The sequence below is a fragment of the Pseudomonas sp. BF-R-26 genome (assembly GCF_019947395.1).
GTDB classification, from domain to species: domain Bacteria; phylum Pseudomonadota; class Gammaproteobacteria; order Pseudomonadales; family Pseudomonadaceae; genus Aquipseudomonas; species Aquipseudomonas farris.
Genome location: NZ_JAGYGK010000027.1, coordinates 1 through 56,614, shown reverse-complemented (window position 1 = coordinate 56,614; position 56,614 = coordinate 1). Strand labels below are relative to the sequence as shown.

Sequence of the window (56,614 nt, the reverse complement as noted above, 5' to 3'; positions counted from 1 at the left end):
TCGTCGCCCGCCTGGACCGCGAAGAATACGTCGCCCGCGTCCTGCAGCGCGAAGCCAGACCGGAACCCGCCGAAGCTGCCAAAGCCCTGAGCGTCGCGATCCGCACCTACCTGCTGCAAAACGCTACCCGCAACGGCGACTGCCTGAGCATCGATGACAGCAGCAGCCGACAGCGCGTTGCCCCACGCCCGGCCGCGACCGAGTCGCGCAACATCGCCGCGTGGACCAGCGACCTGGTCCTCGCCGGCAGCAACGTCACCTATCACTCCGATCAACCGGGGCCGGACAAGCTCTCCTGGCTGCAAGCCGTCGAACAGGCCAATGCCGGTCAACGCTACGACGCCATCCTGCTGCACGCTTATCCGCGCGCCAGCCTCAGCCGCTGGGACAACCCCGTCGCTTCCTGCGACGCATTGCCCGCCGCGCAAGACTGGCTGCAAAAACAACGTCGAGGCTGGCGTCCACGGCTGGAAAGCGAAGTTGGCTACAACGAAGTCAACACCTTCGCCGTCTGCCGCCTGGCCTTTGGCCGTCCTTTTGTCGATCGCGAACGCCAGCGCATTTACGTGCGTGGCGTGCTGTCGCTGCAAGACCGCCTCGACCTGACTCACGAATACCTGCACCTGGCCTTCGAAGCACATCCCAACGGCCAGGATGAAACCTACATCGAAGGGCTCGCCCGCCACCTCTTGCTGGAATAGGCCATGAAACTCCGTTACCCACAGGTCCTCCTGTTCCTTTGTTCCTTTTGCGTATGGCCGACCACGTTCGCCACCGATAGCGCAGTCAAACTCGACACCCCCGTCGGCGGCTGGCGCACGGGCGCACCCGAAGGCGAAGGCGAAAACTTTCGTCAGACGGTTAATTACCCGGCGTCCTCGGTCAACACACCGGTGGGGCAGGCCAATACCGCTCGCATTACCGGTCAGATCAAGTCCGCGCCCAAGGGCAATGAACCCGGCAAGCTGATCGTCAACGGCGTCAGCATGCCGCTGAAAATCGACCCCGCCGGCCGCTACGATCGCCCGTTTTCATTCCCCAACGGCAGCAACAGCGTCGAAGTCCGCAGCCCTGATGGCCAACAACGCCACCGCACTCAGTTCCTCAACACCAGCGGCGGCGCCACCCCGGCCAAGTTGCGAGTACTGCTGGCCTGGGACAGCGACGGCACCGACCTCGACCTGCACGTCGTCACGCCTGACGGTGGCCATATCTGGTACGGCGACCGCGTCGCGGCCAACGGCGGCGCACTCGACGTCGACGTCACCACCGGCTACGGCCCGGAAATCTTCGCCATGCCGGCGCCGATCAAGGGCCAATACCTGGTGTACGTGAACTACTACGGTGGCGGGTATCGCAGTGATGAGGAGGGGCAGGAAGAGGCTGTTCAGCCCCTGACCACGGCGCACATCACGGTGATTACGGAGGAGGGGACGCCGAACGAGAAGCTGGAAACGTTCCTGGTGCCGATGCGGGCGGTGGGGGAGTTGACGTTGGTCAAGGGGTTTAGTTATCCGTGAATGCAATAGTCTCAGCAGTGCTGAGACTATTGGTTTGGCATTTGTCGCAGCGGTGCTGCGACAAATCAAAACTGGCCAGCAGACTTTATTCAATCTGTAGCAGCTGCCGAGCCCGCGAGGCTGCGTTCGAGGACGAAGTCCTCGCAAATCGGTGTACACGGTCCTCCTGAAAGAACCGGTTGACTGATTTTACGACTGCTTCGCAGCCGGACGCAGGGTGCTACAGAGAGTGTGTCGGCTGTTAACTGATTGACAGAAGTGGTCGAGTCGGGAGCTTGAACGCCTGTTTGAGGGTGTTCCTGCGGGCCTCATCGCGGGCAAGCCCGCTCCCACAGGTATCTGCTTTGACCAAAAGATTTGTAAACGACACCGATCACTGTGGGAGCGGGCTTGCCCGCGATGGGGCCGGCCCATCCAACACAAAACCCATTAACGCTTCTGCTGACTCTCCGCCACAGCGGCCTTCGATTTGCTGAACCGGTAGAACAGATTGGGCTCACTCACAACGTAAAGCTCGCCATCGGCGTCCATGGTCATGCCTTCGGCTTGCGGTATGGTTTTCTCGAGATCATCCGTCAGGCCGAGCAGTGAGCGGATGCTGACGAAGTTACCTTTCTCGTCGAGTTCGGTCAGGTTGGAGGACTGTTCGCTCAGTACCAGTAAGTGACCGGTCCTCGGATCGTAGTAACCCTCGGAAAGATCCATGCCGAAGACGCTGCGGTCGATCCAGTTCGTCAAGTCCTTGATGCGCACCTGTAACGAGCCGTCGATGGAAGCCAGCATGCCCGTAACCGAATAGAGCTGGCGCGGATCGCGCTCCTTGATCGCGAAAATACGATCATTCGCGGCATCATAGGCCACGCCTTCAAAGCCCTTGTTGTGTTCGCTCAGGTTGATCTCGATGGCGAGAAAGCGTGCATTTTCCACAGGGATGGGCTCAGGGGTACTCGGCAGGGTGACGACGTACAGTCGTTGCAACGTTTCATCGGCGATCACCACTCGCCCATTACCCAAGTAGGCAATGCCTTCGGTGTCCTGGAACCCGATCAGCGGATAACGTTCGAGCAGATCGCCGTTACGGCTCATTGCCACAATCTCCATGGGAGCACCATTGGTGATCCCCAGCAGACGATCGTGGTCCGGGTCATAGGTGATACCGGATAAATCGTCGACGCTTGCAACAGGCTTGGCCTGGATCACGGCTTTATAGTCTGGCAGCCAGATATTCTTGTCCGGCGCCTGATTGCCATGCCAGCGGTTTTGCCAGTGCGCATACAGTTGCTGGTGCACCATGAAGTGTGCGGAAACTGCGTAGGCGCCAAGCAGTACAACAATGAAAAATATTCCCGTTTTCCATCTTTTGCTCATGACTTTTCCTTGTCCCAGCTGAAGCGATAGACCTTGGGTGGCTGTCCGGGATGGCAACGGCCGTTGTCGGCATCGGCGCCGACAATCGACCACTGCGCACGAGACGTTTCGCCCAGCTCATGGGCGGCTTCAGGATTGAAACACTGGCTCAACACTCCGTCCGGCACCAGGGCGTATGCCTCACGATGATCACGCAACCACTGCGCTGCTTGTTCGACCGAGGAGTCTTTCATCCCGAAATGCACGATTGGCTGCCGGGCGAATAACCAGTGGCCCTCGCGCCAATCGACCAATACCAGATCGGCGCCGTGGGTCATGGTCGCCGCCTGCGCCATGAGCGCTTCATGGGGGTTGCGACCGTCCTTGATCGGTTCGATGAAACCGCGGGCAAACCACAGGACAAACCAGGTCACTACCAGCGCCTGGAATATTCGCCGACCACGCGGACGTTTGCCGAACCAGCGCTTGAGCAGCCAGGGAATCAGCGGAGCTGCCACCAACACCAGCCCTGGCAGCGCCGGATAGATGTACAACTTGCGCTTGCCGCTGCTCAGGCAGAAGAACAACACCACCAGCACGACCCAGCCCAGCAGCACCAGCACTCGACCGTCGTGTTTGCGCAGTTGCCGGTGCCAGGCTGGCACCAGCCACGGCAGAGCGAGCACCAATGGCAGCCAATATTGCGGGATCACGTTGACGAAGAAATACCAGAACGGTTCGCGGTGGTCCCAAGCGGCGGCATAGCGTGCCGCTGTCTGGCGCAGCAGGATTTCTCGCGCATAGGCGATTTCATCCGCAGTGCCATTGAGCACAATGGAAATCGCCAGGGGCAGCAGCCAGATTGCGATGGCGCCGAGGGCGACCAAAAAACCCAGGAACCACTTGCGCTTCTCACCGGGCATGGCCACTACACCGGACCAGCCTTTGCGCACTGCATAAGCGTACGGAATCAGCATCAGGACCGGAACGAAGCCGACCCCTTTGGTGATCACGCCAATGCCCATGGCGGCGCAGCCCACATAAAACCAGCGCCATGCCGGCCCGAGCAACAGATGTCGCGCCAGCCCGTACAAGCCCAGCGACGTGAACAGAATCAACAGGCTGTCGATCTGCCCGGTTCGCAGGATGCTGTACGTCTGATAGGTCGCCAGGTATAAGAGCGCCGCCGTCCGGCCGATGCGCTGATTCCATAGCCTGCGGCCCAGATCGTAGACCATGGCCGTGACTGTCGCGGCCGACAAAAGCCCCGGAATATAAAGGGCGAGGGCGGGCAGGCCGGTGAGCCACGCGAAGAACGCCACCGTCCAGATAAAGATCGGCGGTTTATCGCCGTATATTTCCGCGGCGCGGTGGGGGATGAACCACGCGCCGTTGTGCAGCATTTCCAGGGCCACACCGAGGAAGCGTTCCTCATCCACATTCTGCGGCTGACGCAGCCCGAATCCGGCGCCGATCAACAGCAAGGCAAGCAGCACCAAGCCCAGGCATTCGATCCCGGGCGACAGGGTTTTGCGCATGGCTCAGTCCTTTAAATGTCTGCTGCGGGCAATCAATTGCAAGTTGCGCAAATAGACGATGGAGCCAAAGGCCTGGCCGACGATGAAGACCGGGTCTTGCCGGTAAATGGCGTAAGCGAACAGCAGGGTGCTGCCGACGATGCTCAGGTACCAGAAGCTCACCGGGATCACGCTGCGTTTTTTGTATTCGCTGTACAGCCACTGCAAGACGAAGCGACCGGTAAAGGCGACCTGGCCACCGAAGCCGATCACCAGCCAAAGGGTTTCGCGAGAGAGGTTCATCCTTCGATCTCCTGTGCGTTGGTGTTCAACCGCGTGCGCTTGATCAGCCACCAAACGCCGAACAGGTCGAGAATGCCCACCAGTGCGCGGTCGATGTTGCCGTATTTGGACACCCCGGCCGTGCGCGGACGGTGGTTGACCGGATGAACGATCATGCGGCCGTTGTGACGCTGGATCAGCGCAGGAATGAACCGATGCATATGGTCGAAGTACGGCAAGCGCAGAAACGCCGCGCGCTCGATCAGTTTCAGCCCGCAGCCGGTGTCCGGGGTGGCGTCCTTGAGCAAGCGGCTGCGCAGGCCATTGGCAAAACGCGAGGCCCAGCGCTTGCTCGCGGTATCGCGGCGGTTGACCCGGTGCCCGGCCACCAACTGAACGTCGACCAGACCCTGTTCACCGCGCACCAGGGCCAACATCCCGGGGATGTCCGCGGGGTCGTTTTGACCGTCGCCATCGAGTGTCGCCAGCCATTGGCCCCGGGCATTGAACGCCGCATGGTAGAGCGAGGTGCTTTGCCCCAGCGAACGCTCATGGCGCAGGATGCGCAACGCGCTCAGGCCGTTGTTTTTGATCTGCCGCAGTTCATGCAAGGTGGAATCGGTACTGCCGTCGTCCACGACAATGATTTCGTAAGCCTCATCGGCCAGTGCGGTGCGAATTTCCTCAAGTAAAGGTTTGAGGTTGTTCGCTTCGTTTTTTGCTGGAATCAATACAGATACAAAAATGTCTTGGCTCATAGAGTCCCCCTTGCTCCTTGGTCTTTTATTATCAAGGGCTCACGTTTCATATCTGATAGAAGTGGCGATACCACTTCACAAATTCCGCCACGCCTGTTTCAACCGCCACCTGAGGGCGGAAGTCGACCCATTCGGCCAATGCCGAAACATCGGCCCAGGTCTTGACCACATCGCCCGGCTGTAGCGGCAGAAAATTACGCTGGGCCTTGATGCCCAATACCGCTTCCAGGCAATCGACGAATTCCAGCAGCGGCACCGGTTGGCCACGGCCTATGTTGAAGATTCGGTTTACGCCATCCTCTGGCCCGTTCGGCACCGGTGGTTTTGAGCGCAGGCGAGCGATGCTTTCGACGATGTCGTCGATGTAGGTGAAGTCGCGCGACATCTGGCCATGGTTATAGATGTCGATCGGCAAGCCTTTAATGATCGCCTCGGTAAACTTGAACAGCGCCATGTCGGGGCGCCCCCAAGGCCCGTAAACGGTAAAAAAGCGCAAGCCGCTGGCCTTCAGGCCATAGAGGTGGCAGTAGCTGTGCGCCAGCAGTTCATAGGCTCGTTTAGTGGCGGCATACAGCGAAACGGGATGGTCGACACTGTCTTCGACGCTAAACGGCATCTTGCGGTTGGTGCCATACACCGAGCTGCTCGAGGCGTAGATCAGATGCGCGGGGCGATGGTGTCGGCAGGCTTCCAGCACATTCAAAAAACCCACCAGATTCGACTGCGCATAGACGTCCGGATTGTCCAGCGAATAGCGAACGCCCGCCTGGGCCGCCAAGTGCACAACCTCGGTGAAAGCATGGTCTTCGAACAATGCCATCAAGGCCGGTTTGTTGACGATGTCCAGGTGCTGAAAACGAAAGCCCGGCAAGGATTCCAGCGCCTTGAGCCGTGCGTGTTTGAGTTCCACGCTGTAGTAGTCGTTGAGATTGTCGATACCGACCACTTCAAGGCCTTCCCGACACAAACGCTTGACGGTGTGATACCCGATGAAACCGGCGGCGCCCGTGACCAGAACCGTCATGAGGCTCGCGCCTGTGCGCGACTAATCCCCGTCCTGCGCAAAGGAGGCCTTTGCATGACATTCACCCCTAAGTGCGTGCTGATCAGAGTATGTGTTTGGGTCGATACCACCGTTTGCTCCATGCCTTGCTCCATTGTCCTGTCAAAGTCTGCGCGGCGCTCATCATGAGCGGCAGCGCCCGCAGCCACGCATAACGTGCCTGCCGGGTTGTAAAAAAAACGTTAAGCAATCATGTCGTTTTTGTGACCGTGCCGCCGGCCCTCACAGCGCGGCGCCGAGTAGTTTGAGGTACTGCGGGCTTTCGGATATCGAGTTGTGGCCCGTGCCCGGTATCACTTGCAGCGTGGCCACGCCCTTGGCGAAATGTGTGTAGAGCTGTTCCGTGCTTGAACGCGGTATGACTTCGTCGTGCTCGGCGGCGATCAACAGCGTCGGTACGGTGATGTGAGCGGCGTATTTCCAGGATTCGAACTTGTCCTGAAGCAGCCACTTCACCGGGAACCAGCGGAACTGGCGGGCGGCCAGGTCTTCAAGGCTGTTGTAGGGCGTGATCAGGATCAGCCGCGAGGTCGGGCGCTGGCTGGCGAGGCGCACGGCAACGCCCGAACCCAGGCTGCGCCCGACCACGGCGATCTGAGGATGGGTGTTGTAGACCATGTCGAACAAGGTCATGGCATCGCGCTGAATCGCTTCTTCGGACGGCGACCCGGAACTGCCACCGAAGCCTCGGTAATGCAGCAAGTAGATCGCATGATCCGCAAAGGCTTGTGAGAACCCGGGCAGGCTGCGGGAAACGTCCTCGGCATTGCCGCCGAAGTAGATCAACGCCTTCGGACCGTCGTGCGGCCTGACCGTCACCAACACCTGCGCATCGGCGACTTGCAGTGTCAGCAGTGTTTCGAGCGCGTCAATAGCGCGTGGTTGCGGGTAGTAGATCAGGGCGCGTTGAAACACGAACAGCGCCGCGCAAAGCACCAGGTATGCAATGGCAATGAAAGCGAAGAGAGACACCAGGGTTCGCGACATTCGGCTAAGTTTAGTGGACGACATTGACTGCTTTGGGCCTTGAGACAGCTACTGCTTGAGTGCCGTCAGAGTGTAGTTCAGCAATTTCAGCTGTACAGGAGAGGTGCCCGATGCCAGTCAATCAAGCGCATTTTCTGTGGGAGCGGGGTTCACTGACTGGCATTGGTCTTTGCCTATGATTGTTTTCAGCCGTAGAAAAATACTCACGCTGGCTGCCGGTGTTTCGGCGGTCTTCACCTTCGATCCGGCCTTTGCCGCATCGGCGCCGTCGACGGAAACAGGAGGCAAGAACATGCTGACCCGAGCCATTCCTTCCAGCAACGAGCCGTTACCCATGGTCGGGTTGGGCACGTATCGCGGCTTTGATGTCGCGCCTTCCGACGCAGCCTACAAGCAACTGCCCGCCGTGCTCATCGCGTTGTTTGAGAAGGGCGGCACGGTGATCGACAGCTCACCCATGTACGGTCGCGCCGAGCAGACGACCGGGGAATTGCTGTCGATCCATCGACCTCGTTCGCCTGCGTTTCTGGCCACCAAGGTCTGGACCCAGGGGCGCGAAGAAGGCATCGCGCAGATGGAGCAGTCGTTCAAGCTATTGCAGACCGACCGTATCGATCTGATGCAGATTCACAATCTGCTGGACTGGAAAACCCACCTGCCCACCCTGCGCCAATGGAAGGCAGAAGGGCGCATCCGCTACATCGGCATCACCCATTACACCGCGTCGGCCTACGACGAAGTGGAGGCCGTGTTGAAAGCCGAGCCGCTGGACTTTTTGCAGATCAACTATGCCCTGGACGATCGCGGCGTCGAGAAACGAATCCTGCCGCTATGTCGCGAGCGCGGGGTGGCGGTGATCTGCAATCGACCTTTCGGCGGCGGTGGCTTGCTTGCTCGATTGAAAGGCAAACCGCTGCCGGGATGGGCCGCGCAAGTGGGGGTCAACAGCTGGGCGCAATTGGCGCTCAAGTTCCTGCTGGCTCATCCGGCGGTGACCTGCGTCATCCCCGGCACGAGCAACCCGCGTTACATGGCGGAAAACGCCGGTGCGGGTTTCGGCCCGATGCTCACGGATGCGCAACGCCAACAGTTGATGGCTCTGATTGGTTAGTCGTGTTGGCAGGTTTTGTCAGGCGGTAACGCAATCTGTAGCAGCTGCCGAAGGCTGCGTTCGGCTGCGAAGCAGTCGTAAAATCAGGCACTGCGATCCGCCAGGCACGCCGCGCACTCAGGGTTTACGACTGCTGCGCAGCCGAACGCAGCCTTCGGCAGCTGCTACAAGGAGTGCGTCGTTGCTGAAATGGCTTAACTGACTGACATTCCAGCGGTTGGCAATGCGTCGGCAGTCTCCAGCGGAATCTCCAGAGTGAAAAGCGCGCCATGACCCGGTCCATCGCTATGGACACGCAGGTGCCCGTTCATCTCTACCGCCGCGAGCGCGCAGCTGTGCAGGCCAAAGCCATGACCTTCCTTGCGGGTGGTGAAGCCGTGATTAAAGATGCGGGTCATGTTCTCGGCAGCGATCCCTTCGCCCTGATCCTCCACGCTGAGGCGCAGCGTTGCGTTATCGATAATCTTGACGCCCAGCGTCATATGGCGCTGACGGTCGCTGACCTTGGACATTGCATATTTGGCATTGCTGATCAGGTTGATCAGGATCAACAGCAGGCGGTGTTTGTCGCCGATGATTGTCGGTGTGTCCTGGTAGTCCTTGGTGACGACGACATGGTGCCGACTCAACGCGCCGGAATTCATGCGCAACGCATCCTCGAACAGATCGACGACGTTCAACGGCTCGACCAGCCTGGCCGCGCCGGCATAGGCCTGTTGAGTGGCAACGATGTCCTTGATGTGATCGATGCTTTTGGTGAGTTGTGACAGTTCGTCAACGATGCTCGATTGCTCGGCCGCGATAGAGTCGACCAATTGATTGAGGTAAAGGGGAAGCAATTTGCCCTTTTCATCAAGCGTGATGAACTGCCCCAGGTCTTCGGCATGCTCGTTCATCATTTTCACCGCTTTACCCAGGCCAAGGGTTTTGCTGGCCGCCAATTTGCGGGTAATCAAGTCTGCCGAGACGTTAACGCTGTTCAGCACATTGCCGACATTGTGCAGCACATTGGTCGCGATCTCCGCCATGCCGGCCATCCGTGCGGCTTCGACCAGTTCGCGCTCGGCCTCCAGCAGTTCGCGGGTGCGTTCTTCTACGCGTTGTTCCAGCCGTTCGTTTGCCGTTTGCAACTCATTGTTCATCTTGTTGATCAGGGCATAACTGCGAATCAGGCGGGCGGCCAGGTACAACAACAGCAGTGCCATGATGCCGGCGCATATTCCGAGATAAAGGTGATATTGGCGGTATGTCGCACCGGCGCGCCGTTGTGTCTCGTTCAATAACTCGTTGATGCTGTCCAGTTGCTGTGCGACCGGAATCACACTGATGCGATCAAGCAGGTCATTGACGATGGGCTGCTCTCGAACGATGGCGTTTATATGCTCGACAAATGCAATAAAAGGCTGGCGCCGTTCAGGTGGCAATTGATCAATGTGTTCGCTGAGTTCGTTCAGTTGATGGGCGATCTCTTCAGCTTTGTCACGGGATACATAGAGGGCGTATTCAAGGGTTGCCAGCGTGAGATCGAATACGTTTGAGGCGGCGGTTAAATCCTGGTCATTGTTATTTTCCAGCAATGCCTGAATGTCATCTTCCTGTTCAGGCAGGGCATCCAGTGAAGTTCGCAATACTGTGTTGTGTTGTTTGAATTGCTCAACCAATCGGGTTTTGTTTTCCACTGCCTCCAGATAACCCTGTCGACGAGATTGCCAAAGGATCGAAAGCGGGCCGGCAGCGTTGAGGTCGTCGAGCTGCTGCCAGCGTTGCTCTGCTTCAGGATGCGCCACCAGAAGCAAATTGTTGTTCATGCCGATTTTTGCTCTCAGAACCTTCATGTTCCAGTTGGCATCGAACTGCTTGAGTTGGCGAACGAAGTCGCGCGACTCGAAGTAGGTCGACGTGTCGTACGAGAAGGATTTGATCAGCAAAAATATCAGTACGCTGAAAAGGGTCAGCGCAATGGCGCCCAAGGCAGTCCATTTGTAATGATTGGAGAGCTTCATTGCGGCATTCCTCCCAGGGCCATCCTGAGAGAGAGATGCTGCCAACGGTTAATGAGTTCCATTTTTGCGCTCCCTGCAAAATGGCGATAATCACCACATTATCCGTAAGCCTAGCGTTGTTGGCGGACACTGCTGAAAAAAACACCGAACGGCGGGTCGGCATTCATTGTTACAGCCCTGAGTGTTGAAACGTCCCTCGGCGGATCCAATGACGCCGAGGGACGTTTTTTTTACAGATAGAGGCTGTGAATGACCTGACGACTGTCATCGGGATCGTGACGGGTCTCAAAACCCAAGGCTTTGGCCAGATCACGCATGGGCGCATTGCTGGCGGCGTCGATGGAATACATCTGACGAAAACCATTCTTGCGCGCGGCCTTGATCAAGTGCTCCATCAGCGCCGTGCCCAGGCCCAGATGCTGGTATTCATCGGCAACCGTCACGGCACATTCACACTCGTTGTCGGCGGTGGCGGCATAGCGGCTGACACCGATTTCAATCAGTTTGCCGTTGTCATGGATCAGGGCGATGTAGGCCAACCGCTTCTTGCCGTCGACATCCATCAATTGGTCGAGCATGGCCGTACCGGGCTCATTGACTTGCGCCAGAAAGCGCATGTGCCGCGACTCCGGGGAAAGGTGCTTGATAAAAGCATATTCACGCTCGCGGTCTTTTTCTGTCAGCGGCCGGATCAGCACATGGCGCCCGTCCCTGAGCGCTTCAATCCAGTACTGTCCGGTGACGGTAGCGTAGAGGGCAGCGGCTCGGTCATTGTGGTCTTTAACAGTGAGCATGGTGCAATTCTCCATCCGGGTTGAAAGGCTCGCGCGTCGCAACGAACCACGCGGTTCATTTCTTTTTACGCCGCTGGTGGCACCTGAATCTGATCTGGATCAGACACTCGTGACAGGCAGGCTCAGACGCTCGCATCTGATGTAAATCAACCGGGGTAGAGGGCAACGAGCGCACTCTGGAAACATGCCGGCGCTTTGGACCGGCACCGAATCGAGGTGTGTGATGGGTCAATATCAACGTGTGTTGCTGATCGCCGACCGAACCCTGTACCAATCCCCGGCCTTGCAGCGCGCCGTCGCCCTCGCCAAGGCCAGCGGGGCGGTGCTGGATGTGCGGGCGTTTATCGAGCCGGCCCCGATCATCCATTTATGGGAGGAAAAAACCGATGAGGCGGAGTACCAGCGCTATCTGCGCCGCTATCGCCGCTGGATGGTGGAAGAAATCCAGCGCCTCAGCGGTGAGGGATTGAACGTGAGCGTGGAAGTGGTTTTTACCACTCATCCATTGCTGGACATTTTGAGGTGCGTCGAAGAGCTCAAGCCCGACCTGCTGATCAAGGACGTCACAATGGAGCCGCTGCTCAAACGCGTGTTCATCACCCCTCTGGATTGTCACCTGCTGCGCGAATGCACGGTGCCGGTGCATTTGGTCAACCAGGCCCGTTACGGTTTGCCGCACCGGATCGTGGCGGCAGTGGACCCGTTCGACCCCTCGACGCAAATCAGTGGCCTCAACGACACCATCATTCAATCGGCGAATGCACTGGCGCTGATATGCGATGCACCGCTGCATCTGCTGTACGCGTATGACTTGTCACCGGCCTTCAATGGCGATGCTGCCCTGGTCAGCGGCGGGTGGAATGTGGATTTCATGGAGGAGCTGCGGCAATCCCTGCACCAGGCATTTGTCGCTCTGGCTGAGCGCTATGGCGTGCCGCCGGAGCGTCGGCATTTCATCATGGGCCTGCCGGCGCCGGTGCTGAGTGAGTTTGTCGAGGAGTATCTGGTCGATGTCGTTGTAATGGGCACGGTGCACCGGGTGGGGTTCGACCGATTGATCGGCAGCAACACGGAACGGGCACTGTATTCGGTGCCGGGCAGTATTCTGGCGGTCAAGCAGCCGGGGTCGCTCGTCAGGGGATGAGCACGATCGCGCCTTTGACCTGACCGGCTCGCAGGCTTGCCAATGCCTGGTTGGCATCGTCCAGGGCGAAACAGGTGACGTCGCTGTGCACGGGCGTATGGCGCAGCTCTGCAAAAAACGCGGTGCCGTCTTCGCGGGTCAGGTTCGCCACCGAACGGATGCTGCGCTCGCCCCACAGCAGTCGATAAGGGAAGCCGGGGATGTCGCTCATGTGGATGCCCGCGCAAATCACACAGCCGCCCTTGACGGTGGCTTCCAGCGCCAACGGCACTAGCGCACCGACGGGGGCGAAGATCAGGCTGGCGTCGAGCGGGTGCGGCGGCGGTTGATCCGAGGGGCCTGCCCATTCGGCGCCCAGGGTTCGGGCATAGGCTTGGCCCTCGCTGTCGCCCGGTCGGGTGAAGGCATACACCTGCTGGCCCCGGCCCCGCGCCACCTGAATCGCCAGATGCGCCGCCGCACCGAAGCCATAAAGACCCAGATGACGCGCCCCTTTGGCCATTTGCAAGGCGCGAAAACCGATCAGCCCGGCACACAGCAGCGGTGCCGCTTCGGTGGCCGAGAGCGCGTCTGGAAGGGGAAAACAGAAGTGGGCGTCGGCAACGGTGTAGTCGGCATAACCGCCGTCCAGGTGACAGCCGGTGAACCGGGCGCGATCGCAGAGGTTTTCCCGGCCCGAGCAGCAGAATGTGCATTCCCCGCACGTCCAGCCGAGCCAGGGAACGCCGACGCGCTTGCCGACCCAATCGGGCGCTACGTCGGCACCTACTGCCGTCACTTCACCGACGATTTCATGGCCCGGCACCCGCGGCAGCACCGCTTGCGGTAGTTCACCGTCCACCAGATGCAGGTCGGTGCGGCACACGCCACAGGCCAGGATTTTGATTAACAGTTGGTGTGCGTCGGGTGTCGGGATAGCACGCTCCTCCCGTTGCAGCGGCTGACCGGGGGCATGCAGAACCATGGCGCGCATGACGATTCTCCAAAAGCCGATGCGCCGTGAGGCGTCAGGGGGGCGACTGCCGGTGACAGCCGGCGACCAGTTGCTTGAGCCCCTCCAGATCCAGGACTTTGACGTTACGCCCGGAAATCTCGACCAACCCCTGATCCCGCAGATGAGCGATGCCCCGACAGATGGTTTCCAGACGCAGGCCCAGATACGAGCCGATCTCTTCACGGCGCATTTTCAGCACAAAGTCTCTGGACGAATACCCGCGAATGCTCAGCCGTTGCGACAGGTTCAGCAGGAAGGCCGCCAGGCGCTCATCGGAGTTCATGTTGCCCATCATCATGAGCATGCTGTGATCACGCACGATCTCCCGGCTCAGGAGCTTGTTCATGTTGTGTTGCAGTGAGGGCAGTTCCTGGGCGAGTTTCTCCAGTTGCGCGTAGTGCAGGGGGCAGACTTCGCTGTCCTCAAGGGCAAAGGCACTGCAGGCGTGCCGGTCGTCGCTGATGGCGTCCAGACCGAGCATCTCGCCGGGTATCTGAAAACCGGTGACCTGCTCGCGGCCGTCGACCGACAGCATGCTGGTCTTGAATGAACCGATGCGTACCGCATACAGCGAGCGCAACGGATCACCGGCCCGGTACAGGGCGGCGCCTTTTTTAACCTTTACCCGCTGAACGATCAGGGTATCCAGCCGCTCGACCTCTGGGCCGGTCAAGCCGATCGGCAGGCATAACTCCAGAACACTGCAGTTGGAGCACGCGGCTTTCAGATAATGATGCTGGTATGGACGTGTTTCGGGCATCGCTTGTAGCCCCCTGATAGTGGGGTAAAGGATAGATCGGATCGCAGTTTCAATCGGACGTTTATGGGGGCAATCGACGAGCGGGAAAGCCTCGTCCCTGGAGCCCCGGTGACGGGCCGGCGCAGGACTTGATGTAAATCAAGTCTTGCGCGTTGCAGACTCCCAGAATTGGCGCATGTTTATCGGTATACCGAGCCCCTTGCGGAGAACTTCATGAGCGATTTTTTGAGTGCCGAGCAACTGGAAGGGCTGGATGCCTACTGGCGGGCGTCCAATTACCTGGCGGTCGGGCAGATCTACCTCAAGGACAACCCGCTGATGAAGGAGCCGCTGACGCTGGCGCATGTAAAACCACGGTTGCTGGGGCACTGGGGCACCACGCCGGGGTTGAACCTGATCTATACGCACCTCAACCACCTGATCACGGCTCACGACCTGAACATGATCTTCATTGCCGGCCCCGGGCATGGCGGCCCGGCGGTCGTGGCCCAGACCTACATGGAAGGGACGTACACCGAGTTCAACCCGTCGGTGGGGTGCAACACCAACGGTCTGACCCGACTGTTCCGGCAGTTTTCCTGGCCCTACGGTATTTCGAGCCATGTTTCGGCGCAGATACCGGGGTCGATCCATGAAGGCGGCGAGTTGGGCTATAGCCTGGCCCACGCTTACGGCGCCGCGTTCGATAATCCGGACCTGATGGTCGCGTGTGTGATTGGCGACGGCGAGGCCGAAACCGGGACGTTGGCGGCCAGTTGGCATTCCAACAAGTTCCTCAACCCGGCGCGTGACGGGGCGGTGCTGCCGATTCTGCATCTGAACGGGTACAAAATCGCCAACCCGACCGTACTTTCCAGCATCAGCGAGGAGGAGTTGTCGGCCTTGATGTATGGCTATGGTTACGATCCGTATTTCGTCGAAGGCGATGACCCGACAGAGGTTCATCAAGCGCTGGCCAGGACGCTGGACACCATGGTGCAGGAGATCCGTGAAATTCAGCGGATCGCGCGCCAACGCCCGCAAACCCGGACACCGGAACGGCCCTTGTGGCCGATGCTGGTATTGCGCACGCCCAAGGGCTGGACGGGGCCGAAATTCGTCGATGGCCGTCGGGTCGAAGGCACTTGGCGTGCGCATCAGGTCCCCTTGGCCGATTTCCAGCAACCCATGCACTTGCGGCAATTGGAGGAATGGCTCAACAGCTACCGCCCTGACGAATTGTTTGACGCCAATGGCACCTTGCTGCCCGAAATAGCCGCCCTGGCACCGACCGGCCACCGGCGAATGAGCGCCAATCCGCATGCCAACGGGGGGCTGCTGTTACGGGCGCTGGAGCTGCCGCGGTTCACCGACTATGCGGTGAAAATCGAGGTGCCCGGGGGCCTGCGGGCTGAAGCCACGCGGGTGCTGGGGACATTTTTGCGGGACGTGATGAAAGACAATCTGACGTCGAGCAATTTTCGCCTGTTCGGTCCGGACGAAACCGCCTCGAACCGGCTGGACGCGGTGTATGAAGTCAGCGCCAAGGCATGGATGGAGCCGCTGGGTCCCGACGATGTCAACCTGGCGGTCGATGGCCGGGTGATGGAGATTCTGAGCGAGCAGGTGTGCGAAGGCTGGCTCGAAGGCTATTTGCTGACGGGCCGGCATGGCTTGTTTTCCTGTTACGAGGCGTTCATCCACATCGTCGATTCAATGTTCAACCAGCATGCCAAGTGGCTGAAAACCGTCGCCGAAGTGCCATGGCGCAGACCCATTGCCTCGCTCAACTATTTGCTCACGTCCCACGTCTGGCGCCAGGACCATAATGGCTTCTCCCACCAAGACCCGGGGTTCATTGATCTGGTGGCGAACAAGACCGCGGACGTGGTCCGGATCTATCTGCCGCCCGACGCCAATTGCCTGTTGTCGGTGGCCGATCATTGCCTCAGAAGCCGCAATTACGTCAACGTGATCGTCGCCGGCAAGCAACCGGAGTGGCAATGGCTGAATATCGATGCGGCGATCCGTCATTGCCAGGTCGGTATCGGACGGTGGGACTGGGCTTGCCAGGATGATAGCGATCCGGACGTGGTGATGGCCTGTGCCGGCGACGTTCCGACCCTGGAAACCCTGGCCGCGGTCACCTTGCTGCGCGAGTATGTGCCGGATTTGCGGGTAAGAGTGATCAATGTCGTCGATTTGATGGTCCTGCAACCGTCATACCACCATCCCCATGGTTTGCCGGACAGTGCATTCGATGAACTGTTCACCGTCGACCGGCCCGTGATTTTCGCCTTCCACGGCTATCCCGCGCTGATTCACCGACTGCTGTACAAACGCACCAATCATGAAAACTTCCACGTTCGCGGCTTCAAGGACGAGGGGGCGACCACCACACCGTTCGACATGGCGGTGCTCAATAACCTGGATCGCTATCAGCTGGCGCTGGATGTCATCGAGCGGGTGCCCCGGCTGCACGATCAGCTCCAGACCGCCCGGGCGCGTTACTGGGCGACGATGGAGAAACACAAGCTTTACCTCATCGAACACGGGCAAGACATGCCCGAAGTGATGCAGTGGCAATGGACACCGGCGCCAGATAACCGGGCTTGATGGGCATTACAATTTTGGTAATGCCGGGGCTGGCTTTAGCGGCATCAGCGGCGGGAATTCCTCGGGCGTGAGGGTTTCCTTTTCCAGCAACAGGCGGGCCCCCTCATCCAGGTCGGCCCGGCGACTCTGCAGCAATGCCTTGGCCCGTTGGTAGGCTTCATCGAGCAGGGCACGAATACCCAGGTCGATTTCCCGGGCGGTCTGTTCCGAATAATCTTTCTCGCCCACCGTGGCCATGCGGTCTCCCAGGTACGTTGCATTTTGCCGCTCCAGCACCGACTGTCCGAGTTCGGCGCTCATGCCGAACCGGGTGATCAATTGGCGGGCAATATCGGTCGCGCGGCCCAGATCATCGGCGGCCCCGGTGGAGATCTGGCCATAGACAAGGTCCTCGGCGGCGCGCCCGGCCATCAGCACGACAATCCGGTCCTTGAGGGTCTGGCAACTGATCAGGAAGTGATCCTCGGTCGGTCGTTGGAGGGTATAGCCGAGTGAGCCGATGGCGCGGGGCACGATCGACACTTTATGCACCGGATCCATCGCCGGCAGCGTGCTGGCGGCCAACGCATGCCCCATTTCGTGATAGGCCACGACCCGGCGCTCGTCGGGATCGAGCAGGCTGCTCTTGCGTTCGAGCCCCGCGATGAGGCGCTCTACCGCCGCGGTGAAATCGTTCAGGCTGACCGCTTCGGCGCCGCGCCGGGTGGCGACGATGGCCGCTTCGTTAACCAGATTGGCCAAGTCGGCGCCGGTGAAACCGGTGGTGATCTCGGCGATACGCGCGCCATCGAGCCCCGGCTCCACGGTGATTTTTTGCATATGAACCTTGAGGATCGCCTCGCGCCCTTTGCGATCGGGGCGGTCGATCAGAATCTGCCGGTCGAAGCGCCCGGCCCGCAACAGCGCCGGGTCGAGGACCTCCGGCCGGTTGGTCGCGGCCAGCAACACAACGCCCTCACGGGGATCGAAGCCGTCCAGTTCGGCCAGCAACTGGTTGAGGGTCTGTTCTTTTTCGTCATTACCGCCCAGCGTACCGACGCCGCGCATCTTGCCCAGCGCGTCGAGTTCATCGATGAAGATGATGCAGGGCGCCGCTTGTCGTGCCTGTTCGAACAGGTCGCGTACCCGGGCCGCACCGACCCCGACGAACATCTCGACAAACTCGGAACCGGAGATCGAAAAAAACGGCACACCGGCTTCACCAGCGATAGCTTTGGCCACCAGCGTCTTGCCGGTGCCGGGCGGGCCGACCAGCAAGGTGCCCTTGGGAATGTGCGCGCCCAGGCGTGCGTATCGCTCCTTGTTCTTGAGAAACGAGACGATTTCCACTAGCTCGGCCTTGGCTTCATCGATGCCGGCGACATCGGCGAAGGTCACTCCGGTATCGCGTTCGACAAACACCTTGGCCCGGGATTTGCCGACATTCATCAGCCCGCCAAGGCCCTGTTTATCCGCCATCCCGCGAAACAGAAAATGCCAGAACACCATGATCATGATGAACGGCAACAACCAGCCCAGCAGGCTGTTCATAAAGGTATTTTCGGTGGTTCCGGTAAAACCGACGCCCGCTTGAGAGAGTTCGGTCGCCAGTGCCGGATCGACCCGCACCGTGGAAAACCGCTCGCGTCCGTCGATGGGCTCTTGCAACTTGCCGCTGATCTGGTCCTTCTCGACCCGCAAATCACTGACTTTTTGCTCGCTCAACAGTTGCAGAAATTGGCTATACGGGAGGGGCTGCACGGCCTGGCGCTCACCAAAGAATATCTGCATGAGGCTCAGCACGATAAAAGCGATCGCGAAGTAGGACAGGTTCCACTGGTCGTTCTTTTTCATGGCCTTGGCTCAGAGTGGGAACGCAGGGTCGTTTACAACGGGCCACGACCACGCGGTCAGGGGTGTTCCACGCCCAGGGGACGAAAAGTCATTGGATGACGGCTTCCCTTTTCCGCAGGCCAGCGGCCGACCCCTTTAATAAAGATAGCCTGCTTCAGCTTCTCCCTCGCGGGTGAAGCGCTGCGCCATGCGGACTCTGCCAATAGCGGGGTGACCGACTGTCGATTGTTGGCCCGAATTGATAATTATCAACCTGTGCAGCAAGGAATCGGGTCCAAATTAAGTCTTGAAGTTCACGGTGTTTTCAATGCGCGCCGCTGCAAGGGGGGCGATTTGAAAACACGGCTTCGCGTGGGATTTTTATCCAAGTCATTTGTGAGGAAAAGACCATGGACAAGTATCAGCAGAGTCAAAAAAACAAGCTGTTCAAAACCTCGGCGCATGATCCGTATTGTTTGCCGCGAGTCGAAGGTTCTGCCATCTGCTCGGAGTGTGGAGCCGCTTATCAAGCGGGTAACTGGACCTGGAAGATTCCTGAAAACACGGTGATTCATGACGCGCAATCGATGATCTGCCCTGCCTGTCGGCGTACCAATGACAACAGGCCTGCCGGTACGCTGACGCTATCGGGCAGCTTCTTGCTCGAGCATCTGAATGAAATCGTCAACCTGATCAAAAATACCGAGGAACAGGAAAAAGCGGAACATGCCCTGGAGCGCCTCATCAGCCTGACCGATTCAGAGGATGCGCTGATTGTGACCACCACCGGTATCCATCTCGCGAACCGTCTGGGTCATGCACTTGAAGCGGCTTTCAAAGGACACTCCGATTATCAGTACAACGATGATGAGTACGGGTTGAGCGTCAGCTGGACGCGTGACGAATAGAACCAGGCAGCGAGTCAGCGGGCGGCGCCATGACGCAGCACTTCAATGCAAAACTCTATTTCGTAGGGGGGCACGTTGCATTCGACGATGTCATGGGCGGCCACTTGCAGGTGCACGCCGACAATATCGGCATGGATCGGCTGCTGGCAGACATGCCGGTCGACCAGGACTGCCGTGTAGACCCGACGAGCACCGAGTTGCGCCAGATACGCGCAGGTGCGCAGAAGTGAATGGCCTTCAAACAGCACATCATCGACAACCAGCAGGGTGGTATTGGCAAGGTCCAGCGTGTTGAGAAGCGGGTTCTCGGTCAGTGCCGTGTGTGCATGCAGCACCTTGAGGTCATCGGCATAGCGCTTGACCTTCAGTGGGTAGAGAGGCAGTTCTGGCTGGCCGGTCTGACGTGACAGATGCTGCTGTAAACGCTGTGCCAGAGGCTCCCCGCGGCGCTGGATGCCAATCAGTGCCGCTTGAGCGGGCGGCAACAGGGTTGCGGCCTGGCGCGCCATCGCCTGCAGCACCGAATCAAGTTCATCGCTGTCGTACAAGCGCAACCGCTGACTCGCAGGCAGGTCAGGCATGGCAGTCTCCCGTCGAGAGCCGATGGGTGAATCATAGCGTAAGGGCTGTGTGGGGCATGGGCGTGGGAGGACCAGTGGACAGCCTTGCGCAGGGCGTTGATATAAATCAACCACAAGGAGACTTCAGGAGCGGAATCTAAACTTGATTCAGTGAGGATCCGACGGCTGCCCACGGTCTGGAGAAGCCAGGGCACGGTGATACGAACCGACAGGCGTGATCGCCCGGGGAGGTTTCAAGTGATTCAGAGTCCTTCGTCACAAACCATCTTGCGTGATCGGGTTGATGCCGGTCGAAGACTGGTAGAACCGTTGCTCAAATACGCTCATCGTCCCGATGTCATCGTTCTCGCCTTACCCCGTGGCGGCGTTCCTGTGGCCTATGAAGTGGCCACGGCGCTGGAGGTTCGCCTCGACCTGATGCTGGTGCGCAAGCTGGGGGTGCCATTCCATGAGGAGTTCGCCATGGGCGCCATTGCCAGTGGCGGCATACAAATCGTCTATGAAGAGGCGTTGCGGGCGAACCGTATCGATCAACGCACATTCGATAACGTGGTTGCACGGGAAACGCAGGAGCTGTTGCGTCGCGAGCGTGCATACCGTGGGACACGCGCGTCGGTGCAACTCAAGGGTCAGGTGGTGATTCTGGTCGACGACGGCCTGGCGACCGGCGCCTCGATGATGGCGGCGATACGCGCGGTGCGCCTGCAATCACCGTCCCGCATCGTCGTTGCGGTGCCGGTGGCACCGCTGGATACGCTCGAAGCCCTGTATAGCGAAGTCGATGAGGTGATCTGCCCGCTCATTCCTGAGTGGATGATGTCGATCGGTTATTGGTACATGAACTTTTCCCAGACCTCGGACGATGAAGTCATCGATCTGTTGCAACGGGCCTGGCGCAGAGAATCCGGCGAGAGTGTTTCCGGTCAGGAGAATTCAAATGATTGAGGCTCGCTATCGAAAGCTGGACCTGGGGGACGTGGCGCTGTCTGCCGACTTGCGTCTGCCCAAGAACGCTGTCGGCCTGGTGGTCTTCGTCCATGGCAGCGGCAGCAGTCGTTCAAGCCCGCGTAATCAACAAGTTGCCGAGTCGCTGGCCCGGCGAGGGCTGGGCACATTACTGTTCGATCTGCTCACGGAACCGGAGCAACGCCCGGACAATCAGACCCGGAAATTGCGTTTCGACATCGAGCTGCTTTGCAGGCGACTGGTGAAGGTGATCGACTGGATTGGCCAGGATGCCGAACTGCAACAGCTTCGGATCGGATTGTTCGGCGCCAGCACCGGTGCCGCTGCGGCGCTAATGGCAGCGGCCGAGCGTGCGGACGTGGTGCTTGCCGTGGTGAGCCGAGGAGGGCGGACCGACCTGGCAGGGGCGGCGCTGGCCTGCGTGAAGGCATCGACCCTGCAGATTGTCGGTGAGCACGATCCGGTGGTGCTCAATCTTAATGTGCAAAGCAGTCATGCTCTGCACTGTGAGAAACGTCTGGAAGTCGTGCCGGGCGCTACGCATCTTTTTGAAGAAATGGGCGCACTTGAAGCAGTCGCCAGACTGGCTGGAGACTGGTTCGAGCGGTATTTGCACGGTAGTCGTCCAACGTCGACCACCACCGTCTGATGCTGGTCATACGCCAAATGGAAAGGTTTCGTCTTCCGGTTCCAATGTCTGGCTTTTTGGCAAGGGCAAGGCCGTCACCGGTGTCGTCTGTTCAATCCAGACCATGGCGTCGAATTGTTCCGCCGCCTGGACGACCCGGGCGTTTTGCGTTGCATTGAAGAACGCCTCATCGTCCTGGATAAGCCCGGCCAACTATTCGGCCAGCATGTCATTGAGCGCAAGAGCGGGGCGATGGAGGTCTCGTCAATGTGCGCATGTGCGCCGTAAAGTGTGTTCAGCATGTCTTGGGAAGGTGTGTTCATGAACGTCACCCTACAAAGCCCCCCGTCGGTTTCCCGGCAAGTGGCAGGACTGCCAGGGGATCAGTCGGCTTTGATCGGCGCGACTTTATCCGCTTTCATGGCTTCAGGTACAGATCGGGTGTCGATGGGCGCAGGCCGGTTTTTTCTTCGGTTTTCACGGATACTTTTTTCGCAGAGTCGGTCATTTCATTTCTCCTCTTAGTGAATAGAAGATACGGCGGTGTGAACGCTGACTCTTAATGTCTACGTGAACGGCCAAAGCCTGTTTGATTTAGATCAGAAAGAGCGCAGACAGCAGTGAGGGCTGGCCGCAGCCGTTGCGCTAACGATAAACACGGCCCCAATTGATGACGCATGGCGAACATGCCGGGCATTCGAGTCCTAAGCTCTATCCATTCATGTCGCATGCTTGCAGCGTTGCATCGCAAGCGCTTTTTGGAGGAACTCACATCGATGCTCGGTAAGTGGCTGGACCCGGCTCTATTGCTCCTCACCACCCTGACCCTGTTGGTGGGGGGGATTGCGCAGGTCGTCGGGAAGTCTGACTGGGCGTCGATTTGCTGGGCCGCAGGCAGTCTGGTGATGGCCCTGGTATTGCTCGTCGAGATTGCCAGGCGCCTGGCCCGGCGCGAGGCCGGTGTAGACCTGATTGCATTGCTGTCGATTGCCGCGGCGTTGTTTTTTGAACAGACGCTGGTGGCAGCGGTGATCGCCTTGATGCTGGCGTCCGGACGCATCCTGGAATTTTTTACCAAGCAACGCGCCGAACGCGAGCTGCGTGCGCTGGTCGACCGGGCGCCACGCTTTGCCTGGCTGCAAGAAAGTGGCGATTTACAGCAGATACCGGTTGAGCAGATCCAGCCGCAGCAGACACTGCTTGTACGCTTGGGCGAGGTGATACCGGTCGATGGCCGTCTACTCAGTCCTACCGCCGTTCTGGACGAGTCGGCGCTTAGTGGTGAGTCATTGCCGGTCACCCGCCGGGCAGGGGAACCACTGCCCAGCGGCGTGACCAATGTCGGTGCGCCCATTCTCCTGACTGCCACCCGAACGGCAGCGCAAAGCACCTATGCCGGAGTGGTGCGCCTGGCCGAAACCGCACGACGCTCGCGCGCGCCTTTCGTGCGTCTGGCCGACCGTTATGCATTGCTCTTCGTGCCTCTGACATTGCTGATTGCCGGGATCGCCTGGTACATAAGCGGAGATTCTTTGCGCGCGCTGGCGGTTTTGGTGGTGGCCACACCTTGCCCTTTGATTCTGGCGGTGCCGATCGCGATCATGTCAGGTATCTCCAGGGCGGCGCGGCGCGGGATCCTGATCAAGGACGGCGTGACCCTGGAAGCGCTGGCCGGGGTCAAGCAGGTGTTTCTCGACAAGACTGGCACGCTGACCAGCGGCCATGCCCGTCTGCAGTCGATTGAAACCAACGGAGCGGTCGATCCGCAGCGCCTGCTTGGCCTGGCCGCTTCGCTGGCGCAGGCCTCGACGCACCCGATCTCCCAGGCCATTGTCGCAGCGGCCTATCAGCGTGGATTGTCGCTCAGCGTGCCGCAGGATGTGGAGGAAAGCCCGGGCGCTGGCCTATGCGGGCGGGTCGATGGTCTGCGGGTGCGTTTCGGCACATTGTCATTTGTTCATAAAGAAACGCCTGTGCCTGGCTGGGCCACAACCATGCTGCGCCACATGGATTATCTGGCGTGCAGTGGCAGTTTCATTGAAGTGGATGGGGCGCTCGCCGGTCTGCTGGTTTTCTCGGACAACCTGCGTCGGGAAACCCCGCTAACCCTGCGTCGACTGCGCAACAGAGGCATCGAGAGAATCGTCATGCTCACGGGCGATCGCCTGGAAACCGCCGAGATGATTGCGCTGTCTGCCGGTATTGACGAGCTGCGTGCCGGGTTGACCCCTGAGGATAAAGTGCGTGCGGTCCAGGAAGGTTGCCTGCGCGCCAGCACACTGATGGTGGGCGATGGCATCAACGATGCCCCCGCTCTGGCGGCGGCCAATGTCGGTGTGGCGATGGGGGCCAGCGGTGCCACGGCCTCTGCGCAAGCTGCGGGGGTTGTGCTGCTGGTGGATCGCCTGGATCGTCTGGTCGAGGCGCTGGACATTGCCCGCCGGACCCGTCACATCGCCCGCCAAGGCGTGCTGGTTGGCATGGGAATGTCCTTGCTGGCCATGATTGTGGCGGCCTTCGGTTACCTGCCGCCGCTTATCGGCGCCATTGCGCAGGAAGGCATCGACGTGGTGATCATTATTAATGCCCTGCGTGCATTGATGCCGTCGCGAGGTCTGCGCCAACAGCTTGCCGGGGAGCATATCGATCGCCTGCAGGATGAACACGATCAGCTTTCCACAGTGCGCAGCGACCTGCATCAGATGGCAAATGACTTTGCCCTGCGCCCACTTGAGCAGGCGCAGGCCGACTTGGGCGAACTGGTGAAAAAGCTGCAAGTCTCACTGGTCTGCCATGAACGCGAAGATGAAAAAAACCTGTACCCGCTGCTGACGCGAAGCATGCAGGGTGAGGATCCCTTGTCGGCATTGAGTCATGCCCACCGAGAGATCTTTCGCCTTATCCATTTGCTGGCGCGTATGAGCGCTGACTTCAGTGCCGACCCTGCAACGGCTTGCGCCGATGAGATTCAGCACCAGTTGATTCGTCTGGATACCCTTGTGCAACTGCACTTTGAACAGGAGGAGGAACTGTTCCGTTATCTCGACAGGCGCTAATGAAAAACCGGTTTCAGTCGATCCATGCAAGGGAAGGGCGGCGGGTTATTTGCGCTTCCAGTACTTCTGCATTTCGATAAACAGAAAGGATGCCGTCCAGGTGATGAGTACCAGGCCGGTCAGGGCCTCCAGACCTGTCAGGTACTTGAGGTTGCCCACGGGTGAAATATCGCCGAAACCGATTGTTGTGTATGTAGTGAATGAAAAGTACACGCAGTCCATCAGTGAACCATCGAAGTTGCCGATCAGGCTGCCCCATTCGCCGGAGCGCACCATCAGGTAATAGACCAGCGCGAAGCACCAGACCTCTATTGCATGGGCCAGCAGCGCACCGAACACCCCGACGACGATCCTGAAACGGCTCCAGAGTTTAAGCCTCGGTAACCAGTCATTGAGGCGTAACAGGCATTCGTAGTGGATCACCACAGCGATGACCACCACCAGCGTATTGATAAACGTGACCGCGAACATCATGCACCTCCAACCGATCAGTTTTTCTACACTTGAACGACACCAAGACATTGAGCTAAATCAACAAGGCTGCTGTGAGTGCGTCCGGCTATCACTAGCCGGTCATTAGTTGACAAAAATCAGAGCCCCACGGCGATAACCCCAGATACTGTTCTTCACAGCCTGACACTTCCCTGCCGCGATGAACTGAGGGGAAAAACCATGGATAAGCGTTTATCCGTCGGGTATGGCGTTACCTGGTTTGAGGAAATGACGATGCGAATGACATTTCTCGGTGCGGCGGGCACGGTGACCGGCAGCAAGTACCTGCTGGAGCATCACGACCACCATGTGCTGATCGATTGCGGTTTGTTCCAAGGCTATAAGCAACTGCGTTTGCACAACTGGGACCCTTTCCAGGTACCGGTTCGCGACCTCGATGCCATCGTACTGACCCATGCCCATCTGGATCACAGTGGCTATCTACCGGTGTTGGTGCGCAACGGTTATCGCGGGCCGGTGTATGCCACGCCCGCGACCTGTGAACTGGTGAAAATCCTGCTGCGTGACAGTGGCCGCTTGCAGGAAGAGGAGGCCGAATTCGCCAACCGTCATGGCTTCTCCAAACACACCCCGGCGCTGCCGCTTTATACCGAGCAAGACGCCGAGCGGGCGCTGAAACTGTTGCGGCCAGTGGAGTTGCACCACCGGGTCGAGATTGTGCCGGGGATGAGCATCCTGTTGCGCTGCGCCGGACATATATTGGGCGCCGCCACGGTGGAAGTGGTGGCCGATGGCATGACGCTGGTGTGTTCCGGGGATCTGGGGCGGCCGAACGATCCATTGATGTTCGCCCCGGAAATCATCGAGCAGACCGATTACCTGCTGGTGGAGTCGACCTACGGTGACCGACTGCACCCCGTTGAATCCCCGGAGGAGCAACTGGCGCAAGTCATCACCCGCACCGCTTTGCGCCACGGCATCACGCTGGTGCCATCGTTTGCGGTCGGACGCGCGCAATTGCTGATGTATTACCTGTACAGACTTGTCCAGAAGCGGGCGATCCCGGACCTGCCGATCTACCTCAACAGCCCCATGGCCACCGACGTCACGCGCCTGTACCAGCGTTTTCGCAGCGAGCACCGGCTGTCCCCGCAGGAGTGCGAAGGCATGTGCCATGTCGCGCATTTCGTGCGCTCGACCCGAGAGTCTATCGAACTGGACCAGCAACGCACCCCGGCGGTGATCATCGCCGCCAGCGGCATGGCCACCGGTGGGCGCGTACTTCATCACCTCAAGGCACTTGCCCCCAACCCGTTGAATACGCTGCTGGTGCCGGGCTTCCAGGCGGGCGGTACTCGCGGTGCGCAGATCGTCGCCGGTGCTCCATCGGTGCGTATCCACGGCAAAGACGTGCCGATCCGGGCTGAGGTAGTACCAATGGAAACCCTGTCCGCGCATGCCGATGCGGATGAAATCATGCAGTGGTTGCGCGGGTTCAAACGGCCGCCGAAACATACCTATGTGGTGCACGGGGAACCGAATGCCTCGGATGTACTGCGCCGGCGTATCAGTCTGGAACTGGGCTGGTCGGTTTCGGTACCGGAGTACCGTGACAGTGTTGAATTGACCCCCGTCGATCAGCCCTCAAGCCCATCACGCTGACCGTAAATTCCTTGGCCGGTTTTTCGGCAAGGTTGGGGTATCTCGGGCGAGCAGCTGGTGATCGGTGATCTGCGGTTCAGCGCCCGGCAGTAGTGACCGAGCGCTGTCGCGACGTCCCTCTACAGATCCTCAGGGGAAACCACCCATACACTGCACGGCATTTTGTACAGCAGATGCTCCACCGTGCTACCCACCAATCGGCCCATGCCACGATGGCCGACCCGGCCCATGACAATCACGTCGACGTTGTACGCATCGGCGTAATGGGTAAGGACCTTGGCCGGGTTGCCCATGATCATGTGCTGTTGCTCCGGTGCAATACCGTTGCGCTCGGCCAGTTCGTGGAAGGCATCGGCCTGTGCGTCGAACAGTGTCTTGGCTTTGCCTGGGGAGAAAAACGTCGAGGCGTTGTCGAAATCGAACTCGTCCGCGCTGATCGATGACAGGTCATGGGCATAGATAACGTCGAGTTCGGCGTTACAGGTACTCGCCAGTTTTGACGCCTCGCGCAGAATCCTGTCGTTGAAATCCTCGTACTGAGTATTGCTATGGAAGGGATCGACTGCGGCGACGATCTTGCGTGGCAAAGCGTGCTGCACATGGCTGACAAAATGCAGCGGCACCGGGCATTCGCGCAGCAGATGAATATCCAGGGGCGTGAACATGATCCGTGACAGCAGCGACTCGTACTCCAGAGCCTTGATCAGGACTGCCATCGGCTGTTCTTTGAGGTGAACGAGGATTTCCTGCAACGGTCTTTCAACCCAAACCACCTCAGTGGTGACGGGCACACCGATTTTACGCAAGGGACGGGCCTGTTCTTCGAGCCATTGGCGATGGCGCTCGACATACCCGAGCCGCATCTGCTCCAGCACTTGTTCATTGACCAGGCTGGCCGTTGCCAAACCTTCCAGGTAATCGAAGGCGACGATGTGCAGGGCCGCGCCCGATGCCTTGGCCAACGCGGCGGCCCGGTCGAACGCGGGGCTGTTTTCCATGAGGGGCGAGACGACCAGCATGAAGCGTAATTGCTCAGACATGACAAAACTCCCGTCAAAAATTGCAGAAACACCTGTGCTCCATGGCACCCATGCGTATGGGCACCCCATTTTTTTATCCTGTCACTGAGCGGGGGAATGGGATTGATCTTTATCAACCTGGCGAGTGATGCAGCATGCTCCCCGACGTGTGGCGGGTTGCGCTGTAGAGCCGCCTCCGGGTTTGCTTCCAGCAAAGTGACAATCCTGGAGAACGGTCGACCCTATAGCTGACAAAGATCAAATTCCCCGAATCTGAAGCGCTCACTCTGTGGTTCTACCCACTGCATCGAGATGGCCGTGCGCCGAGGTGCCCTATGTCGCAGACACAGCGTTTACTGTTGATCGCTCCCCCAGCCATGACCCGTACGCCAGCGTTCGACCGGGCCGCCATGTTGGCCCGCGCGATGCAATTGCCGTTGCACATCGTGGCATTCGATTATTTGCAGGCTCTGGCGGTCGCCGGCCTGTTTGCCCCCGAGCAAATCGCCCTGGCCCGGGACGGTTATTTGCAAACCCATCGGCAATGGCTTGCCGAACAAGCCGAGCTGATGAACAAACACGGCGTTGACGCTACCAGCGAGGTGGTGTGGGTGCAGCATCCTTACGAGGAAATCCTGCACTTCGTCAACGAGATGTCGCTGGCCCTGATCATCAAGGACGCCAACGAAGAGTCGGCATTGAAGCGGGTGTTTTTCACGCCACTGGACTGGCAGTTGTTGCGCGACTGTCCGGTGCCGGTGCATCTGGTGACCAACGCCCTGAACCCCCGGCCGCGCAACGTGCTGGCCATCGTCGATGTCTTGCGTAGTGAAGACCAGGACCTGGTGTTCAATGACCAGATTATTGACGCCGCCACGAAGCTGGCTGAACTGTGTGAAGCCCGGATTGAATTGGTGCATGTGTATGACTGGACGGCCGTGTATGCCCAGGACATGGGGATGGGCGCACTCCCTTTGGCCACCGGTCTTTACGAGGCATTGGGAGTGGCGCAACACGAGGCATTTGCGGCGTTGGCTGAACGCCATGGCGTGCCAACGGAATGTCGCCACTTCATCGAGGGTGCACCGTTGTCGAGTATTTGCAAGTTCGCGGAAGACCACCACACCGATGTCATTGTGATGGGAACGGTGCAGCACACAGGGTTGAACAAGCTATTGGGAACCACTGCCGAACAGCTCTTGCATCGTGCGCCTTGCAGTGTGCTGGCGATCAAACCCGGCAGGATGTTACAAGGAGAGTAGAGGTGAAAATTCAACGTCTGCTATTGATTGCCCCGACCGAAATGGACCGCACCCCGGCTTTCGATCGGGCGCGAGCGCTGGCCTGTGCAACCGGTGCAATGTTGCACATTGTCGCTTTCGATCATGTTCAGGCACTGGCGGTGGCCGGCCTGTTTGATCACGACGCGATGGCCCAGGCGCGGGAAGGTTACTTGCAGGTGCATCGTCACTGGCTGGAACAGCAAGCCCGGTTTCAACGATGCGAGGGGTTGCAGGTGACCACTGAAGTGGTCTGGGCCAAACCGAGCCTGGCGCATCTGCTTGAGTACGTGAATGACTTCCATGCAGACCTGGTGATCAAGGACACACACCGCGTGTCGGCACTCGATCGTGCCTTTCACCGACCTCTGGACTGGCAGTTGCTGCGCAACTGTCCGGCTCCTTTGCACTTGGTCACCGATGCCGCAAATCCAAACCCATTGAGCATACTCGCCACCGTCGACCTGTCCCATCTGGAGGCGCTGACCCAAGGGCTTAATGATCGGATTCTCGACCTCGCCTCGACGCTGGCTGAATCCTGCGGCGCCACCTTGCACTTGCTCAACGTCGACGGCTGGTCGGAGTTGGGGGAGTCCGAGGTGAACGTGCCGACAGCGACACTCGATGGCAGTTTGCGAGATGCGGTCATCGATGCTCAGCTGGAGGCCTTTGAGGTGCTTGCCGAGCGCTACGGAATCGAGAAACAACAGCAACATTTACTGCCTGGCATCCCCCCTGAGGTGATCGCACATTTTGCACAACGACATGCCTTCGACATGGTGGTACTGGGGACAACCTACCATCGCGGGATCGACAGGTTCATCGGCAGTACGGCTGAAAGTGTGTTGAACCGGTCGCCCTCCAGTCTGACGATCGTCAAGCCATTGCCCCGGGGCGACTGACAGGTTCTGTCTGGCTCCTTTACGACCACAAAAAAAGCCCCTTGCCGGTTTCCCGGTAAGGGGCTTTCTGTCGCGCTAAGGGCGATTCAGCTTGATTTGATTTGCACCTTTTTGTCCGCGTTCATGGCTTCGGGCTTCTTCGGCAGCGAGATACTCAGCACGCCTTTGCTGAAATTCGCTTCGATCTTGTCGGCATCGACGCCTTTGGGCAGGCTGAACGCCCGCTGGAAGGAGCCATAGTGCCGCTCTGACAGGTGATAGCCCTTTCTTTTTTCTTCCTTGTCCTCTTTCTTTTCACCCTTGATGATCAGATTGCCGTTGGACAATTTGATGTCGATATTTTCCTGATCCATGCCTGGCAGTTCGGCAGTGATTTCGAAGCTTTCATCCTTCTCGGTAATGTCCACCGCAGGCAGGCTGCGGCCGATAAATTCCCGACTCCAGAAGGGTTCGACATCAAACAGCCCACGCCGGAAAGGCGTCAGCGCCGAGCCACGATTGAAGTCTTCGAACAGGTGATCGACCTGCTGGCGCAGTTTTTCCAGGGGCCGCCAAGGGTCCGTTGCCATCTGTTGCTGATCGGTTTTTTCGTCGTCGGTATGCACCGGCATTTTTTTCTCGAAATTGGCCATTTTTCATTCCTCCTTTCCAGTACGGCGGTGGGCCGGGAACATCTCGGAGGCCGGTCCACCACAACAGATTCAGGCCTTACCTTAAAAGGTTAGTATTCCTGTGGCTCAGAGGCCGACCAACAGTCGGTTTCTGAACCGTCTATTTCGAGAATTTTCGTGCGCCGACCACGCAAAGAATCACCGCAACGGTCACACCCAACATGCCAAGGCTGACTTGCTCGTGCAGCAGCGTGGCCGCCAGCGCCAGACCAAAAAATGGCTGTAGCAATTGAAGCTGACCGACGGCGGCAATTCCGCCCTGGGCGAGTCCGCGGTACCAGAACACGAAGCCGAGAAACATGCTGAACAGCGAGACGTAAGCCAGGCTGAACCATGCGGTCGGGGTGATTCCCGAGAGCGAAGGCGGGGCCAGGAACCAGGTCAGCGGGATCATGACCGGCAGCGATAGCACCAAGGCCCAGGAAATCACCTGCCAGCCGCCCAGTGTTCTTGAAAGCTTCGCACCTTCTGCATAGCCCAATCCGCAGGCGAGGATGGCCAACAACATCAGGATGTCCCCCGCAGGAGACGCGGTCAGGCCCTGGGAGACGGCAAAACCCACCACCAGCAGGCTTCCCAACACCGAGAAGAACCAGAAAACCGGCCGGGGACGCTCGCCACCGCGCCAGACCCCGAACGCTGCCGTGGCCAATGGCAACAGGCCAACGAAGACGATGGAATGCGCAGACGTCACATATTGCAGCGCCAGCGCAGTCAGCAGCGGAAAGCCGAACACAACGCCCAGCGCCACGATTGCCAGGGAGAGAAGCTGACTCTTGGCCGGCCGTTTTTCGTTGAAAAGCAGCAACATGCACAGCGCCAAAATGGCAGCGATACTTGCCCGGGCAACGGTCAAAAAGACCGGGTCAAATTCCAGAACGGCCACCCGTGTCGCGGGCAGCGAGCCGCTGAAAATGAGCACGCCAATGAACCCGTTGAGCCAGCCGCTCGCGGTCTTTTCCGTGGTGTGGGTTTGCAGGTTCGAAGTGCGTTCCATTGAGGACTCCCTTTATGCAGGTTGCATGGGAGGCATCGTATGGACGAAACTCAATACAATCAAAATATTGTCATGGATACACTTGCGCATGCCTCGCTCTCGCTACAAATCACTGGTGGATGCGTTTGCGGCGGATATCCGCTCAGGACGACTGTTGCCAGGTACGCGCTTGCCGACCCACCGCCAGTTGGCGGCAACGGAAGGCCTGGCCCTAGTGACGGCCTCTCGGGTCTATGCGGAGCTGGAAGTCATGGGTCTGGTCAGCGGGGAGATGGGGCGGGGCACCTTTGTCAGGGAAACCTCGTGGTCGCCCGGCCAGAGCATCGACCAGCATAGCGTTGCCGCTGGCATGACGGACCTGAACTTCAACTATCCAGCGCTTCCCGGGCAGGCAGAACTGCTACGAAATGCCCTGCGCCAGCTCGCATCGGCCGGCGATCTGGAATCGCTGCTGCGCTACCAGCCACACGCGGGGCGCCTGCATGAGCGCGCCTCTGTGGCACGCCATCTGCGAGTCCGAGGCCTGACGGTCGAGGCGGAGCAGGTGCTGATCGTCACCGGTGCCCAGCAGGGGTTGGCCGTGACGATGATGGCGCTGTTGCAACCCGGTGACGTGATTGCGGCGGACGCCTTGACCTATTCGGGCTTCAAGGCCCTGGCAGACTCACTGCACCTTGAAATCGTGCCCATTCCGGTGCTCGATCACGGCCCGGATCTGGAAGCGCTGGAAAGCCTTTGCCAGCATCGGCGCGTGCGGGCCGTGTACACAATGCCGACCCTGCACAATCCACTGGGGTGGGTGATGAGTGCCGATCAACGAGACTCTTTGGTGACGATTGCGCGCCGTCATGGGCTGTTGATCATCGAGGACGCCGCTTACGCCTTCCTGGCGGAAAATCCCCCCGCGCCGCTGGCGGTACTCGCCCCCGAGAGGACGGTCTACGTGTCAGGGCTCTCCAAAAGTGTGGCCACCGGGTTGCGCGTCGGCTTCGTCGTCGCCCCCCTCCAGCACGTTCCCGCGCTGGAGCGCACGATCAAAGCGACCACCTGGAATACCCCGGGCGTGATGACGGCTATCGCCACTGCATGGCTCGACGACGGCACCGTCCTGCAACTGGAAGCTGAGAAGCGCCAAGACGCGCAAGCGAGACAAGCCGTGGCCGGCGAGGTACTGGCGGGACTGCGCTGCATTCGCCATCCATCGTCGTATTTTCTTTGGCTGCCGTTGTCGGAAGACGCAAGGGCCGACCAGATCGCCATGGCGTTAATGCGGGAAAACGTGTCGGTTTCAACTGCCGAACCGTTTGCCACTTCGGCCAACGTTCCGCACGCGTTTCGCCTGGCGCTGGGCTCGGTGGAGATGGGCGCATTGAGGGAGGCGCTGGAAAAAGTGAAGTGGATGATTGGGGCTTATTCGTAATCGCTCTGAACCTGCTCAACGATCAGTTGGGCCAGTACCCGTACCGGCTCGGTAAAACTTTGCCGTGCCCGATGGACGAGGCCGATATCGCGATGGAAGGTGTGTTGCCCCAGATCCAGCGCGCGCACCCCGGCGGGCCAGTCCTGATGGGTCGCCGTCTGCGGCACCAGCGCTACACCGACGCCATTTTCGACCAGCTTGATAATGGCCTCCAATTCATCCAGCTCGCACACTTCACGCAAGGTGAAATGCATCTGCCGCAAGAAACGATCGACCTGCCTGCCGCCGAACGATGATCGGTCATAGCGAATGAAGGGTTGGCTGGAAAGCAGTGCCGACCAGTCTTCTCCGGGCACATCGCGCGGAACGATCAGCCGGTAGGGCTCAAGTGCCAGAGTCGTCCAGCGCAGATCGCTTTGCAGCGAGAAGGGCGGGCGAATGATCACCGCCATGTCGATCTCGCCGGCATCCACCAGGTTGACCAACTCCATCGACAGACCCGGGATCACACGGGTTCGGCATTGCGGACATTGTTGGTGAAATTTGGCGAGCGCATCCGGTAAGTACGAGCGCTGCACGGAAGCGATGGCGCCGATGTTCACCAGCACGCTGGCCGGCAGCCCAACCGTGGTGGACCCCAGATTGTCATAAAGGCGAAGTAGCTCCTGCGCCTGCAGAAGTATCTGATGCCCCATCCTGTTCAAGTGAGCCGAGCGGCCCTTGCGGTCGAAAATCTGGAAACCCAGCTCGGCCTCCAGACGCTGCATCTGAGCGCTCACAGCGGCCTGGGTCAGCCCGATCCTGTTGCCGGCAGCGGCAAAGGTGCCTTCCCGCGCGACGGCGATAAGTGTTTTCAGTTCTTTGATCATTCACAAATATTAATTGTGTTTCTAAGAAATATATATTGATTTTTTTGCTTGGTCTGCGGCTCTACGATTGGCTCCGTAATCAAAAACAAAACCGATAAAACACCTTGATTGGAGTTCCGATGAGCCTTTCTCCTTTTCACCTGGCGATCCCTGTTTATGACCTCGCGGCGGCACGCACCTTTTACGGTGAAGTGTTCGGGCTGCAAGAGGGACGCTCCAGCACGCAGTGGGTCGACTTTGATTTCTACGGTCACCAACTGGTTATCCATGAGCACCCAAAAACTGCTTCTCAGGAGAGCGTGCATAGCAATCCGGTAGACGGGCACGACGTCCCCGTTCCGCACTTCGGCATCATCCTGGAGTGGCTGCAGTGGGAAGCCCTGGCCGAGCGACTGAAGTCCTTTGGCACCGAGTTTGTGATTGAGCCTTACATTCGATTCAAGGGGCAGGTCGGCGAACAAGCCACGATGTTCCTGTTCGATCCGTGTGGTAACGCACTTGAGTTCAAGGCGTTCAAGGATATGAGCCAGCTCTTCGCCAAGTAATAAAAGCAGTGGCACAACCTTGTTGTGCCATTCGAATTCAAATGAGCTGGAAGCTCATGACTCTAGCAACTGCTACTAACGCAGTCCTTTCATTCCAACAAGAAGGCTAGACATGAAACGTATCCCTTTGGTTTGGCAAATAGTTGCCGGGCTGTTGCTTGGCGTGCTCGTCGGTTGGTACTTCAATACACACCCGCAATATCAAGGCTGGATCAGTTCTGAAATCCTCAAACCCCTTGGCGATATCTTTATCAAGATGATGAAGATGGTCGTTGTTCCCATTGTCTTCTGTTGCATGATCCTGGGTATTGCCGGCGGCGGTGATAACAAGTCTTTTGGGCGCATGGGCATCAAGTCGCTGGGGTATTTCTTCGCGATTACCGGTCTGGCCATAGTGATAGGGCTGTGTTTCGCCAATATTTTCGAGCCCGGCACGGGCACTGATATTTCGGGCATTTCCCACAGTACCGCTTCGGTCAACATGGAGCCTTCGAAGGGCGCTCTCGTCATCCTGCAGAACATCGTTCCCGATAACGTTTTTGTCGCGATGTCGGAAGCGAAGTTGCTCTCGGTGCTGTTCTTCGCCGTGCTGTTTGGCCTGGCATTGAACTCACTCCCCAGAGAAAAAAGCGCACCGGTGGTGGCGGTGGTTCAAGGCATCTCTGATGCCATGTTCAAGGTCGTCAGTATTGTCATGGCTTATGCGCCGATCGGTGTATTCGGCATGATCGGCGCCACCGTTGCGACCTTCGGTTTTGCCTCGCTCTTGCCTTTGCTCAAGTTGATCGGTGTGGTTTACCTGGCTCTGATTGTCTTTGCGCTGGTGGTGCTGGGCGGTATTTGCTACCTGATTGGCGAGAATATTTTCAAACTGATCAAGTATTTCCGTAATGAACTGATTCTGGCGTTCTCCAGCGCCGCATCGGCGTCGGTCATGCCGCAGCTGATGAGCAAGCTGGAACACTATGGCGTGCCGCGCCGTATCGTCAGTTTTGTGGTGCCGGTGGGTTACGCATTCAACCTGGATGGCGCGTCGATCTTCCTCGGCGTGGCGACGATTTTTGTCGCGCAACTCTATGGGATCGACCTGTCGCTGTCCCAGCAGATCTTGCTGGTGGTGACGATGGTGCTGACGTCCAAAGGGGCTGCCGGGGTTCCCGGCTTCGCCATCATCATCCTGTCCGCCACCTTGGCATCGGCCGGTCTTCCACTGGAAGGGGTCGCGCTGATTGCCGGTATCTTCCGGATTATCGACAGCGGTACCACCACCCTGAACGTGCTGGGCAATGCGATTGCGCCCTTGGTCATCGCCAAGTGGGAAAAGGTCAGCATTGAGCCTTCAGGGGTTGCCCGAGTGGTGCAGAAAACCTGATCACCATCCTCCAGTAAAACGCAATTCCCTGTGGGAGCGGGCTTGCTCGCGAAGGCGTCATAACATTCAACATCTATGTCGACTGTCAGTCCGCTTTCGCGAGCAAGCCCGCTCCCACAGGTTCCGTGCAATAACCCGTGTCAGTTACTTATCAGGAGTCATGCAATGAGCAGTCTTACTTACGTTCAGGAATACAACGCGATTGTCGATGTGCTTAACCAGTACAACGAAGGTGGCGCCAAGGCCGACAGCGCACTGATGAAGCCCGCCTTCAACGAGCAGGCCACGATGTTTGGCGTCGATGGCGACAAGCTCGTCGGCGGCGCGATCCAGAATCTCTACGACGTCATCGACAACGCGTTCCGCCCATCCCCGGAAGCCAAAGCCGCCATCGTGCGCATCGACATCGTCGGCACGGCGGCCAGTGCGCGGGTCGATACTGACAACGTCTCGGGGTTCCGCTTCACCGACTTCTTCAACCTGCTGAAGGTAGAAGGCAAGTGGACCATCGTCAGCAAGATTTACCATACCCATTCGAGCGTCTGATTCCTCGGGTTGGTGACGCTACCGTTTGAAAAAACCAGGAAAGTCCTCAACGCCGAGGACTTTCCTGGAACCGGTAAAGAGCCCTTATTCCAGCTCCTAGCGCATCACAATCTCACTGAATTTGACGGTAAGCGTCTCATCATTCCCATCCCGAAACGCCAGTTTGATCGCCGGCGTTTTGCTCAGCTTGCTGTTGCTCTGCTGGAAGATCAGCGTCACTCGGGTAGGTACGTTGCGAATCAGCTGAAAGCGTAGTCGGGCGCTGTCCTCGACCTGGCCCACCCGGATCGACTCGAACTCGAGCGGACCGCCGGACTCGTCAAACAGCCGGGTGCCGTCATCGAAGCGAAAGCTGCGGTCTACGTTCAGGTTGGTCAGTTCAAAAGTGCAGGTGGGCAATCGGCCGATATTTTCGCAGCCCTCCAATTCGATGCGAACGTTATCCAGCACTTCCATGCGCTTGCCGAGCAGGTTGTTGCCTTCGTTTTCGACGATCTTGGCTTGCAGTTTGGCGAATTCGAAAGAGGGCTTGGCATATTCGGTGCCCAGGATGAAGAAACCAAAAGACAAACCGGCAACCATGAAGAACTGCAATGCGCCGCGGAGCATCGGCGTGAGGTTACGAATCTGCCAGCCGATTGAAACGGCTCCCAGAAACAGAAATGTGCTCACCAGCAACACCACGTTTTTCCAGCTGATGAAGCTGAAACCGAACACGCTGGGGTCCGGCACGGCGTAAGTGATCAACGCCCACATGACGCCCAGCACGACACTGAGGCCTGCCATGCCGCGGGTGATCAATGAAGTGAATTTTTGAGTGCGGGTAAGCGGTATTGCTGAATCTTGCGGGGACATCACAGTGCTGACTCCTTGTTCCGTAGCCGATCGTCCATCCTTGAAGGCGACTGTCAGGCTGTAGCTATAGAAACCTTGGGGAATCAAGGTCCGGGCCTGATTGTGGCGGGGTGCCATTATCCAGTAATGGCGCTGTGGGTAAAGGCGCGCGGTACGGCTGCACTGGAATAACCAACGATTATTTGCTTAAGTCCAGCTATCGCAGCCACACGGCTGCGGTACTTCAATTCCTGACGGGCGCTTCAACCGGAGAATCCCATGACCCCTCGATTCCCGCGTTTCGCCGCATTGCTCGCCATCCTCCTGGTCGGCACCTTGCCCTGCGCCCACGCCGTCGAATACACCCAGGTCAACACCACCGCCAGCAAAATCTCGTTCACCTATAACCAGTTCGGCTCCAGGGCATACGGCACCTTCGGCAAGTTCGACGCCACGCTTGATTTCGACACGGCGAACCCCACTGCGGCCCACGCCAAGCTGACCATCGACCTTGCCAGCATCGACGCCGGGGGCAGCGATGCCAACAGCGAACTGCAAAAGCCTGCCTGGTTCAACACGGCGGACTATCCGGTGGCGACCTTTGAATCGACCGGGGTGAAAGCGCTGGGCGACCACCGCTACCTGATCACCGGCAATCTCACGCTCAGGGGTATGACGCGCGAGTTACAGGTGAAGGTGTTGTTGAAACCGGAGAAGGCCATCGGGATCTTCGATGGCGACATCATTGTGAAACGCAGGGACTTCAACATCGGGGAAGGGGAGTGGGCCGACAAGGTTGTGTCCAACGACATCAGCATCCGCTTTCGCATCGTCGCGCCCGAGCGTTGATTTTCCTGTAGGGGGCTCGATCTGTGACAATAGCGGGGCTGATGCTCAGTAAGCCTTAACCCGGAGTCAACAACGCAATGCCCCAGCTCACCCACTTTGCCACGCCATGCCCAGAGCCCATCAACAGCCAGATCCTGCAGATGGTCGTCGACAATTTAACCGACATCAGCATGGTGGGCATCGCGCCGAGCAACCCGTTGTACAACGTCTATCAATACACGGTGGGCTACGAGGTTCATCTCTACCTCGAAGCGCTCAGCGGCACCAAAGGCATTGCTGTCGAACTGATCGTCGCAACGGATGACGAAGACCCCGAGACAGTCGTCGGCTTTCTGCTGTACCTGCCAGTCAAGGACGATCCCGAAGCGTGCGGCGTGGCATATATGGCGGTGCAGGCCAGCCATCGGCGGCGGGGCGTCGCCCGGGTGATGCTGCAAGACATGCTCGGCCGCTACCCGCATGCCGAACTGACCTGCACCGTTGCCAAGGTGCCCTGGTTCGAGTCAATGGGCTTCCAGGTGCTGGGCGTGCGCGGCACTCAGGTGCTGATGAACACCCGTGATCACGGCACCGAAGGCTTGATGGGCTTACTGGATGTCACATTTATCTACAGTTCTTTGGAGGTGCGGCAGATACATACGTATCTGCTGCAGAAACACGGCAAGCGGGCGATGATCGATGCAGAGAAGCAGCGCGACCGGCATCTCGACCAGATGACGCGCAACGCCAAGGCGTTTGTGCTGGATCGTTTGAGCAAAGACGCCGATCACGGACCCCGTCCCGACTAGACTGATGAGTCCTTTCGGGCTCGCAGGCTGGCCGAGGCGTGATATTCTGTCGCATTAACTTGGTTTGACTTATTCGGTTCGTACGTCCACAGACGTCCGACAGAATCAATGTCGCTCAAGTAACTGAGCCAATAATGATAAAAAGTCAGTGCACGAGGGACATATAACTGAGGTCGATGGAGTCACGTCGGCCTTGTGTGCCCACCTTCAAATCCTTGTAAGTGCAGGAACCCACGGCACGCTGCCTGCGTACCCGTACTCTTGGGTTGCTCATGTTGAGGATTGGGGGCGGATGGCGTTTATCATAGGTGCTACAGATGTTTAAGAAACTGAACACGGCCCTGCTGGGGCTGGCTTTGTCGATGGGGATCACGTCCGTTCACGCGGAAGAGGCAAAGAAAGTCGATGTGCTGCTCATTGGCGGCGGCATCATGAGTGCAACGCTGGGTGTCTGGCTTAATGAGCTGGAACCTGGTCTGTCGATGGAAATGGTCGAGCGCCTCGACGGCGTCGCCCAGGAAAGCTCCAACGGCTGGAACAACGCCGGTACCGGTCACTCCGCCCTGGCCGAGTTGAACTACACCCCGGAAGACGACAAGGGCAACGTCCAGATCGCGAAAGCCGTTGAAATCAACGAAGCCTTCCAGATCTCCCGTCAGTTCTGGGCCTGGCAAGTTCAGCAAGGCGTGCTGAAGAACCCGCGTTCGTTCATCAACTCCACTCCGCACATGAGCTTTGTGTGGGGCGATGACAACATCAAGTTCCTGAAGAAGCGCTACGAAGCCCTGCAAGCGAGCCCGCTGTTCGCCGGCATGCAGTACTCCGAAGACCCGGCTGTCATCAAGAAGTGGGTACCGCTGATGATGGAAGGGCGTGACCCGAACCAGAAAGTCGCGGCCACCTGGAGCCCGCTCGGCACCGACATGAACTTTGGCGAGATCACCCGCCAGTTCGTCGCGCACCTGCAAACCACGCCGAAGTTCGACTTGAAACTGTCTAGCGAAGTGCAAGACATCACCAAGAACGCAGATGGCAGCTGGCGCGTCAGCTACAAAAACCTGAAAGACGGCACCAAAACCGAAACCGACGCCAAGTTCGTCTTCATCGGCGCGGGCGGCGGTGCACTGCACCTGCTGCAGAAGTCCGGCATTCCTGAAGCCCAGGAATACGCAGGCTTCCCGGTTGGCGGCTCGTTCCTCGTGACCGAAAACCCGACCATCGCCGAACAACACCTGGCCAAGGCCTACGGCAAAGCCTCCGTTGGCGCACCGCCAATGTCGGTTCCGCACCTGGACACCCGTGTTCTGGACGGCAAGCGCGTCATCCTGTTTGGCCCATTCGCGACCTTCAGCACCAAGTTCCTGAAAGAAGGCTCGTACCTGGACCTGCTGACCACCACGACCACGCACAACGTGTGGCCAATGACCAAGGTCGGCATCAAGGAATACCCGCTGGTCGAGTACCTTGCAGGCCAACTGATGCTGTCTGACGAAGACCGCCTCAACGCCCTGAAAGAATACTTCCCGAACGCCAAAGCCGAAGACTGGCGCCTGTGGCAAGCCGGCCAACGCGTGCAAATCATCAAGCGCGATGAAGCTGCCGGTGGCGTGCTGAAACTGGGTACCGAGATCGTTGCTTCCGCAGACGGCACCATCGCCGGTCTGCTGGGCGCATCGCCGGGTGCTTCGACTGCCGCACCGATCATGCTGACCGTGCTGCAGAAAGTGTTCAAGGACAAGGTTGCCTCGCCAGCCTGGCAGGAAAAACTGCACCAGATCGTACCTAGCTATGGCACTCAGCTGAACAGCAGCCCTGAGAAAGTGGCTCAAGAGTGGGCTTACACCGCCAAGGTGCTGGAGCTGACTCCGCCGCCGGCGATTGGTCAGGTGGCGGCTCCGGCTGCTGCTCCGGCTGCTCCGGCCAAGGCGCCGAAGGCTAATGCTGCGACGGATATGGCTTTGTAAGTAGAAGCGTAATCAGAAAGCCCACTGGATCGGTGACGGTCAGTGGGCTTTTTTGTGGGTGGGATTCAGTGCAGATGATTCGCGAAAGTCGCCAAAAGGAGATGCTTTTGTGGCGAGGGAGCTTGCTCCCGTTGGGCTGCGGAGCAGCCCCAGCGCGGCAGTTTGGGGCGTTTTTGAAGGGGGATTTGAGGGTGAAGCTGGATGCGCGCCCTTCGCATTGCAACTATCAAAGCCCTTTACCGAGGGGCAAGCCTCTCGGTAAAGGGCTGAGTGATTACTTAGGTGGAACGAAGTTATCCAGCATTCGATTCACCGCCAGTTCAGCCAGCATGACGACTTGCTGAAGCGCCAGCAGGGTATTGCGGTGGGTGCCCTCTATCAATGCAGCAATGTCGCTGGCCATGACACTGGCCGAGGCCAGGTTCTCACACGTTTGAACCAGCAAGGCTTCATGGCCGACATCCGGCGCAACCATGTACATGGTGCTGGGTTTGCGTGGGGTGTTGTTCATGACCGCTGCCGGGTTGAGGTAGAAATTGAGGGCGCGTTCGGCGGCTTCGTGAAATTTTTTTGAATCGTCGGATTCGTACGGGGATGCCGGATCAGCGCCCGGTGGGTTGGGTGTAACCTTGAACATAATCTTCATTTCCTGAGTGATGCAGCCACTTCCTCGCTACTAATACGAGGGGTGGCGGCTGTACGCAGGTTAGTAGACCGGGGAAAAGAAGAAAGCCGGCGCGCCCAGGGACGCCCTACGCACAGCCACCATCAAATGCAGGCACGCAAATACCTGTCTGACAGACGCTCGTACAATCTTCAAATACCACGGGCTACTAAACCCGACCACTGATGAGCAGTGGCAGGGAAACGATAGAGACCTGGGGCAAGGCGCACAAGCCGGCGGATTCTGTCTTAACCGTAGGTAACGGCGCAAGGTCTTGTAGCCTTCGGGACGTAACACCGAGTGTCTTTAAACACGCCTCGTTAAACGTGTGAGCGCTTTCAAAAAAACGAGGAAGCACCTGACATTTTTAGGGTTGTGTTGCATCGACCGGTTGAATCCACAACCCTATGGGGACATTGAGACTGAGCGGCGGCGCTTGCCTATGCCCACGAACCAGAAACCCATAACGCCCAATGCAATGACGCAATGCCGACGCTTTCAAAGACTTCGAGATGATAGTCAGGGCAGAGGTTGGAGGCTGGTTTTGATGGTTGTAACCACACGGTTACGGCCTTCGTGTTTAGCGTGATATAGGCGTTGATCGGCTGCACGTAGAATTGCCTCGATGGTGTCGCCGTCGCGGCCAAATTGCGATACGCCGATGCTCACTGTGACCACGGTTAACCGCTGCAGACCATGAAAAGAATTATTTGCAACGGTGCTTCGCAGACGCTCAGCGATTACGTGCGCGCCTTCAAGTGAAGTCTGAGGTAGCAGTATCATGAATTCTTCTCCGCCCACTCGGGCTACGCCGTCATACGGCCGGATGGAATCGAGGCATTTCTCCACGAAACTCTTCAGGATGTCATCGCCAACCTGATGCCCGAAGCGATCGTTGATGGACTTGAAATTATCCAAATCGAGTGCCAACACGGAGAACGGCTCACCGCCGCGCTTGGTTCGGCCAATTTCGGCTTCGACCCGCTCCATGAACCGACGCCGATTATCAGCGCCAGTCAGTGGATCGGTCGCCGCAAGGTGCCCGAGTTCTTGATTGGTGCGCTGGAGCTCCTGGAGGGCGCTCTCGGTATACGCCATCGCTTCGGCAAGACGCACCATCAACTCCTCTTGGCTGTAAATCTTCGAGAACGACCGCGTGGTGAGGAACGCTTGCACTACCCCATAGCTCAACATGAAGAATCCACCGGCGAAGATCGCATGAGCGAGCCACCACATGTGGTTCCACGGACGTGCAAGGATGAAGGCAAGAGATGACAGCGCGAACGCGGTGACGGAGATGACAAAAATCATCATCAGCGGCGAACGGATACGGCGCAGCAGGAGCATTGCCACGGTCAATGTGGAAAGAACGAGGGCACCACCTTCCATCGAGAGGCGCACCGCGAGGTTGCCGGCGATCGGCGAATTTGCGACGTACGCCACTGCCACGTCAACCAGCAGGAACAGTCCTATCCAGGTCAGCCACGGGCGGGACTTCATTCGTTGGTCCGCAGCATCAGGTGGGCGGTGGTACGACAGCATTCCGACTAACAGCAAAGTCGCCATGACCAGTCGAGAGGCCGGACCATAAAGCAGGAAGAGCCAGATATTGTGGTGTGCGAGCCCGGTGAACGCACCATGCAACGCGTAAATCAGCACAAAACCGAGAAAGCCAAGCGTCATCCAGCGCAGCAGCGGGTCTCCCGATGACTGATAGCAGCGCCACGTTACGTACGTCACAAACAATCCTTCCAAGGTGGCTGCCGTGATCGCAATGATATGGAACAGGTGGTTCTCGAATATAAGGGAGGGGTCTTGAAAGATGTATAAGTAGCCAATCAAAAAGGCCGGAATAAACGCAAATCCGACGAGCAGCAAGTAGGCGTAAACCTTGACCATGACGCGAACGGCTTCAGGTGGCTCGCCGCTGGCGATGAGATTGCTCATGGTTCCCTCCAAGTTCAAATCCATTTAGCCAACACCGGTCCGGTGTTGGCTCCAAAGCCACCTACATGCCAACGGTCCCTCGCATCATTACGCAGATATGAGATGGAACCGATCTATGGCATTTCAATTTTAGACTCCCTACCAATTTCTGCTGCAGAAGCAGGTAAAAATGTTCACGCGAGCGCAACAAACTAATAACGAATGTCTCGTTATTCTCATCGACCAGGGGTTAGCTGTCCTTTCTCAAAATTTGCGGGCGTCGCGACAGGCAGAAAACGACCCGAAGCAGCCATTGAGATCTATTTGTTATCGCTTTATGTTGGTTGTTTCCATGGAGGATTCTGACTGATGGCACGCGTGGGCTTGATACTGACACCCGGTTTTGCGGACTGGGAATACGCTTTCATTGCAGGGACCGCGTCCCCGTTTTACGGGATCGATGTTAGGTTTTTCGCCTCTGCTACGGGGCAGTTCCGCTCGCAGGGTGGATTGGCTGTAACAGTCGATAGCAACTTGCAACAATGCCTGGACTGGAAGCCGGACGTTGTTGTCGTCATCGGTGGAATGATCTGGGAGCATGCAGATGCACCGGACATTCGAGACTTTCTTCATGCTAGTCGTTCAAGTGGAGCGACAATTGCCGGTATCTGTGGGGGAACGCTGGCACTTGCGAGGGCCGGGCTTCTCGACACGGTTCCTCATACCTCGAACAGCGCTGACTTCTTACAAAAGAATGTCGTAGGTTATGCAGGGCGCACGCTTTATCGAAACAGTCCAGTCGCTGTGATTGCAGACCGCATCATAACTGCTCCAGGCCCTGCGCCCGTTAGCTTCACCTGCGCAGTGTTCGAAGCTGCCGGGCTATCTTCAGAGATTATTTCTCAGTTCAGGTCAATGTTGGCAGCGGAACACGGGTGAATCGGGTGTTGGATCAGGTTGATCCGCAGGAGTAGGTGAGGGTGTTGGTTCAGCGTGATGTGTAGTAACAAGCTCTGTCCCATTCAGGTGGGACGGGGCTTTTTTGTTTTTCAGATCGGAAGATCAAAAGATCACAGCCTTCGGCAGCTCCTACGGTCAGCCATTCGCAGCTCACCGAACCAGAGTCACTCCGGCAACCCAGCCAGCCGCAACCCATCAGCAAACCGCGCAAAATCCTTGGTGCAAAAAGGGGACTGATATATTTCCTTCGAAATAAATCAGTCCCCTTTTCCGCAGTTTGGCGGAGCATCGCCCGTGTTGCCGGCGGATTTGATCCCGTGGCGTCGCACTAGCGACGATAGTAGCGGTGATCGTCTTCGTAGCGGTGCCGCATGGCCCGATCTTGACGGCGTTCCCAATCACGATGGCGTTCTGCTTCTCGGCGGGCTTGCTCTCTACGCCAGCTATCTCTACGCCAGTCGTCTCGGCGCCAATGGTCTCTACGATCGTGCCGACGGTGTTCATGCCAGTATCGGTCATCATGGGCAAGCAACGGCCCTGGCTGCTTATCGGCCATACTGGCCAAGGTCGGCCAAGGGTTGCCGGCAGACTGGACCGGAACCTGAACTACTGCGACTTCAGTTGCGATAATAGGGGTTGAGGTCTTCATCTGCGTTGCTGATGCCGAGCCCACTGCCGCGAATGCGAACAGGCCGAAGAGCACCATCCGTGGGTCATGGAATTTCATGAGCGAAGGCAACCTCTGATTGATAACTGGGCGTGTGGCCATCTGACTGCGGAAGCCTGCGGGTTCGCGCTTAACGAGCGGATGTGCCTATCCAAATAGACCGATAAATAAGGAAAAGTTCTAGGGGGCCGCTGCTTAAATAGCGAACGGCATTCCTCTTCGAGGTTTGCTATCTCGATGTCCACTTTTGGCCGCTTTTTGCCCTGCGTGAAGTGCAGTAACAGATCATGCTTAGATGTTGGGGTGGTTAAAAAATGATACTGGTTGCGACGGCTGTTGCAGCAGGAACTTCAGGGTATTGGCCAGGTCAATAGCGGCCCTATATCGGGAATGCCGAGCAGCGCTGTGGTCTGTTTTACGGCAGTGCCTGCGAGTTCAGTCGAGTCCGCCCCCTGATGCCAACCAAGAGTTTTCTGCCCGGCCTCATCCTGGTGTTCTGCACCGTCGCGTCGTTTTGTTCTGTCGCTGCCGAGCGAAGAGCGCCCGCGCAAAGCAACAGCGCATCAACCGCCCTGATCGAAACAGCCTCGCGGCAGTATGAAAATGGCCAATTGGACCAGGCCGCCGCCACGCTGGAGCGTGCCCTGCATATCCAGCCGAACAATCCCGCGACTCTGCATTACCTCGGTGTGTTGCGTCTTCAGCAGGGGGAGTACCAGCAGGCTGAAACCTTGGCGGTGCGCTCGAACATGCGGGTTGGTCGCAACGTCGAGTTACGCAACCGCAACTTCCAATTGATCCAGGCGGCGCAGCAGGCCCAGTCTTCGGGGACCCCACCCAATGCCAAAGAGGATCTGGTCGCGGTACAGAAGGGGCTGGAAGAGGAGACCCAAAGGCGCCGCGAAGTGGAAATGGCGGCTGTTGAGCAATCCACTCCGGACACTGGGCGCGACGCTGGCAACTTCGCTAGCGCAGAGACAGATCGGGTTTCGGATGCACCGACGGCTGGCAGAGCCGGGCCCGAAGGAAAATTGCAAATGGCTAATGTCGAGCCAGAGCGGGCATACGCTGAGGTTGAGATTCCCCGCGGCCATATGCCACCTCCGGGCAAATGCCGAATCTGGTTTCCTGATCGTCCGCCGGGGCATCAGCCTGCACCCGGCAAATGCAAGAAGCTGCGATATCGAGTTCCCTCAGGAGCCTACCTGGTGCGCGGTTTCTGAATGTCCAAATCTGGCCGACCATTTGTCCCGAAACTTGCGCTTGCTCGGTGAGGTTCAAGACTGTATCTACGGTAGGGAATTCCCGCGTTGGTTTTAGCAAGCCATTCGCAGTTCACCGGGCCGCAGTCACTCAGGCAACCCAGCCAGCCGCAACCCATCAGCGAACCGCGCAAAATCCTCAGGACGCTGGATTGGCAGCCAGTCTTTCAGGTTAGAAACACGCAAGGACGGATCCAGTTCGTGCAAACGCTGCATCGCCTGCTTCGCTTTGTCCATGCGTCCGCTGAGTGCATGACTGGCCGCGATCAGGGCAACCGATGCCAGGAGGCAGGGCAGGTTCCTCAGCGCCTTTTCCGCCCAGTCAGAAGCGGCATCGAAGCGCCCGGCGACGAAGTGCGCGAGCGCCATCCCGACTTGCATCCTGAACATTTCCGGATCCAGCGGACTCAAGCGAACGGCATGGGTCAAGTGCTCGATGGCGGCGTCTGTTTCACCGCGCAGTGCGCGCAGGATGCCGCCCAGGAACCAGGCGGGGGCGAGGTTGGGGTTGAGCAGGCGTGCCCGGTCGAGCAGGGCAATGCCGCCATCGACATCGCCGGCGAGATGGGCAAGTGCATGTCCGCCTCGCGTCAGCGCCACCGCATCATCCCGTCCGAGCTCCACCGCCAAACGGGCAAGTCGTGTGCCCTCGGCGATTTCTTGAGTCCGATCGGTCATCCAGCCATTCAACTTGCGCCAGAAGTGGCACCAGGCTGCCATGCCATAGGCCGATGCAAACTCCGGATCGAGCTCGATGGCCTTGTAGAACAACGGCAGCGCTTGCTCGATGGCTTCGCGGGTGCCGTTGTGCAGTTTGGCCATTCCGCGCAGGTAATAGTCGTATGCGTCCAGGCTTTCCGTCGGTTTGCGTTTGGCGCGCTCGATTTCCGCCCGTTCCAGCTGCGGTGCTATGGCTCCGACGACGCTTTCGGCGATTTGATCCTGCAGCTCGAAGATGTCGTGGAGCGTTCCTTCGAAGCGCTCCGCCCAGATATGCGTCCCGGTCGTCGCGTCGATCAGCTGCCCGGTGATGCGTACCTTGTTCCCGGACTTGCGCACGCTACCTTCCAGCACGTAGCGCACGCCGAGCGTCTGGCCGACGCCTTGGACGTCCACGTCCCGACCCTTGTAGGTAAAGCTCGAATTACGCGCGATGACGAATAGCCAGCGGATACGCGACAGGGCGGCGATGATGTCCTCTACCATGCCGTCGGCGAAATATTCCTGCTCCGGATCACCGCTCAGATTTTGGAAGGGCAAGACGGTAATGGAGGGTTTGTCCGGCAGGACGAGTGTGGGCGGGGGCGTTTGTTTCAGGTCCACGGTCGTCGGTTCTTCGATGTCAGACTGTCGTGTTTCCCCGACCTCATCCACCTTGATCTCGCCGACGAAGCGGTAGCCCTTACGGGCGACCGTGCGCACCAGGCGCTGCTCCTCGCCGGTATCGCCGATGGCCTTGCGCACCGCATTGATGTGGCTGGTGATGGTCGATTCCGAGACGATCCGACCGCTCCACACGGCCTTGAGCAGGTCGTCCTTGCTCATGACGCGATCGCGGTTGCTGACGAGCTGCAGCAATAGATCGAAGACCTGCGGCCCGACAGTCACGACTTGCCCGCGCAAGGTCAGTTCCCGGCGCTGCTGATCGAGCACGTAGTCTTCAAACACGAATGGCAAGGTGAGAATCCCCTGGTCGAGCGCCCTCGACTCCGTGTCCGAGCTGGCTATTGATAGGTGGTATCGAATAATACGACAGCGTGTAACCCGCTGCACCGTCCAAAAGGGATGCCAGTCGCACACGGTTTCTTTGGACGAAAAACCAAGCTTCCCTCAAGGCAAACCCAAGGCCGGTACAAGGACTTCCCTGACGCGCGCAGGCACTCTCGATCTACATCGACGGCAATGGTTGTAGTCGAGAAGCGGAGAGAAACCATGAAGATCGTCATCATTGGAGGCACCGGCCTCATCGGATCGAAACTTGTGAATAACCTCCGCGAGCGCGGCCATGACGTGCTCGCAGCCGCCCCCAGCACGGGCGTGAACAGCATCACCCGCGAGGGCCTGGCCCAGGCGATGGATGGCACTGATATCGTCGTCGATGTGGCGAACGCGCCTTCGTGGGAAGACCAGGCCGTTCTCGATTTCTTCGAAACGTCGGGCCGTAACCTGCTGGCTGCCGAAGCGGCCGCTGGGGTTCGCCATCACGTTGCCCTGTCGATCGTCGGCAGTGAACGGCTTCCCGAGAATGGCTATTTCCGGGCCAAGGTCGCGCAGGAAAACCTTATCAAGGCGTCCGGCATTCCTTACACCATCCTGCGTGCCACACAGTTCTTCGAGTTTGTCGGCGGCATTGCGCAGGCGGCCAGCGTCGGTGAGGAGATTTGCCTGTCGCCGGCGCTGATCCAGCCGATGGCGTCCGACGACGTGGTGGCGGCGCTCGCCGAGGTCACGCTGGCAGCGCCGGTCAATGGCACGGTCGAAGTCGCCGGTCCCGAGGCCATGCCGCTCGACGAACTGGTCCGGCGCTTCCTGCGGGCCACTCAGGACACGCGCAAGGTCGTGCCGGATGTGCACGCGCGCTACTTCGGTTCGGTGCTCGACGATCAATCGCTGACCCCCGGCAAGAACCCACGCCTGGGCGCGATCCGCTTCGAGGACTGGCTCGGTCAGTCGACGGCTCGGTAACGGGCCGCGCCATCACAACACATACGCATAAAGGAGAATTGCCATGTTTATCCGATATCTCTTGGCCGCTGCCTTCGCAGTGCTGTCGATCACCACAGCGTCGGCCGCCGAGCCGCCCGCAGGCAAGGTGTCGGTCGTATTCGACCGGTCCATTCCCAACCTCCCTGGCAAGAGCATGAAGGGCGTGCTGGTCGAGTACGGGCCGGGCGCCGCGTCGCCGTCCCACACCCATCCGAAAACGGCTTTCATTTATGCAACGGTCCTGGAGGGCTCGTTTCACATCAAAGTCAAAGGCCAGCCGGAAAAGATCTACAACGTCGGCGAAAACTTCGTAGAGGAGCCGGGCTCCGTGCACGAAGTCAGCGCCAACGCCAGCGACACGAAACCCGCACGCCTGCTGGCCGTGTTCGTCCTCGACAGCAACGAAAAGGAGCTCGTCACACCCATCAAAAAGTGAACCGATCAACGCGTTCATCGACGCTCGACAGCCGGGCGGCAGGTCACTGTCGTCCTGCGGTTGTTGCAGGTCCTTGGCATTGAACAGGAAACAAGAACATGAACTCGCATCAGGACAAGGCCGCCATTGCCACCGGCGCAAGCGACGAGACCCCTGTCGTGGTGGCGCGGCACAGCAAGAGAAAGATGATCGGCATCCTGCTGTGCATCGGTGCCGTGGCGGTCTTGGCGGGCGGATGGGCCATGGCGTTTTCGAGCGGTTCGATCTCCACCGATAACGCTTATGTGCGCGGCGACCTCACCTCGCTTGCCGCCAAGGTTGCCGGCTATGTCACGGCGGTAGAAGTCGAGGACAACCAGACCGTCCGGACGGGGGATGTCCTGTTCCGGATTGACGATCGGGACTATCGCGCACGGCTTGCGCAGGCAGTGGCCAATGTCAGCGCTGCCGAGGCACGCCTGGCCCATGTCGATGCCGAAACCCGGCTTCAGCGTTCACTGATACGAGAGGCCGAAGCCCAGCGACGCTCGGCCTCCGCCGAGATGAATCTGGCGACCAAAACCCATGATCGCAGCCGCAAACTGATCGTCAGCAACGCCGTCAGCCAAGCCCTCGTCGATGAAACCGGCACGGCACGATCCAGAGCCGAGGCGACGGTCTCGGCAGCTTCGGCAACGGTCGAGGCTCAACAGCAACGCATCACCGTCCTTGTGGCCCAGCGAGAAGCTGCCGTTGCTGCTGTGGCGCAGGCACAGGCCGCGCGCGATCTCGCCCAGATCGATCTCGACAGCACCGTAGTACACGCGCCTGTTGATGGCGTTGTCGGTAACCGTCAGGTCCGCGTCGGCCGGTTCGTTACGCCGGGTGTTTCGTTGCTCGATATCGTGCCGGTCAATGATGTGTGGGTCGTGGCGAATTTCAAGGAAACCCAGCTCGAACATATACGCCCCGGTCAGCGCGTGCGCATCACTGTCGACGGCTATCCCGACGGGGCACTTGAAGGCGTGGTCGACAGCTTTGCGCCGGGCAGCGGGTCGGCGTTCAGCTTGCTGCCCACAGACAACGCAACAGGGAACTTTGTGCGTGTTGTGCAGCGGGTTCCGGTAAAGATCCGCCTTGCCCATAACCCGTTGCCGGGTCGTATCGTCCCGGGCCTGTCCGCGCGTGTCGAGGTTGCGCAAGGGGAGGGCTCATGAACACGGTTGCCAGCGCCACGCGGAGCAACGCCAGCGCTACGACCGGTGTCCTGCTCATGGCGGGCATCGTGCTTGCCACGCTGACGGAAGCGATCGCCAGCACCGTTCTGTCGCTCGGACGCAGTGACATCATCGGCGACACCTATGCAACGCCTGATGAGTTTGCCTGGCTGGATATCGGCTACATCGCGCTCAAGCTGATCGGGTTCATGATCGCGCCTTGGCTGCTGAAGCGTTTTAATCCGCGTAATGTGATCATCAGCTCAACCTTGGTCATGGGCCTGGCGTGCGGCATTGCCGCCATCACCGCTCGACTGGATCTGCTGGTTGCACTTCGAGTTGTTCAGGGCTTCGCTGGCGGCACCTTGCTGGTCGGGGGGCAGGCGATCATCTTTCGCGCTTTTCCGCGGTCCCTTCAGCCAATCCTCCAGGCCCTGTTTGCCATGGGCTCCGTTGTCGCGCCCGCGACGCTTGCCCCGGCGCTTCAAGGGTGGTTGATCGATAGTCAATCCTGGACATGGATCTTCTTCAGCGTTGTTCCGATTGCCTTGGCGGCTAGCGGATTTGTGTTGATCGCAGGCGGTCCAGTGCCCGCCAAGGTCCGACACCGTCCGTTTGACTGGATCGGCTTCTCGCTGATCTCTGCCACCCTGTTCTGTTTCACCTACGTTCTAAGCCAGGGCAGCCGATGGGACTGGTTCGAGGAGCCTCGCATCCTGTGGCTAACCGTGATCGGCGCAGCCGCTTTGCTGGCATTTCTCGGCCAACAAGTGTTGGCCAAAGGGCAGGGTGTGTTCGACTTTACCCTGTTCAAATCGAGCGATTTTTCCTTCGCCTTTATCGTCAGTTTTGTCGCCGGCGCCGCCTTGTTCGGCAGCGCGTTCCTGATTCCGGCGTTCGCCCTGTCTGTCCTCGGATTCACGCCCACCGATGCCGGTCAGCTGCTGTTGCCCAGTGGCGCGTTTTTTGTCGGCGCGCTTCTCATATCTGCTTGGCTCATGCAGGCCCGCCGCGTTGCGCCGTTCGCCACCGTGCCCTTTGGAATCCTGATGATCATGGTTGCGATGTGGATGCTGTCCGGTTCGACCAGCGAAAGCGGCGCGGACGACATGATGGCAGCCATCCTGTTGCGCGGCCTGGGGCTTGGCTTTCTGTTTCTATCGATCACGCTGATCGCTTTCAGCCACCTCAACAGCCGAAACCTCGCTAGCGGAATAGGCCTTTTCAATACGGGTCGCCAGCTAGGCGGCCTTATTGGAGTCGCAGGGCTCCAGACCCTGATCGACCATAATATCGTCACCAATGCCGTGGTCCTCGGCGCCAACGTCACCCCAGGGGGAGCTGCGATCATCGAACGGATGACGACCACGACAGCCATGCTGAGCGCGAAAGGAATGGATGCAGTGGCCGCTGGCCGGGCAGCGACGAGCCTTCTGGGCCGGTTAGTGACAAGTCAATCCACGGTGATTGCCTTCGACACAGCGTTCATCGCAGTGGCCCTGCTTTTTGTAATCGCTGCCCCCATTCTGGTCGGCATCAAGATCGGATTCGCGCGATACGAGAAAGTGCGCGCTTCGCGAGCAGTAGCGTGAGACAGCCCCGGCCCGTGAGAAGACCAAATACAAACCGATGGCAAGGAACGCCGACGGTACTGAACTAACAATCAGACTTGGCGCTCTTCACGTCATTCGATTCGCGGATGCTGCTGCACGAGATGCTCACGTTTAGCTTTCAGCTCAGCGATTTCTGCGTCGATGTCCTCGATCTTCTGCTCGATATTGTCGTGATGTTCCTCCAACAGTTCTTGCGCTTCCTCAATATCGGAAGCCGCCGGAGCTGCACCACGCAGCGGTTTGTTCGCTGTTTCTTTCATCGTCACGCCAGTAATCAGACCCACCACGGCAATCACCATCAGGTAGTAGGCCGGCATGTACAGATTTTGCGTGCTTTCCACCAGCCAGGCCACAGCGGCAGGGGTCAAACCTGCGATTAACACCGAGACGTTGAAGGCGCTGGCCAGGGCGCTGTAGCGGATGTGAGTGGGAAACATCGCCGGAAGGGTGGAAGCCATCACGCCGATGAAAAAGTTGAGCAGCACCGCCAGCATCAGCAAGCCGGAAAAGATCAGGCCGATCTTGCCGCTGTTGATCAGCATGAAAGCCGGGATGGCGAGGAAGAATAGACCGACGCTACCGCAGATAATGAAGGGGCGGCGCCCAATCTTGTCGCTGATGAGCCCGATCATCGGCTGGACGAATAACATGCCGACCATGATCGCGATGATGATCAACACGCCGTGATTTTCGCTGTAGTGTAAGTTGTGTGTCAGGTAGCTCGGCATGTAGGTAAGCAGCATGTAGTAGGTGACGTTGGTAGCTACCACTACGCCGATGCAGGTCATCAGACTGCGCCAGTGCTGGGTGGCCACCTCCTTGAAAGACACTTTCGGGCCTCTGGCAAGGCCTTCGCGATCACCCTGTTCCAATTGCTCGACATGCTGCTGGAACGCCGGTGTTTCTTCCAGCGCGTGACGCAGATAGAGCCCGATCATTCCCAGGGGCAGGGCGAGGAAGAAGGGCAGGCGCCAGCCCCATGCCTCAAACTGCTCTTCGCCCAGAATGGTGGAGATCAGCACGACCAAGCCTGCGCCGAAGACGAAGCCGGCAATCGAGCCGAAGTCCAGCCAGCTGCCAAGGAAACCGCGCTTGCGATCCGGGGCATATTCGGCGACGAAGATCGAGGCGCCGGTGTATTCACCGCCCACTGAAAAACCTTGGGCCATTTTAGCGAGCAGCAGGAGGATCGGCGCCCAGATGCCAATCGAGGCATACGATGGAATCAGCCCGATGGCGAAGGTGCTGAGCGACATGATCACGATGGTGGCCGCGAGGACTTTCTGCCGACCGTACTTATCGCCCAACGTACCGAAAAACAAACCGCCAAGAGGTCTGATCAGGAAGGGAACCGAGAAGGTGGCCAACGCGGCAATCATCTGCACACCGGGATCAGCGCCGGGGAAAAATACCTTGCCGAGAACATAGGCAACAAACCCATAGACGCCGAAATCGAACCACTCCATCGCATTGCCGAGTGCAGCGGCCGTGATCGCCTTGCGCATTTTCGCGTCGTCGACAATGGTGATGTCTTCCAATCCGATCGGATTGACGGTTTTCTCACGTGATTTCATGCGAGTCACTCTGTAACTGATCTGTCCAGACGCAAACTGCTGAGCTCCGGTGTGGCGCTGCCCAGACGGGTTTGCCTTTGCCGATGCCATCTTTTTGATGGCACGGCTTCTTACTGATCAGATACAAGAGAACACGAAAAAATTCACATCTCGCCGTTATTTTCTAAGCGCGTGTCTAAACCAGCGACTTTTGAATTTGATGATCAAATGTATCTAGAAAATCGTGCATGCTGATTTCTCCGAGGTCTACAGCTTTAGCGCCGCCGGCCGCAATAAAGGTGACATCAGTGATACCCAGGACGTTCAGGATCAGTTTCAAATATTGGGTCGCAATGTCACGGTCTTTAATCGGGGAGTCGTTGGTGTATACACCTCCCGAGGCGAGCAGCACCGTTGCCTTTTTACCGGTCACCAGCCCTTTACCATCAAAGCCCAAGGTCAGGCCTTTACGTACCACGTGATCCACCCACGCCTTGAGCGCCGCAGGGACGTTATAGTTGTAGACCGGCGTTGAAATAACCACGTGATCGGTTTCCAGCAACTCGGCCGCAAGCTCATCGGATAGCTGCAACACTGCTTTCATTTCAGGCGAATGTTGGGTTTGTGGGGCGAAGTAAGCCTGTAACCAAGGGGCCGTCACGAACGTAAGCGGAGTGTCCGTTAGATCCCGTATTTTGATGGCGCCCCTAGGGTGTGCAGCTTCCCACGCGGCCACAAATCGGCGAGTGAGCTGCCGGGAGATTGAAGTATCCCCACGTGGGCTGGTTTCAATGGTGAGAAGCCTGGACATGAAAGTAACTCCTGCGCGGTGACGCGGCGGTATGTTTTGCGTTGTCGCTTTAGGCGATGTGCGACACACTCTACCCAATGCGATCTCTACGCAGGAGTGATGTAAATATGATTGAGTCCATCTGTTTAAGTGATGGGGCATGATCGGAAATCTCAGCCTGGATCAGTTGCGGATCCTTGTAACCATTGCTGATACAGGCAGTTTCTCGGCAACGGGACGTCACCTGCGGCGTGCTCAATCTGCCATTAGCCAGTCGATTGCCACACTTGAGTCAGTTCAAGGTGTGAGGCTGTTTGATCGCAGCGGCCATCGTCCAACTCTCACTGAGGTAGGTAGAGTGCTAGTGGTTCAAGCGCGCGCAGTGCTGGCAAGCGCTGCCCAGTTTGAAGCAATGGCCGCAAGTACGGTGGCAGGGGTTGAACCGGAGTTGGCTCTCGCCATAGACCCTTTAGTCCCTAGCGCACCGCTCATTGAAAGCCTCCGCGCTCTCCGTGAGGCTTTTCCGCATCTGGCAGTGAGTTTTTCCACAGAAGGCTTAGGCGGCGCAGAGCGTCGATTACGCAACGGCGATGCGGCACTGGCGCTTTGCACATTGATTCCGACAGTGCCCGACGAAATCACCGCACTGCCGCTGCTCAGCGTCGACTTGAGGCCAGTAGTAGCCAGTGGGCATCCCCTGACTATGTTAGGCCGTCGGGCAACAAGTGCAGACCTCAAGCCTTATGTACAACTGGTTCTTTCCGATCCGGTTTCTCCCGACGGCCCTAGCTATGGGGTGACGGGCAGTCACCAGTGGCGGTTTGTAGATTTGGCACGGCGGCTGGATTTTTTGCTCGCCGGATTCGGTTGGTGCCGAATGCCAGAGCATCTGATAGCGGATCATCTGGCTTCAGGACGCCTCCTACCGCTTGAGTTAACTGCCGAACTTCAGCGCACACCAGACACACTTACGATCTACGCAGCGCACATGCAAAATTGCTCTTTAGGGAAAGCAGGCCGATGGCTTCTGAATGATCTGACCCGTCGTCTGTGCATGTGACGATACGAAGACGACTAACGTTAGCGGTTTGGTTATCCCGTTGGCCAAGGTGATTTTTTGAGACCGACCGTTTTTAATTATTTTGCGATCTGGATCGCGGTGAACGATTCCCGCCAGTCGCGAGAGGCTGAAAACGACCCAAAGCGGTCATCTCCGCGTTCCAGTATTATTATGCCGATACTCGGACTGTTTATAGGTAGTTTGATCCATGGCCAGAAGCGTTAGGCTTCAAAAAAAACTTCATACACTGCATCTGATGGAGACAGCTGACGAGGTGGTACTTGATGATAGCCTTGTTGGAAAGCTATGGGCGCTCAATCAAGGTGACAGATTTGAGTTGAATTCAGCTTCCTTCAGTTCTGCATCTGTTCAAAAGTACCGCTTGGAATACGTGATAACGAGAGGCCCTATTCCTGGGCACTGGCTGTACACAAAATTTGACCCAGAGGAACTTGTATTATTTTTTACGGCAAAAGACTTTAACGGCATTTGCCATGGCTGGACGCTGTTTGACGAGTGACAACCTCAGTTTTAGCACTCTGAGAGGCAGCTTCGGGTCGATTTCAGCCGATTCCGACAGGCAGTTATTGGCCGATTCCTGTCTGTCACAAAGGGCTGCTATCGACCCTTAGCTGCCCTTCGCAGAGGGCAGCAAACGGCCCAGAGTGTGTAAAAACGTTAGATCCCGTTTCGATCTTCAAGGCTGTCCGGCTGTCCGGCTTCGTAGCCTGATCAAGGCACGATGTCCCTTCCTGATGAGCTAAACCTCCCCAGCAACGCGCCA

At 58.4% G+C, this 56,614-nt stretch carries 52 protein-coding genes (1 of these 52 cut by a window edge); 27 read left to right on the top strand and 25 right to left on the bottom strand.

Annotated features, from left to right (window positions below; translation table 11 throughout):
* A protein-coding gene (locus KGB18_RS28815) for a DUF2300 domain-containing protein (RefSeq protein ID WP_223570912.1) crosses the window boundary here: on the top strand, positions 1-701 show its final stretch. Its footprint begins 919 nt before the window's first position; only the last 701 of its 1,620 coding nucleotides appear in the window; the start codon falls outside the window, past its left edge; it ends in the stop codon at positions 699-701.
* A gap of 3 nt (positions 702-704) precedes the next feature.
* Complete coding sequence (locus KGB18_RS28810; RefSeq protein WP_223570911.1) at positions 705-1,520, top strand: YfaP family protein; 816 nt, start codon at positions 705-707, stop codon at positions 1,518-1,520.
* A gap of 429 nt (positions 1,521-1,949) precedes the next feature.
* Here the strand turns inward: KGB18_RS28810 and KGB18_RS28805 are convergent, their stop codons facing one another.
* The 6 genes from KGB18_RS28805 to KGB18_RS28780 form a co-directional block, all read right to left on the bottom strand.
* Entirely contained in the window at positions 1,950-2,888 is a 939-nt protein-coding gene (locus KGB18_RS28805) for an SdiA-regulated domain-containing protein (protein WP_123722125.1), read from the bottom strand.
* Positions 2,885-4,405: an ArnT family glycosyltransferase gene (locus KGB18_RS28800; protein WP_123722126.1), complete on the bottom strand. Its 1,521-nt coding sequence runs from the start codon at positions 4,403-4,405 to the stop codon at positions 2,885-2,887. Before KGB18_RS28800 ends, KGB18_RS28805 begins: the two co-directional genes overlap by 4 nt.
* Before the next feature lie 3 nt (positions 4,406-4,408).
* Complete coding sequence (locus KGB18_RS28795; protein WP_123722127.1) at positions 4,409-4,687, bottom strand: lipid-A-disaccharide synthase N-terminal domain-containing protein; 279 nt, start codon at positions 4,685-4,687, stop codon at positions 4,409-4,411.
* Positions 4,684-5,424 carry a glycosyltransferase family 2 protein gene (locus KGB18_RS28790; RefSeq protein ID WP_123722128.1) on the bottom strand — a complete coding sequence of 247 codons (741 nt, stop codon included), beginning with the start codon at positions 5,422-5,424 and terminating at the stop codon, positions 4,684-4,686. Before KGB18_RS28790 ends, KGB18_RS28795 begins: the two co-directional genes overlap by 4 nt.
* 46 nt (positions 5,425-5,470) lie before the next feature.
* On the bottom strand, positions 5,471-6,448 hold the full coding sequence (locus tag KGB18_RS28785) for an NAD-dependent epimerase (RefSeq protein ID WP_223570910.1): 978 nt from the start codon (positions 6,446-6,448) through the stop codon (positions 5,471-5,473).
* A gap of 261 nt (positions 6,449-6,709) precedes the next feature.
* Entirely contained in the window at positions 6,710-7,498 is a 789-nt protein-coding gene (locus tag KGB18_RS28780) for an alpha/beta hydrolase (protein WP_223570909.1), read from the bottom strand.
* A gap of 268 nt (positions 7,499-7,766) precedes the next feature.
* On the opposite strand from KGB18_RS28780, the gene KGB18_RS28775 reads away from it, so the two are divergent.
* Entirely contained in the window at positions 7,767-8,585 is an 819-nt protein-coding gene (locus KGB18_RS28775) for an aldo/keto reductase (protein WP_033864923.1), read from the top strand.
* A gap of 194 nt (positions 8,586-8,779) precedes the next feature.
* Here KGB18_RS28775 and KGB18_RS28770 read toward each other — a convergent pair whose 3' ends face one another.
* Entirely contained in the window at positions 8,780-10,588 is a 1,809-nt protein-coding gene (locus KGB18_RS28770) for a DAHL domain-containing protein (protein WP_223570907.1), read from the bottom strand.
* 230 nt (positions 10,589-10,818) lie between these two features.
* Positions 10,819-11,382 (bottom strand): GNAT family N-acetyltransferase, encoded by a 564-nt coding sequence (locus tag KGB18_RS28765; RefSeq protein ID WP_123722133.1) that lies wholly within the window; start codon positions 11,380-11,382, stop codon positions 10,819-10,821.
* 223 nt (positions 11,383-11,605) lie between these two features.
* Between KGB18_RS28765 and KGB18_RS28760 the strand changes: the two genes are divergently transcribed.
* Positions 11,606-12,526: a universal stress protein gene (locus tag KGB18_RS28760; protein ID WP_123722134.1), complete on the top strand. Its 921-nt coding sequence runs from the start codon at positions 11,606-11,608 to the stop codon at positions 12,524-12,526.
* Here KGB18_RS28760 and KGB18_RS28755 read toward each other — a convergent pair.
* Both KGB18_RS28755 and fnr read right to left on the bottom strand, forming a co-directional pair.
* The gene (locus tag KGB18_RS28755) at positions 12,516-13,499 is read right to left on the bottom strand and encodes a zinc-dependent alcohol dehydrogenase family protein (protein ID WP_123722135.1); all 984 of its coding nucleotides are present in this window, start codon (positions 13,497-13,499) and stop codon (positions 12,516-12,518) included. The two genes, KGB18_RS28760 and KGB18_RS28755, sit on opposite strands and share 11 nt — an antisense overlap.
* Positions 13,500-13,533: 34 nt before the next feature.
* Entirely contained in the window at positions 13,534-14,280 is a 747-nt protein-coding gene (fnr, locus tag KGB18_RS28750; protein WP_201060847.1) for a fumarate/nitrate reduction transcriptional regulator Fnr, read from the bottom strand.
* A gap of 213 nt (positions 14,281-14,493) precedes the next feature.
* On the opposite strand from fnr, the gene KGB18_RS28745 reads away from it, so the two are divergent.
* Positions 14,494-16,875 (top strand): phosphoketolase, encoded by a 2,382-nt coding sequence (locus KGB18_RS28745; protein WP_223570906.1) that lies wholly within the window; start codon positions 14,494-14,496, stop codon positions 16,873-16,875.
* Positions 16,876-16,881: 6 nt separating this feature from the next.
* Here KGB18_RS28745 and ftsH read toward each other — a convergent pair whose 3' ends face one another.
* Positions 16,882-18,708, bottom strand: coding sequence for an ATP-dependent zinc metalloprotease FtsH (gene ftsH, locus KGB18_RS28740; RefSeq protein ID WP_223570905.1), 1,827 nt, complete (start codon positions 18,706-18,708; stop codon positions 16,882-16,884).
* A gap of 389 nt (positions 18,709-19,097) precedes the next feature.
* Between ftsH and KGB18_RS28735 the strand changes: the two genes are divergently transcribed.
* The gene (locus KGB18_RS28735) at positions 19,098-19,595 is read left to right on the top strand and encodes a BCAM0308 family protein (protein WP_201060844.1); all 498 of its coding nucleotides are present in this window, start codon (positions 19,098-19,100) and stop codon (positions 19,593-19,595) included.
* Between the two features lie 14 nt (positions 19,596-19,609).
* On the opposite strand, the gene KGB18_RS28730 is transcribed toward KGB18_RS28735, so the two are convergent.
* On the bottom strand, positions 19,610-20,176 hold the full coding sequence (locus KGB18_RS28730) for a phosphoribosyltransferase family protein (protein WP_223570904.1): 567 nt from the start codon (positions 20,174-20,176) through the stop codon (positions 19,610-19,612).
* A 240-nt stretch (positions 20,177-20,416) separates the two neighbouring features.
* On the opposite strand from KGB18_RS28730, the gene KGB18_RS28725 reads away from it, so the two are divergent.
* Both KGB18_RS28725 and KGB18_RS28720 read left to right on the top strand, forming a co-directional pair.
* Positions 20,417-21,121, top strand: a complete 705-nt coding sequence (locus KGB18_RS28725; RefSeq protein ID WP_223570917.1) for a phosphoribosyltransferase — start codon at positions 20,417-20,419, stop codon at positions 21,119-21,121.
* Positions 21,114-21,791, top strand: a complete 678-nt coding sequence (locus KGB18_RS28720; protein ID WP_223570903.1) for a dienelactone hydrolase family protein — start codon at positions 21,114-21,116, stop codon at positions 21,789-21,791. Before KGB18_RS28725 ends, KGB18_RS28720 begins: the two co-directional genes overlap by 8 nt.
* A 6-nt stretch (positions 21,792-21,797) precedes the next feature.
* Here the strand turns inward: KGB18_RS28720 and KGB18_RS28715 are convergent, their stop codons facing one another.
* Positions 21,798-21,983 carry a hypothetical protein gene (locus tag KGB18_RS28715; RefSeq protein WP_123722140.1) on the bottom strand — a complete coding sequence of 62 codons (186 nt, stop codon included), beginning with the start codon at positions 21,981-21,983 and terminating at the stop codon, positions 21,798-21,800.
* A gap of 563 nt (positions 21,984-22,546) precedes the next feature.
* Between KGB18_RS28715 and KGB18_RS28710 the strand changes: the two genes are divergently transcribed.
* The gene (locus tag KGB18_RS28710) at positions 22,547-24,826 is read left to right on the top strand and encodes a heavy metal translocating P-type ATPase (protein WP_223570902.1); all 2,280 of its coding nucleotides are present in this window, start codon (positions 22,547-22,549) and stop codon (positions 24,824-24,826) included.
* Positions 24,827-24,871: 45 nt separating this feature from the next.
* Here KGB18_RS28710 and KGB18_RS28705 read toward each other — a convergent pair whose 3' ends face one another.
* Complete coding sequence (locus tag KGB18_RS28705; protein WP_123722142.1) at positions 24,872-25,297, bottom strand: potassium channel family protein; 426 nt, start codon at positions 25,295-25,297, stop codon at positions 24,872-24,874.
* A 255-nt stretch (positions 25,298-25,552) separates the two neighbouring features.
* Here KGB18_RS28705 and KGB18_RS28700 point away from each other — a divergent pair, with 255 nt between their 5' ends.
* The gene (locus KGB18_RS28700; protein WP_223570916.1) at positions 25,553-26,941 is read left to right on the top strand and encodes an MBL fold metallo-hydrolase RNA specificity domain-containing protein; all 1,389 of its coding nucleotides are present in this window, start codon (positions 25,553-25,555) and stop codon (positions 26,939-26,941) included.
* Between the two features lie 119 nt (positions 26,942-27,060).
* Here KGB18_RS28700 and KGB18_RS28695 read toward each other — a convergent pair whose 3' ends face one another.
* Complete coding sequence (locus tag KGB18_RS28695; RefSeq protein WP_223570901.1) at positions 27,061-27,981, bottom strand: universal stress protein; 921 nt, start codon at positions 27,979-27,981, stop codon at positions 27,061-27,063.
* Positions 27,982-28,295: 314 nt separating this feature from the next.
* On the opposite strand from KGB18_RS28695, the gene KGB18_RS28690 reads away from it, so the two are divergent.
* Both KGB18_RS28690 and KGB18_RS28685 read left to right on the top strand, forming a co-directional pair.
* The gene (locus tag KGB18_RS28690) at positions 28,296-29,222 is read left to right on the top strand and encodes a universal stress protein (RefSeq protein WP_223570900.1); all 927 of its coding nucleotides are present in this window, start codon (positions 28,296-28,298) and stop codon (positions 29,220-29,222) included.
* A 2-nt stretch (positions 29,223-29,224) separates the two neighbouring features.
* Positions 29,225-30,142, top strand: a complete 918-nt coding sequence (locus KGB18_RS28685) for a universal stress protein (protein WP_223570899.1) — start codon at positions 29,225-29,227, stop codon at positions 30,140-30,142.
* Between the two features lie 86 nt (positions 30,143-30,228).
* Here KGB18_RS28685 and KGB18_RS28680 read toward each other — a convergent pair whose 3' ends face one another.
* Positions 30,229-30,774, bottom strand: coding sequence for an Hsp20/alpha crystallin family protein (locus tag KGB18_RS28680; protein ID WP_123722147.1), 546 nt, complete (start codon positions 30,772-30,774; stop codon positions 30,229-30,231).
* A gap of 139 nt (positions 30,775-30,913) precedes the next feature.
* Positions 30,914-31,810, bottom strand: a complete 897-nt coding sequence (locus tag KGB18_RS28675) for a DMT family transporter (protein ID WP_123722148.1) — start codon at positions 31,808-31,810, stop codon at positions 30,914-30,916.
* 88 nt (positions 31,811-31,898) lie between these two features.
* On the opposite strand from KGB18_RS28675, the gene KGB18_RS28670 reads away from it, so the two are divergent.
* Positions 31,899-33,230: a PLP-dependent aminotransferase family protein gene (locus tag KGB18_RS28670; protein WP_223570898.1), complete on the top strand. Its 1,332-nt coding sequence runs from the start codon at positions 31,899-31,901 to the stop codon at positions 33,228-33,230.
* On the opposite strand, the gene KGB18_RS28665 is transcribed toward KGB18_RS28670, so the two are convergent.
* Positions 33,221-34,099 carry a LysR substrate-binding domain-containing protein gene (locus KGB18_RS28665; protein WP_201060833.1) on the bottom strand — a complete coding sequence of 293 codons (879 nt, stop codon included), beginning with the start codon at positions 34,097-34,099 and terminating at the stop codon, positions 33,221-33,223. The two genes, KGB18_RS28670 and KGB18_RS28665, sit on opposite strands and share 10 nt — an antisense overlap.
* Positions 34,100-34,218: 119 nt before the next feature.
* On the opposite strand from KGB18_RS28665, the gene KGB18_RS28660 reads away from it, so the two are divergent.
* From KGB18_RS28660 to KGB18_RS28650, 3 genes are all read left to right on the top strand, one after another.
* Positions 34,219-34,644 carry a VOC family protein gene (locus tag KGB18_RS28660; protein ID WP_123722151.1) on the top strand — a complete coding sequence of 142 codons (426 nt, stop codon included), beginning with the start codon at positions 34,219-34,221 and terminating at the stop codon, positions 34,642-34,644.
* A gap of 112 nt (positions 34,645-34,756) precedes the next feature.
* Positions 34,757-36,016 (top strand): cation:dicarboxylate symporter family transporter, encoded by a 1,260-nt coding sequence (locus KGB18_RS28655; protein WP_223570897.1) that lies wholly within the window; start codon positions 34,757-34,759, stop codon positions 36,014-36,016.
* 165 nt (positions 36,017-36,181) lie between these two features.
* A complete protein-coding gene (locus KGB18_RS28650; RefSeq protein ID WP_123722154.1) occupies positions 36,182-36,562 on the top strand; it encodes a nuclear transport factor 2 family protein in 381 nt (126 codons plus the stop codon).
* 96 nt (positions 36,563-36,658) lie between these two features.
* Here the strand turns inward: KGB18_RS28650 and KGB18_RS28645 are convergent, their stop codons facing one another.
* Complete coding sequence (locus KGB18_RS28645) at positions 36,659-37,417, bottom strand: hypothetical protein (protein WP_201060831.1); 759 nt, start codon at positions 37,415-37,417, stop codon at positions 36,659-36,661.
* A 258-nt stretch (positions 37,418-37,675) separates the two neighbouring features.
* Between KGB18_RS28645 and KGB18_RS28640 the strand changes: the two genes are divergently transcribed.
* From KGB18_RS28640 to mqo, 3 genes are all read left to right on the top strand, one after another.
* Positions 37,676-38,245 (top strand): YceI family protein, encoded by a 570-nt coding sequence (locus KGB18_RS28640; protein ID WP_123722156.1) that lies wholly within the window; start codon positions 37,676-37,678, stop codon positions 38,243-38,245.
* 77 nt (positions 38,246-38,322) lie between these two features.
* Positions 38,323-39,033, top strand: coding sequence for a GNAT family N-acetyltransferase (locus tag KGB18_RS28635; RefSeq protein WP_223570896.1), 711 nt, complete (start codon positions 38,323-38,325; stop codon positions 39,031-39,033).
* 317 nt (positions 39,034-39,350) lie between these two features.
* A complete protein-coding gene (gene mqo, locus KGB18_RS28630; protein ID WP_223570895.1) occupies positions 39,351-40,997 on the top strand; it encodes a malate dehydrogenase (quinone) in 1,647 nt (548 codons plus the stop codon).
* Positions 40,998-41,271: 274 nt separating this feature from the next.
* Here mqo and KGB18_RS28625 read toward each other — a convergent pair whose 3' ends face one another.
* Positions 41,272-41,634 carry a DUF6124 family protein gene (locus tag KGB18_RS28625; protein WP_223570894.1) on the bottom strand — a complete coding sequence of 121 codons (363 nt, stop codon included), beginning with the start codon at positions 41,632-41,634 and terminating at the stop codon, positions 41,272-41,274.
* 546 nt (positions 41,635-42,180) lie between these two features.
* Entirely contained in the window at positions 42,181-43,608 is a 1,428-nt protein-coding gene (locus KGB18_RS28620) for a GGDEF domain-containing protein (protein ID WP_223570893.1), read from the bottom strand.
* Positions 43,609-43,956: 348 nt separating this feature from the next.
* Between KGB18_RS28620 and KGB18_RS28615 the strand changes: the two genes are divergently transcribed.
* Positions 43,957-44,526 (top strand): DJ-1/PfpI family protein, encoded by a 570-nt coding sequence (locus KGB18_RS28615; RefSeq protein ID WP_123722161.1) that lies wholly within the window; start codon positions 43,957-43,959, stop codon positions 44,524-44,526.
* 349 nt (positions 44,527-44,875) lie between these two features.
* On the opposite strand, the gene KGB18_RS28610 is transcribed toward KGB18_RS28615, so the two are convergent.
* Positions 44,876-45,274, bottom strand: coding sequence for a hypothetical protein (locus KGB18_RS28610; RefSeq protein ID WP_223570892.1), 399 nt, complete (start codon positions 45,272-45,274; stop codon positions 44,876-44,878).
* Between the two features lie 395 nt (positions 45,275-45,669).
* On the opposite strand from KGB18_RS28610, the gene KGB18_RS28605 reads away from it, so the two are divergent.
* Positions 45,670-46,437 carry a tetratricopeptide repeat protein gene (locus KGB18_RS28605; protein ID WP_123722163.1) on the top strand — a complete coding sequence of 256 codons (768 nt, stop codon included), beginning with the start codon at positions 45,670-45,672 and terminating at the stop codon, positions 46,435-46,437.
* A 126-nt stretch (positions 46,438-46,563) separates the two neighbouring features.
* Here KGB18_RS28605 and KGB18_RS28600 read toward each other — a convergent pair whose 3' ends face one another.
* Entirely contained in the window at positions 46,564-48,153 is a 1,590-nt protein-coding gene (locus KGB18_RS28600; RefSeq protein WP_223570891.1) for a winged helix-turn-helix domain-containing protein, read from the bottom strand.
* Positions 48,154-48,408: 255 nt separating this feature from the next.
* Here KGB18_RS28600 and KGB18_RS28595 point away from each other — a divergent pair, with 255 nt between their 5' ends.
* The 4 genes from KGB18_RS28595 (at position 48,409) to KGB18_RS28580 (ending at position 52,406) form a co-directional block, all read left to right on the top strand.
* On the top strand, positions 48,409-49,161 hold the full coding sequence (locus KGB18_RS28595; protein WP_123722165.1) for an SDR family oxidoreductase: 753 nt from the start codon (positions 48,409-48,411) through the stop codon (positions 49,159-49,161).
* 43 nt (positions 49,162-49,204) lie between these two features.
* Positions 49,205-49,618: a cupin domain-containing protein gene (locus KGB18_RS28590; RefSeq protein ID WP_223570890.1), complete on the top strand. Its 414-nt coding sequence runs from the start codon at positions 49,205-49,207 to the stop codon at positions 49,616-49,618.
* Between the two features lie 98 nt (positions 49,619-49,716).
* The gene (locus tag KGB18_RS28585) at positions 49,717-50,814 is read left to right on the top strand and encodes an HlyD family secretion protein (RefSeq protein ID WP_123722167.1); all 1,098 of its coding nucleotides are present in this window, start codon (positions 49,717-49,719) and stop codon (positions 50,812-50,814) included.
* Positions 50,811-52,406 carry a DHA2 family efflux MFS transporter permease subunit gene (locus tag KGB18_RS28580; protein ID WP_123722168.1) on the top strand — a complete coding sequence of 532 codons (1,596 nt, stop codon included), beginning with the start codon at positions 50,811-50,813 and terminating at the stop codon, positions 52,404-52,406. Before KGB18_RS28585 ends, KGB18_RS28580 begins: the two co-directional genes overlap by 4 nt.
* A gap of 92 nt (positions 52,407-52,498) precedes the next feature.
* Here the strand turns inward: KGB18_RS28580 and proP are convergent, their stop codons facing one another.
* On the bottom strand, positions 52,499-54,001 hold the full coding sequence (gene proP, locus KGB18_RS28575; protein WP_201087410.1) for a glycine betaine/L-proline transporter ProP: 1,503 nt from the start codon (positions 53,999-54,001) through the stop codon (positions 52,499-52,501).
* 175 nt (positions 54,002-54,176) lie between these two features.
* Complete coding sequence (locus KGB18_RS28570) at positions 54,177-54,791, bottom strand: FMN-dependent NADH-azoreductase (protein WP_123722170.1); 615 nt, start codon at positions 54,789-54,791, stop codon at positions 54,177-54,179.
* Positions 54,792-54,930: 139 nt separating this feature from the next.
* Here KGB18_RS28570 and KGB18_RS28565 point away from each other — a divergent pair, with 139 nt between their 5' ends.
* Positions 54,931-55,830, top strand: coding sequence for a LysR family transcriptional regulator (locus tag KGB18_RS28565; protein WP_123722171.1), 900 nt, complete (start codon positions 54,931-54,933; stop codon positions 55,828-55,830).
* 208 nt (positions 55,831-56,038) lie between these two features.
* Complete coding sequence (locus KGB18_RS28560; protein WP_223570889.1) at positions 56,039-56,350, top strand: hypothetical protein; 312 nt, start codon at positions 56,039-56,041, stop codon at positions 56,348-56,350.
* Positions 56,351-56,614 lie beyond the last annotated feature (264 nt).

Bases quoted from the DNA above. Each gene is read 5' to 3' on its own strand.
- KGB18_RS28595 (WP_123722165.1), top strand. From the start codon at position 48,409: ATGAAGATCGTCATCATTGGAGGCACCGGCCTCATCGGATCGAAACTT.
- KGB18_RS28720 (WP_223570903.1), top strand. From the start codon at position 21,114: ATGATTGAGGCTCGCTATCGAAAGCTGGACCTGGGGGACGTGGCGCTG.
- KGB18_RS28735 (WP_201060844.1), top strand. From the start codon at position 19,098: ATGGACAAGTATCAGCAGAGTCAAAAAAACAAGCTGTTCAAAACCTCG.
- KGB18_RS28615 (WP_123722161.1), top strand. From the start codon at position 43,957: ATGGCACGCGTGGGCTTGATACTGACACCCGGTTTTGCGGACTGGGAA.
- KGB18_RS28605 (WP_123722163.1), top strand. From the start codon at position 45,670: ATGCCAACCAAGAGTTTTCTGCCCGGCCTCATCCTGGTGTTCTGCACC.
- KGB18_RS28760 (WP_123722134.1), top strand. From the start codon at position 11,606: ATGGGTCAATATCAACGTGTGTTGCTGATCGCCGACCGAACCCTGTAC.
- KGB18_RS28570 (WP_123722170.1), bottom strand. From the start codon at position 54,791: ATGTCCAGGCTTCTCACCATTGAAACCAGCCCACGTGGGGATACTTCA.
- fnr (WP_201060847.1), bottom strand. From the start codon at position 14,280: ATGCCCGAAACACGTCCATACCAGCATCATTATCTGAAAGCCGCGTGC.
- KGB18_RS28755 (WP_123722135.1), bottom strand. From the start codon at position 13,499: ATGCGCGCCATGGTTCTGCATGCCCCCGGTCAGCCGCTGCAACGGGAG.
- KGB18_RS28810 (WP_223570911.1), top strand. From the start codon at position 705: ATGAAACTCCGTTACCCACAGGTCCTCCTGTTCCTTTGTTCCTTTTGC.
- ftsH (WP_223570905.1), bottom strand. From the start codon at position 18,708: ATGAAAAAGAACGACCAGTGGAACCTGTCCTACTTCGCGATCGCTTTT.
- KGB18_RS28805 (WP_123722125.1), bottom strand. From the start codon at position 2,888: ATGAGCAAAAGATGGAAAACGGGAATATTTTTCATTGTTGTACTGCTT.
- KGB18_RS28790 (WP_123722128.1), bottom strand. From the start codon at position 5,424: ATGAGCCAAGACATTTTTGTATCTGTATTGATTCCAGCAAAAAACGAA.
- KGB18_RS28655 (WP_223570897.1), top strand. From the start codon at position 34,757: ATGAAACGTATCCCTTTGGTTTGGCAAATAGTTGCCGGGCTGTTGCTT.
- KGB18_RS28765 (WP_123722133.1), bottom strand. From the start codon at position 11,382: ATGCTCACTGTTAAAGACCACAATGACCGAGCCGCTGCCCTCTACGCT.
- KGB18_RS28795 (WP_123722127.1), bottom strand. From the start codon at position 4,687: ATGAACCTCTCTCGCGAAACCCTTTGGCTGGTGATCGGCTTCGGTGGC.
- KGB18_RS28565 (WP_123722171.1), top strand. From the start codon at position 54,931: ATGATCGGAAATCTCAGCCTGGATCAGTTGCGGATCCTTGTAACCATT.
- proP (WP_201087410.1), bottom strand. From the start codon at position 54,001: ATGAAATCACGTGAGAAAACCGTCAATCCGATCGGATTGGAAGACATC.
- KGB18_RS28560 (WP_223570889.1), top strand. From the start codon at position 56,039: ATGGCCAGAAGCGTTAGGCTTCAAAAAAAACTTCATACACTGCATCTG.
- KGB18_RS28690 (WP_223570900.1), top strand. From the start codon at position 28,296: ATGTCGCAGACACAGCGTTTACTGTTGATCGCTCCCCCAGCCATGACC.
- KGB18_RS28640 (WP_123722156.1), top strand. From the start codon at position 37,676: ATGACCCCTCGATTCCCGCGTTTCGCCGCATTGCTCGCCATCCTCCTG.
- KGB18_RS28660 (WP_123722151.1), top strand. From the start codon at position 34,219: ATGAGCCTTTCTCCTTTTCACCTGGCGATCCCTGTTTATGACCTCGCG.
- KGB18_RS28645 (WP_201060831.1), bottom strand. From the start codon at position 37,417: ATGTCCCCGCAAGATTCAGCAATACCGCTTACCCGCACTCAAAAATTC.
- KGB18_RS28775 (WP_033864923.1), top strand. From the start codon at position 7,767: ATGCTGACCCGAGCCATTCCTTCCAGCAACGAGCCGTTACCCATGGTC.
- mqo (WP_223570895.1), top strand. From the start codon at position 39,351: ATGTTTAAGAAACTGAACACGGCCCTGCTGGGGCTGGCTTTGTCGATG.
- KGB18_RS28700 (WP_223570916.1), top strand. From the start codon at position 25,553: ATGCGAATGACATTTCTCGGTGCGGCGGGCACGGTGACCGGCAGCAAG.
- KGB18_RS28670 (WP_223570898.1), top strand. From the start codon at position 31,899: ATGCCTCGCTCTCGCTACAAATCACTGGTGGATGCGTTTGCGGCGGAT.
- KGB18_RS28650 (WP_123722154.1), top strand. From the start codon at position 36,182: ATGAGCAGTCTTACTTACGTTCAGGAATACAACGCGATTGTCGATGTG.
- KGB18_RS28675 (WP_123722148.1), bottom strand. From the start codon at position 31,810: ATGGAACGCACTTCGAACCTGCAAACCCACACCACGGAAAAGACCGCG.
- KGB18_RS28745 (WP_223570906.1), top strand. From the start codon at position 14,494: ATGAGCGATTTTTTGAGTGCCGAGCAACTGGAAGGGCTGGATGCCTAC.
- KGB18_RS28770 (WP_223570907.1), bottom strand. From the start codon at position 10,588: ATGAAGCTCTCCAATCATTACAAATGGACTGCCTTGGGCGCCATTGCG.
- KGB18_RS28610 (WP_223570892.1), bottom strand. From the start codon at position 45,274: ATGAAATTCCATGACCCACGGATGGTGCTCTTCGGCCTGTTCGCATTC.
- KGB18_RS28580 (WP_123722168.1), top strand. From the start codon at position 50,811: ATGAACACGGTTGCCAGCGCCACGCGGAGCAACGCCAGCGCTACGACC.
- KGB18_RS28590 (WP_223570890.1), top strand. From the start codon at position 49,205: ATGTTTATCCGATATCTCTTGGCCGCTGCCTTCGCAGTGCTGTCGATC.
- KGB18_RS28695 (WP_223570901.1), bottom strand. From the start codon at position 27,981: ATGTCTGAGCAATTACGCTTCATGCTGGTCGTCTCGCCCCTCATGGAA.
- KGB18_RS28620 (WP_223570893.1), bottom strand. From the start codon at position 43,608: ATGAGCAATCTCATCGCCAGCGGCGAGCCACCTGAAGCCGTTCGCGTC.
- KGB18_RS28665 (WP_201060833.1), bottom strand. From the start codon at position 34,099: ATGATCAAAGAACTGAAAACACTTATCGCCGTCGCGCGGGAAGGCACC.
- KGB18_RS28785 (WP_223570910.1), bottom strand. From the start codon at position 6,448: ATGACGGTTCTGGTCACGGGCGCCGCCGGTTTCATCGGGTATCACACC.
- KGB18_RS28625 (WP_223570894.1), bottom strand. From the start codon at position 41,634: ATGTTCAAGGTTACACCCAACCCACCGGGCGCTGATCCGGCATCCCCG.
- KGB18_RS28585 (WP_123722167.1), top strand. From the start codon at position 49,717: ATGAACTCGCATCAGGACAAGGCCGCCATTGCCACCGGCGCAAGCGAC.
- KGB18_RS28680 (WP_123722147.1), bottom strand. From the start codon at position 30,774: ATGGCCAATTTCGAGAAAAAAATGCCGGTGCATACCGACGACGAAAAA.
- KGB18_RS28710 (WP_223570902.1), top strand. From the start codon at position 22,547: ATGCTCGGTAAGTGGCTGGACCCGGCTCTATTGCTCCTCACCACCCTG.
- KGB18_RS28705 (WP_123722142.1), bottom strand. From the start codon at position 25,297: ATGTTCGCGGTCACGTTTATCAATACGCTGGTGGTGGTCATCGCTGTG.
- KGB18_RS28780 (WP_223570909.1), bottom strand. From the start codon at position 7,498: ATGTCGTCCACTAAACTTAGCCGAATGTCGCGAACCCTGGTGTCTCTC.
- KGB18_RS28800 (WP_123722126.1), bottom strand. From the start codon at position 4,405: ATGCGCAAAACCCTGTCGCCCGGGATCGAATGCCTGGGCTTGGTGCTG.
- KGB18_RS28635 (WP_223570896.1), top strand. From the start codon at position 38,323: ATGCCCCAGCTCACCCACTTTGCCACGCCATGCCCAGAGCCCATCAAC.
- KGB18_RS28730 (WP_223570904.1), bottom strand. From the start codon at position 20,176: ATGCCTGACCTGCCTGCGAGTCAGCGGTTGCGCTTGTACGACAGCGAT.